Raw genomic sequence first — 57,032 nt, forward strand, 5'->3', positions numbered from 1 at the left:
AAGGATCCTCTGCCAGATGCCGAGGAACGTGACGGAGAAGAAGGCAAAATGGAGAAGTATTTCTCCGAAACGCCGGGCGAAGGCGGTTGAGTGATTCGGCGTTGATCGTCATGAAGTGATCAAGAGTACCATTGTCGGATCCTTGAAAACAAAGCGCTTCCCTACGTATTACGCTGGGTCAACTTCCAGTGGTCGGATTTTTATGGTATGATTGGTGTCACAAGATGACAGAGATCGGGATGTGCTCCGTAAGTGTGTATGCTTTGGAGTTGTAAATTAGTGACATGGACACCGCCAGCCGGGGCTGAACCAATGCCCCGAATGGTTGTTTTCGTCGTCTGCATGTCGATCTCCAACCAAGGAAAAATGTGAATGACAAAGTCGAAGAAGCTCGAATTCCGCCCGAACGAGTATGTTGTGTATCCGGCGCATGGCGTTGGACAGATCATTTCGATCGAAGAGCAGGAAGTCGCCGGGTTCACACTCGAGCTGTTCGTGATTTCCTTTGAAAAGGACAAGATGACCCTTCGTGTACCGACCAACAAGGCCACCGAGTCCGGCCTGCGATCGCTCAGTTCACCTGATGTGATTAGTCAGGCAATGAAGACACTGAAGGGTAAAGCCAAGGTTAAACGCGCCATGTGGTCTCGTCGCGCGCAAGAGTACGAGCAAAAGATCAACTCGGGAGATCTGATCTCGATCGCCGAAGTGGTTCGCGACCTTCACCGCACAGATGACCAGCGCGAGCAAAGCTATTCAGAGCGTCAGCTTTATGAAGCTGCGCTGGAACGGTTAACTCGTGAGGTCGCCGCTGTATCCGGCGGGGATGAGATGTCGGCTGCCAAGCAGGTGGACGATGTCCTGACTTCGCGCGCTGCGTAACATAGCCATTATAAGACAAAGGCCGCCCCGTTTCGGGCGGTCTTTTTTTGTGGTTGCGGAAATGCCCTGATCATGTGTCTTTCGTCAGGTTTGCGCAGCCAGTGCCAAAAGAAAAGCGATTTCGCTCAGTGCCTGCGTAGCCCCGAGTATATCACCCGTCTGCCCGCCGATTTTCGATTTGGCTATCACTGCGAGGGTATAGGCCGTGGCGCTCGCGCAGAGAGCAGGGAGCAGGAATGCAGTACCACTCAGGACAAAGCAAAAAACAAGGGCAACTCCCAGACCAGCTATCCAAGTGGCTTTTGAGGGTCGTCCAACCCGATGGCTGAGACCAGAAATTCGAGCGTTGGGTAAAACTCCCATTGAGATTGGCATCAAGGCCCGCGACCAGATTGCGGCCGCAAGAAGCGACCACAAGGCTCCTGCGGCTATGAGTGCAGCAACAGCCGAGATCCGCAGAAACTGGGACAGGATCAGCGCCAGGACCCCATATGTGCCGATATGGCTGTCCTTCATGATCTCCAACCGTCTTTCTGGGGAAAAACCGCCCCATAACCCGTCTGCGGTATCTGCCAAGCCGTCCTCGTGCATCGCGCCCGCGCAGAGGATCAGGACCGCAACAACCAAACCGCCGCTTACCCACGATGAAAGCCCAATGGCGACTGCGATCTGGCCGACAGTGCAGGCCAGCGCCCCCAGAACCAGGCCAACAACTGGAAACGCCCATGCGGCTCGCTTCTGACGAGCAAACACCCAGTCAGGGAGCCTTGGAATCGGCAGGCGTGTCAGCAGGACGAGTGCAAGGGCAACATCCCACACCAAAAAAGTTCTCGTGTCGTTTTTTGTCACATCCAGGCCTTTCGGGGTGTTGCGGCAACGGATGCAGTGGTTAAACACGCAGCACCACTCCGATGCAACGAGGCTTTCCATGCTGCCCGAACTCTCCGATTTGAATACATTTCGTGCATTTCTCTCCGATGCACCTGGTCCAGATATCGAAGCGGTCAAAGGGGCGGAAGAACGCAATGGGCAGTTGACGAAACCGCCGGGGGCGCTTGGGCGGCTGGAAGAACTGGCCATCTGGTATGCTGGTTGGCGAGGGAATGCACGGCCAGTAATCGAAGCGCCACAGGTCATCGTATTTGCAGGAAACCACGGTGTTACGGTGCAAGGGGTGTCGGCATTTCCACCGGAAGTGACCGAGCAAATGGTTTTGAATTTCCAGCATGGTGGCGCTGCGATCAATCAGTTGGCAAAGGCAGCGGGAGCAAAGTTGGATGTCTGTGCGCTTGAGCTGGATCGGCCAACTGAGGATTTTACCAAGGCGTCCGCGATGGCTGAAGACGACCTTTTGATGGCGCTGCGGACCGGCTGGCATGCGGTCAGTCCGAATTCGGATCTTCTGGTTGTAGGTGAAATGGGGATCGGAAACACGACACCAGCGGCTGCTATCGCTTGTGCCTTGTTTGGTGGAGAAGCTGTAGACTGGACCGGGCGTGGCACCGGTGTCGATGATGCTGGACTTGCTAATAAAACACGCGTCGTGGCCGAAGGTGTTGCCCTGCATGGTGACAGCGGGGATGGCATCGAAATCTTGCGTAGGCTAGGTGGACGCGAAATCGCGGCGATGGCAGGTGCAATCGCTGCCGCGCGGGTGTTGCGCATTCCCGTCATCCTGGACGGTTTTATCTGTTCGGCGGCCGCGGCGTGCCTGGAATACACGGTACCTGGTGCGCTGAAACATACCGTTGCCGGGCACCAGAGCGCCGAGGGCGCACATGGCGCAGTTTTGGCACAGCTGAACAAGGAGCCGCTGTTGTCCCTTGGTCTTCGATTGGGCGAGGGGTCGGGCGCGGCGCTGGCAATGCACATTCTGAAAAGCGCTGTCGCATGCCATTCGGGTATGGCGACTTTTGCCGAAGCAGGTGTATCGGACGGCTGAACCGCCTGTCTGTCTAGGGCGGGCCGCATTTGCATTGGCCCGTCGGATGACGATCAAGCAGTTTTCTTGGCATGTTCCTCGGCCAGTTCCAACAGCGCTGTTTCGAGGTCTTTCTCTAGAAGCTGAGCCCGTTCGATGTACTTCTTGTTCTCGGCGGTCGGCATGCCGGGTACCCACAGATCCGCCAAATCCCGGATCGTGTTGCGGTCGTGGCGATAGAATGTCTTTTCAGCCTGCGCGGCCTCGTACTCACTGAGGCCGACATTCTCTAGAACATAGCGTCCTGCGCGCAATGCTCCGTCAAACATTTCGCGAACGATGTCGTCAGCCCCGGCTTGATAGAGTTCGTAGACGTGATTGCGGTCACGGGCACGAGCGATAATGTGAAGGTCAGGTCGCTGTCTGCGGGCGTATGTCACCAGACGCGTCACCATCTTCGGATCATCCATGGCTGCCACCAGAACCTGCGCCTTTGCGAGCCCGGCTGCGCGAAGCAGTTCCGGTCGGGTTGGGTCTCCTAGAAAGCCTTTGACTCCGAAGCGACGCATCAACTGGATCGTTTCAATATTGTGATCCAAAACGATGGTCTTGAAACCACTGGCTTGTACCAACCGATTAACGATCTGCCCGAACCGCCCAATGCCTGCTATAATTACCGGGCCTGCTTCGTCGATCTTGTCTGGTTCGGGTGTCGGGATTTTGTCCCGCATGTTTCGAGACAGGATGTCGTAGACAATAAACAAAAGCGGTGTGATCAGCATAGTCAGGGCAATGACCATCAGAAGCTTTTGCGACAAGTCTGGCGGAATGACGTTTTGTTTGGTGGAAAACGCCAGCAGAACGAAACCGAATTCACCTGCTTGGGCCAATCCAAGGGTGAAAAGCCAGCGATCCCGCCCTTTGAGTTTGAATGCACGACCTACGACGTAGAGAATGATACCTTTGGCCAGTATTACCAGTAACGCCAGCCCGATCAGGTCCAACGGATCGCGGAAGAAATAGGCGATGTCGATCCCTGCGCCGACAGTAATGAAAAACAGCCCCAGCAGCAGGCCTTTGAAGGGTTCAAGGTCACTTTCCATTTCATGGCGGAATTCAGAACTGGCCAGAACCACGCCAGCAAGAAATGAACCGAGTGCAGGAGACAGCCCAACCAACGTCATCAGGAAAGAAATGCCCACCACGATCATTAACGCCAGGGCCGTGTACATTTCGCGCAGCCGCGTGGAGTGAATGAAGCGAAACAAGGGTCGGGTTAGATAGACGCCAGCGAGAACAACAAATACAATCGCTCCAATCGTTACCAAGGTCACTGCCCAGCCCGGCAAACCGTCTACCAGTGAAAGGGCCTGATGATGGCCGCTATCACTACCTCCGCGGCTGATGGAACCGTCGTTTTGTATCCGTGCACCAGGGCTGATGGCGAGCAATGGAAGGAAGGCGAGGATGGGAATGACCGCGATGTCTTGCGTGAGCAACACGGAAAATGTCGCCCGCCCGCCGTTGGTTTGCATCAGTCCCTTTTCCGAAAGGGTCTGCAGCACGATGGCCGTCGACGACAAGGACAGCGTCAGCCCGACGGCCAAGGCGATCGACCACGAATGTCCGGCAATCATAGCTACCACCATGATCGCAAGCGAAGATACCCCGACCTGGAGCCCGCCAAGCCCCAGAAGCTTGTCGCGCATATCCCAAAGTGCTTTGGGTTCAAGCTCCAAGCCGATCAGGAACAGCATCATGACGACACCGAACTCGGCAACGTGCTGGAGGCTGGCTGTTTCTGCGCCGACCAACCCCAGAATCGGTCCAATGACAATGCCGGCGGCCAGATAGCCCAGTACCGATCCCAATCCCAGACGTGCCGAAAGCGGTACCGCTATTACCGCCGCCGCCAGATAAATCGAAGCCTGGTAGAGGAAATTTTCCATTGGTGCCCTTTCCGGCGTTCAAATAGGCAGGGGAGCGTCCCGTTTCAATTGGTCCATAACGATCTGGCTTTGTACCCGCGCAACTGCAGGATGGGGCAGGATTACCTCGTGAAGCAACCGATTGAGAGCAGGAAGATCGTCGCAATAGACGTGTAGGAGATAATCCGCTTCTCCTGTCATCGTCCAGGCACTGGTGATCTCTGGTCGCGAATGGACCATGCGGGCGAATCCGGCGGACTGGTCAGGACCGTGAGTGCCAAGGTGCACCTGAATAAAGCCCTGAACATGCAGGCCTAGTTTCAAGGGATCCAGTTTGGCCGCATAGTTGGTGATGTATCCTTCTGCTTCAAGCCTTTGTCGGCGGCGACCTGCCTGGCTAGGCGACAAATTCAACATCTCTCCCAACTGATGTGAGGTTAGGTGAGCGTTCTTTTGCAGTGCTGCCAGAAGTTTCGAGTCTATTGAATCCAGCATGTGCGTCATTTTCTCTTTTTTCTGAATGATAGTGCGCGAAACGCGCGTGTAAACATCTGGGTAAGCTAAAAATTGCGCAAAACTAGCATCTAGAAAGGCGTATTCTCGAATCAGCTAAATTGAACCCGTCCTAACATGGAGAAGCCGCATGGGCCCCTTTCCACACAATGCCCCCAAGTCTGCTATCAGCGCTGATAACCCCGCTGGCACGGATGGGTTCGAGTTTGTCGAATTCGCTCATCCCGAACCGCAGGAACTGCGTGATTTGTTTTCCAAGATGGGGTTCGAACTGGTAGCCCGCCACAAGAACAAGCCCTTGGTCGAACTCTGGCAGCAAGGCGACGTGACGTATATCCTGAATGCCGATGTGAACAGCTTTGCTGCAAAATTCGTCGAGGAACACGGCCCATGCGCCCCGGCGATGGCTTGGCGTGTTGCGGATGCGCGGGACGCCTATGAGCATGCAGTCTCGAAAGGTGCCGAGCCGTATGATGCCGCCGACAAAACAATGAATGTACCCGCCATAAAGGGCATTGGTGGCTCTCTGATATATTTCATCGACCAATACTACGATACTTCACCCTACAACGCAGAGTTCGAGTGGCTCAAGCAATCCAAACCGCGTGGCGACGGGTTCTATTACCTCGATCACCTGACTCACAATGTCTTCAAGGGCAACATGGACAAGTGGTTCAAGTTCTATGGCGATCTGTTCAACTTCAAGGAAATCCGTTTCTTTGACATTCAAGGCAAGTTTACCGGGTTGTTCAGTCGCGCACTGACATCGCCATGTGGCCGCATCCGCATCCCGATCAATGAAGACCGCGGCGAAACGGGCCAGATCGTGGCCTATCTGAAGAAGTACAAGGGTGAAGGGATCCAGCACATCGCGGTGGGTACTGATGATATATACGATTCGACAGACGCAATCGCGGCCAAGGGTTTGAAATTCATGCCCGGCCCGAACGAGGCCTATTATGACATGTCCTATGAACGTGTCACGGGTCATGGCGAACCCAAGGATCGAATGATGAAACATGGTATCCTGATCGATGGGGAAGGCGTGATTGACGGCGGTGAGACCAAAATTCTGCTTCAGATTTTCTCGAAAACCGTAATTGGCCCAATCTTCTTTGAGTTCATCCAGCGAAAAGGCGATGACGGATTTGGTGAGGGCAACTTCAAGGCGCTTTTCGAGTCAATCGAGCGCGAGCAGATCGAAACTGGTGAGATTCACGCTGCGGAATAGACAGATATGGGACGCGAGTTGGAAAAACAGGCCCGAAAAAGAAAAGCGTCGCGCTCCCTCGCGTGGCGTTTTTTTGCGACGGAGCCATGGGCTATTTCATGACGTCTGCAGTACCAACGTGATCAGTCAAACAAACGGAATGGTCGCGCAGGACTTCCAGAACACGACAGCCACTTCCCCATTGTCGTCACATTCAATGATCATGCGTTGGAGTTCCGTTTCCAGTGCCTAAAAGCGCGCCGTGCGTCGTTACACTTAGACCGGTTTCCTTTGCGCAATTGTATCTTTTCTGCTGCAGGGCTGAACTGGTTTGTCGGCCAAGTCCAGCTATTCCCGGATTGCACCCAACGGGAAGCCCAGTTCTTGTGCATGCCGGATCAAGGCAAGGCGATCGACGTCCCGGCATGTATTGCGACGTTGGCACCCCTCAATTCGCTCGGGTTCGCGCTTCAGGTCGATCTGCTCGCAATATCGGATTGTCTGCACCTCGGTGCGAGTTCTACGAGACCAGGTTCCGATAGGCAGCATCAACGGGATTCTACAAGAGAAAGACGGGAACTCAGCCTTTAGGCATGTCCAGCGTTACTTTTCGGCCGTTTTTTTGATAGTGTAATTCGCTGTCGCCAATGGCGACGATCTTCCCGCCGTCGATCCGGTCGCCGACTTTGACCTTTTTGTACCGCCCGCTCGGCAGTCGGATCAAAGCTCGACGGTTGGCCGGGGTTCCATATACGCCGATCAAGTTGAGACGCCGAAGGTTGAGCGCATTGTCTAGCGTTGCCTGACGGGCAACTGATGCTGTTGAAGGGATTTTCGGCGTAACGGATATTGCTGCAAAACTGCCTGCTTCCTCGGAAGATGCAGAACTGTCCTGACCGCCTGACGCTCCAAGTGTGCTGTTTGTTGCCGCGGACACTGAGGCCGTTACAGGTGCCAGACCTTTCGGGCGGATCTTTGGTTTCAAAGCGACAACAACAGCAAGAGCTGTTGGTGCGTTGTCAATCGTCGGATCGGTCTGGAGGGATTCGGGGCGCAATTTGGGGCGCAGCCCGGCCAATTCTTCGACCGAGCGCCCACCAAGTTGCTGGCGTTCACTATTCTCTACAAGTGTATCGGGGCGCAGCTTCGGCTTGAACCCGCCAAGGCGAACTAGGGTTTCATCTATTTCCGGTTTGGATTCAGTCCGTTCGGGTGGCGGCGGCGGTACGGTCGAGGGCCGTCCCAAATAGATTATCACCCCATCCGGATTGAGCGTTCCTTCGGGCGTTGCAGTCACCAGCCCTCGAGAGTCTAGTTCAAATTTCGCTCCAGCCGTGCCTGGGAGGCTTACCTGACCAAGAGGATAGTCGGTATTAAACGAATCTGCATCAGGTAAAGCGATGGCATCTTGCGACAGGTCGGCGGTATCGATTGAGGCCACGTAAAGATCATTAAGGGACGTGTCGATCTCAGGATCCAAAGGCGGTAACGGATCGTCACTCCAGACACCACTCTCTGCATAAAGTGAGTCTTCTACTTCTGGATTGACGTCAACCACATCAACTGACTGGGGTTCGACCCGCAAAGCGTCGAGAACTGCGCTGTCTGTGACGGATAACACCGGCGTTCCCGCCGTTTCGGGAATGCCCTGATCGACAACCACATGTGGCCCTTCATCGGGATCGGCAGGGTTGAACCGCTCGGATACTTCTAATGGCGGGTTCTGGAGGTCAGGAACGGCATCGGGACCAGTGCTCGTCCCAACTACAAGCCAACCCGCCAAACCTGTGACGACAAACATTGATGCGGCAATGGCCGTAATCGTTAAAAGACGATTTTTGCGCCCTGAGTTTCTTGCGCCGAAGATTGTCAATCTCTCCGCCTCATTCGGCGGTGATTTCGGCACGATTGGCGCCTGAAATACCGCAGCTGGTGCCGAGTCGGCGATCGGATGTATTGTAGGTTGGTGCGGTCGCTGCAGTTTAGTAGTGTGCGGTTTTTCTACGGGTTTTGTTGGAGTTGGCTCGGCGCTGTTTCCTGTGTTTTCCTGTTCGACTTCGGGTAGATTTGGGCGTCGGCACGATGTGAATCCTACGGTGTCTTGTCGCCCTGTTGCCGGTCCGACGGGGCCTTGGACTAAAGGAACAGAGATTTCTCGGTTCTGGGAAAGTGCATCCGAAGAAATTTCAAATTGCGGAATAGAGGCTTCCCCGACTATTTCGATTCGATCGTCGTCTGGCTCGATCGGTTCGTCAAATCCCAAAGCTGCTCCAAAGAACGGTTCATGTGGGAACATATCTGGTTTGGGCAATGCAACGTAGCTGACTGGTTGAAACTGGTGCTTTCTGGCAAATGCCTCTGCCTCGCTCAGTGTGACTTTGGCGACTGCGGCGACATGCGTAACCGTTCCCTCTTCTGCAGCGTCAAAGACCAGATCGTTCAGCCGATACGGAGTCGCGGATTCAAGTTCCGATTCAATCAGGACCTGTCTTTCGTCAACGGAGGCCGAACCGGTATCAATCGTCAGATATCTGATCTGATCGTCGGGAAGCACCACCTTGCAGCGTGTGTCCAGTTCGAGCAACGTGGCCTTCTCCAATAGAGTTGCCAGAACAGCGGTGAGGTCGGGATCGCTGGCGAATACATCCCCGACCCGCAACCAGCCCTGATCGGCTCGGTGCAGCAACGTGATCTTGTCGACCGACAACAGCAAAGCAAATGCGGGTTTCATGCTCTGGAAATACCGTAAACCTCAGATCATGTGCAGACGGTATCGTGTCCACGTGCCGAGATTAGAGCAGGATGTCGCCGAGGGAAAGAAAAACACCAAATCTCCCCTTGTCCGGCAAAGCCCCGCGCACCCATCTTTATGACTGAAACAACAGGAGAAAGTGTTTTGAGGATATTGGTTTTTCTTATTGCAGTTTTGTTGGCAACAGCTGCAGGATTGGCGCACGCAGATGAAGGCCGTATCACGGTCAACGGAACCGGAACAGCTGAGGCAGCGCCAGATATGGCGACTATCACGTTAGGCGTTACCAACCAGAACACCGAAGCTGCCGCGGCAATGCGTGCGACATCAGATGCCGTGACTGCGATTCTGAACAGGCTCTTGGAACTAGAGATCGAGGAGCGTGACATCCAAACACGTGATCTATCTCTGTCCCCGGTTTGGGCTGGGCGTCATGGCCAGAATGATCAGGAGCCCAGAATAACTGGCTTTGTCGCGTCGAATCGGGTTGTCGTTCGGATTCGCGATCTTGATCGTTTGGGAGACATACTTGATGCGGTCATTCGCGACGGTGCAAATGATTTTGACGGGTTGAGCTTTGGAATGCAGGATCCAAAGCCGTTGGAGGCTGATGCGCGCGTCAAAGCGGTTGCTGACGCAATGGACAAGGCGAAACAGTTGGCTGATGCGGCGGGTATTTCGCTCGGCAAAGTCGTTGCCATCAACGATCACGGTGGAGGCGGTCGACCAATGATGCGTATGGCTGAGATGTCGATGGCCGATTCGGGCGGACTTCCAATCGCCGCCGGTGAGATAACGGTGGAAACTTCCGTGTCGATGGTATTTGAGATCGCGGAATAGTCCGCTTTCAACTCTCGCGGGCCAATAGCGCTGATTTCTGTTGGCCCGCGGCATCAAAATTTCCGGGGTCAAGCCAGGTTTGAAAGGTGCGCCGGATGCGCGGCCAGTCCTTATCGATAATGGCAAACCAGGCGGTATCCCGGTTCCGACCCTTGTAATGCGTCGCCTGACGGAACGTACCCTCATACCGGAACCCAAGACGTTCAGCTGCTCGACAGGACGGGCCGTTCAAAGCATCACATTTCCACTCATATCTGCGGTAACCTAGTTCATCGAAAACCCGGCGCATCATCAGATACATCGCCTCTGTCGACTCGGGACGGCGCTGAAGCAGGGGCGAGAAATGGATGTGCCCGACTTCAATTGCTCCGTGGTTGGGTTCGATGCGTAGATAACTGGCTATTCCGACTGGCATTCCCTCGACATTGGTTACGGTATGAAAAAGAGGATCGGCTCCCGAGCAGGAGTTGATCATCCAATCCAGAAAACTCGCCTGGGTGTCAAAAGGGCCATAGGGCAGATAGGTCCAGTTCCGCCCGTTCGCGTCTTGCGCATAGGCCCGGAATAATTCCGGACCGTGCGCGTTTACGTCCAAAGGCAGAACTGAACAGAACTGCCCATGCATTGCACTATGAGGCGGGAGAGGGCGCGGAAAACCGGTCGTGACCGGCTCTCCGATGGGTTGTCCAAATTTGTTAGTGCGCTGCTCCGTCATGGTACAATCGCCAGTAGCGTTCAGTCACACGCCTTTGCCAGCGCCTGATCCAAATCGGCAATCAGGTCGTCCGCATCTTCGATGCCGATGGAAAGGCGTACAACGTTTGGTCCCGCACCTGCGGCTTCCTGTTGCTCTACTGTCAACTGGCGGTGTGTTGTAGAGGCTGAGTGAATGATCAGCGAACGTGCATCTCCGAGGTTGGCCACATGACTGAAAATCTCGAGCGCGTTGACGAGCTTGACGCAAGCCTCATATCCGCCCTTGACTGCAAATGTGAACAAAGCTCCCGCTCCCTTGGGGTAATATTTTTTGACCCGATCATGATAAGGGGAAGAGGGCAGGCCAGCATAGGTCACATAGTCCACACGCTCATCCGTTTCGAGCCATGCCGCCACCTTCATCGCGTTTTCCACGTGGCGCTGCATCCTTAGAGAGAGTGTTTCGATGCCCATCAATGTATAGTGTGCCGCTTGTGGGTTCATTGTCATGCCCAGATCACGCAGGCCGATAGCGATGCTGTGAAACGTGAAAGCGAGGGGACCGAATGTTTCGTGAAACTTCAGCCCATGATAGGCTGGTTCGGGCGCGTTGAGCGAGGGAAATTTGTCACTGGCGGACCAATCAAACTGCCCGGAATCCACGATACAGCCACCAGTTACCGTACCATTGCCGGTAAGGTATTTCGTGGTCGAATGCACAACAAGCGTTGCACCTTGTTCGATCGGGCGGCAGAGGTACGGGGTGGCCGAAGTATTGTCCACAATTAGCGGAACGCCGGCTGCATCAGCGACATCTGCAAGCGACCGAATGTCAGTCACATAGCCTCCGGGATTGGCAACGGATTCACAAAACACGGCCCGAGTGTTTTCGTCGATTGCCTTTTTCACCGCGTCAAGGTCGTCGGTATCGACGAATTTGGCCGACCAACCGAACCGTTTTATCGTCTGGCTGAATTGAGTGACCGTTCCGCCATATAGGCGCGTCGATGCGACAACGTTGCAACCTGGTCCCATCAACGGAAACAGGGCCATGATCTGTGCCGCATGGCCCGACGAGCAGCAAACCGCGCCAACACCGCCTTCGAGTGTTGCGATGCGTTCTTGCAGAACCGCGACGGTCGGATTGGTCAGGCGCGAATAGATAAAGCCGACCTCTTGCAGGTCAAAAAGCGCTGCAGCGTGATCGGCATCGCGGAACACGTAGGCCGTGGTCTGATAAATCGGCGTCTGCCTTGCGCCGGTTGCCGGATCGGGGCGCGCTCCGGCATGAATTTGCAGCGTATCAAAGCCATAAGTCGGGCCGTTGGACATCATCTGGTCTCCCTTTGGAACATGCTTGGCGGAATCAGTAAGCTATAGCTTGCAGTTTCACAACGAACCCTATGTAAAGAACGGTGGTGTGTCATAGGCTGGATAATCAGGAGCGCTCAACGGAGCCATAGGCCACTGTCCTTGATCCGTTTGCGAATGACCTGTTCTCTTACAGGCAGGTTGCGTTGGTCGAACATCGCTCGTACTTTGGCGCCTTTGCCTTGAAGCACCATTTTCTTTATTGGTTCATACGGTTTTAGTGCTTTTTTGATTTTGTTATGAGATGTGGCCGCTTCGGCGACTTCGATGGCATGGTCACTCTCACGGGCATACAACAAGGGAAACAGGCGATAGTGGCAACTGACGGTCCCATCCAGAAGTCCCAGCGGCAACGCGTCACGCCCACCGCCGAATGAGTGGATCACCAGGGGCAGCGCAACCTGATCCAGCCATGGATCAAGGCTTTGCCCTACAAGTTCGGGAATATCGTCATCTCGAATGGAGCGGGCATAGTCGAGAAACCGCTGTCCGAACTTTCTTGGGCAGGAATAGTAAAAAAAGCCTGCGTTGAAGTACAAGTAACGCCGCCAATGATCGACCGGCTGACTGTGATCGAGAGAGCTTTCAAAATCCAGTCCAAAACGTTGATATAAGGCGCGCCAGATGTCGTCGAAGCCTGGGCCATAAAGTGTAGGTTTGGGCCAGGTTCCTTCGACCCGTAACGAGGCCGAAGGGCGTTCAAACTCGAACGGGACCGTGGTTAGATCGCCGGTGATCAGGGTATCGGTATCAAAGAATACAAACGGTTCTCCCTCAGGTAATGACAAAAGGGCTTCGATCTTGTTGCCATAGGGGTAACTTTCGCCGAAAACTCGGCTTTCAAAGGGTAAGAATTCGACCTCCAAGTAGTCCAGTGCATTCAAAATGTCCTCATTTCGTATGCCGGGGTCGTTGTTCCATTCTGACCCCATTTGCGGTGCGGCGACGATTAGGCGGCCATTGAAATTGGGGGAACTCAAACGCAGCGATGCGGCAAACAGAACGGCTTCGTATTGCAAGCGGTTATTTTGTCCGATGATGACAATATTGAAGCTTGCGCCCGTGTTCTGTGTCATTGAAGATCTCTGCCTGTTTTGGCTTCGGCTGCCAAGCGCTTATAGAGTGTGCCTTGTTGGGTGAAAACCATTTTGGAGGAACAGGTGCCTTGCTACGCTCTCTCTTCAAATATGTTGGAACTTTACGCTTGAGATACCATCTAAAGATGGAAAAAAGGTCAGGAGAAAGCCCATGAGGATCAATGCCGATTTCACGAAACGCGCAACCGTGCATTTTGAGGAAACCGAATGGGTGAAATCTCCGGCGGTTGGGGTCGAGCGGAAGATGCTGGACCGTATTGGAGAAGAGGTTGCGCGGGCCACAACGATTGTCCGTTTCGCGCCTGGGAGCTCTTTTGCTGCGCATACCCACGATGGTGGGGAAGAGTTTCTCGTACTCGAAGGCTTATTTCAGGATGAAAGCGGCGATTTCCCAGTTGGCAGCTATGTTCGTAATCCGCCAACCACTTCTCACACACCTTCGGCGCAAGAAGGGGCGACCATTCTGGTCAAGCTTCATCAGTTTGATCCAGCAGACCGCACGGAAGTGCATCGTTCGCTCAACGGTGAGAGTGACATCGCTCTCTACAAAGATATCCACGAAGACGTCCGCGTCGAAACATGGTTGCCGGGAGCAGATGTCAGCATTGACGTAGCCGGAGGTTTGGAAGTGTTTGTGATCCGTGGGATGTTCACAGAATCAGAAGAGAAATTCGGCAAGTGGGATTGGCTGCGGTTGCCGCCGGGTGCCGAGTTTCGGGCGATTGTCGGGCCAGAGGGTGCCCGCGTCTGGATCAAGTCCGGGCATCTGACGAATATGGTGTGAACTGGCAAACCGCGCGAACAGTTCCAGGTTTCATGAGATCCGGGCCGAATGGTCCGGATTTCGCTTTTTTTGACTGATTTCTAAATTTTACCAATTGATAAAAATTTCAAATGTGGCAAGCTGTAGTCAAGAAAACACATCTACAGGGAGTAGAGCGATGGCAAAGGGCCAGATGGCTCCCGGCATTGTAGCCGGACGGCTTTCCAGCGAAGAGCTGATTTCGAATTTCGCGGATCTGCATCCGCCTTATGCGCCTCACGAAGCCGCGGTGGCGGCAGATCGCTGCTATTTCTGTTATGATGCGCCGTGCACCAAGGCCTGTCCCACCGATATCGATATCCCGCTGTTCATTCGACAGATTCAGGCGGGACAACCCGAGGCGGCAGCCAAGACTATCTTAGAACAAAATATTCTTGGCGGGATGTGTGCCCGCGTCTGTCCTACTGAAACGCTGTGTGAAGAGGTTTGCGTTCGGGAGGCTGCCGAAGGCAAACCGGTCGAGATTGGACGTTTGCAGCGGTATGCCACAGACAGCATGATGGCTTCTGGCACGCACCCGTTCAGCCGTGCCGCACCGACAGGCAAAACCGTAGCTGTTGTCGGGGCAGGTCCGGCAGGGTTGGCCTGTGCTCACCGACTGGCAATGATGGGCCATGATGTGGTGATCCACGAGGCACGTGCAAAATCGGGGGGGCTGAACGAGTTCGGCATTGCCGCGTATAAAGCCACAAACAACTTTGCCAAAGCCGAGGTGGATTGGCTTCTAAAGATCGGTGGCATCACCATCGAAACAGGGTCCGTGTTGGGTAAGGACATAACAATAGATGGCTTGCGCGAAAACTATGACGCCGTTTTTCTCTCTATCGGTTTGGCCGGGGTTAACGCATTGCGTGTCGAAGGCGCGGATAAGGATGGCGTACTTGATGCGGTGGATTTCATAGCGGATCTCCGGCAGGTCAGCGACTTGGCTACTTTGCCTGTTGGTCGCAATGTGGTCGTCATAGGTGGCGGGATGACCGCGGTGGATGCCGCAGTGCAGTCCAAACTGCTGGGGGCGGAGAATGTCACCATCGCCTATCGTCGGGATCGCTCAGCAATGGGAGCCAGCCGGTTCGAACAGGACCTGGCGGCTTCAAAAGGCGTCAAGCTGATGTTCAACCTACAACCGTTGTCAGTTCACGGAAGTGATACCGCGACCGAAATAGAACTGGAGTATACTGTCAATGATGGTGGCAAACTGATTGGTACGGGCGAAACCGTGCGCCTGCTTGTCGATCAGGTGTTCAAGGCCATTGGTCAAACGCTGGAAGGTGCGCCGGAAGGGCTGAAGCTGGACGGCAACAAGATCGCTGTCAGCGGTGCGGGCCGCACTTCCGTGGCAGGTGTCTGGGCGGGTGGAGATTGCGCGGCGGGCGGTGAAGACCTCACCGTTACGGCTGTTGCTGAAGGCCGGGATGCTGCGATGGACATCCACGAGACGCTGGTTTCGTGATAGGATGGGGTATTCGCCCCATTCCTTTCGCTGCTGAGGTATTCCCATGTCCCAGATCGAACAAGCCGTAGCGCAACACTACACCACCGGAGCACTGACCGACCGCGTTCGCGCGGCGCTTGAGGCCAGCGGTATCGATCCGGATGCGGCCACGGTCGCAGACCTGAAAGCAGGGGACGAGTTCCATACGGGCGGCGTTCTGGCGACCAACAACCTGTTTGCGCAGTTGTCGCCGACCCATGCGACCCGTGTTCTGGATGTCGGATGCGGTATCGGCGGAACCTCTCGCTATGTCGTGGATCGCTATGGCTCGACAGTAACAGGCGTCGATCTGACACCGGAATTCGTTGAAACCGCCAAGGTGCTCAGCGATATGGTCGGGCATTCCTCGAAAACCAGCTTTCATGTGGGCAGTGCTTTGGAGATGCCGGTGCCGGATGCTGGGTTCGATCTGGCTGTCATGATGCATGTGGGCATGAACATAAAGGACAAGGCCGGGCTGTTCGCTGAAGTGTCGCGGGCGCTGGCCAAGGGCGGTACTTTTGCTCTGTTCGATGTGATGGCCGGAGACGTGGACGAGCCGCTGGCTTTCCCTCTGCCGTGGTCCACTGTTGCCGAAACCTCGTTCGTGGATGCGCCGGGTGTTTATAAGTCTGCGGCAAGCGCCGCGGGTCTTGAACTGGTGACAGAAACGGATCGCACCGAATTCGCGATACAGTTCTTCGAGGACGTCTTTGCAAAGATTGCCGAATCCGGCCCGGCACCGCTGGGCATTCATCTGATGATGGGCGAGACGGCACCCGAAAAGTTCCAGAACTACGTCAAAAACCTCAAGGCCGGGCGCATACGTCCGACCGAAATGATATTCAAAAAATCCGGCTGAGCCGGGAAGGGAGAAGCCATGGCCGATCTGACAACAAACTTTCTGGGCATTTCCAGCCCAAATCCGTACTGGCTGGCCTCTGCGCCGCCGACGGACAAGGAATACAATGTGCGCCGCGCCTTTGAAGCCGGTTGGGGTGGTGTCGTCTGGAAGACCCTGGGGGCCGAAGGCCCGCCGGTGGTCAATGTAAACGGTCCTCGCTATGGCGCCATCTATGGGGCTGACCGGCGTTTGCTGGGTCTCAACAACATCGAACTGATCACCGACCGCCCGCTTGAGGTGAACCTCGAGGAAATGGCGCGAGTCAAGGCGGACTATCCAGATCGGGCGTTGATCGCTTCGATCATGGTGCCATGTGAAGAAGCGGCATGGAAGGCGATCCTCCCGCAGGTGACCGAAACCGGGGCTGACGGGATCGAGCTCAATTTCGGCTGTCCCCATGGGATGAGCGAACGCGGCATGGGTTCGGCGGTTGGACAGGTGCCCGAATATATCGAAATGGTCACTCGCTGGTGCAAGCAATACTATGATAAGCCGGTGATCGTTAAGCTGACGCCGAACATCACTGATATCCGAAAGCCAGCCACTGCGGCGAAAAACGGTGGTGCAGACGCGGTGTCTCTGATCAATACGATCAACTCGATCACCAGTGTTAATCTGGACACTTTCAGCCCGGAACCGACGATTGACGGCAAGGGTAGCCACGGCGGCTATTGTGGGCCAGCGGTCAAGCCGATTGCATTGTCAATGGTGTCAGAAATCGCGAGAAATTCCGACACGCGCGGGTTGCCGATTTCGGGCATTGGTGGCGTGACAACGTGGCGTGACGCGGCAGAATTCATGAGCCTCGGCTGCGGCACGGTGCAAGTTTGCACCGCTGCTATGACCTATGGGTTCAAAATCATCGACGAGTTGACGGCTGGCCTGTCGCGGTGGATGGATGAAAAGGGATATGTCAACGTTTCCGAAATCGTTGGACGTGCGGTCCCCAACGTCACCGATTGGCAATTTCTGAACCTGAATTACGTAGCAAAGGCCAGCATCAATCAGAATCAGTGCATCAAATGCGGTCGTTGCTATGCGGCTTGCGAGGATACCAGCCACCAAGCTATTTCGATGTCGTCAGACCGGGTGTTCGAGGTGAAGGACGAAGAATGTGTGGCTTGCAACCTCTGCGTTGATGTATGCCCGGTCGAAGGGTGCATTTCGATGGTGCCGATGGCTGCGGGTGAAACCGATCCACGCACTGGCAAGGTGGTCGAGGCAGAATACGCCAACTGGACCACGCATCCGAATAACCCGATGGCCAAGGCGGCGGAGTAACGTCAAGTCGTACGCCATGGCTGGTATTGGACAGAAAGGCTATGATAAGCGGGGTGGCATTGCTGCCCCGCTTTGGCATTGAAAAGGCTCACTAATGATCAAGCAACTGTTTCCGGTAAGTGCATTGCTGCTGGGTTCGGCATTGCTGTTGTTCGCCGGCGGCATGAACGGTTTGATTCTTCCCATACGGGGTACAGCTGAGGGATTCAGTGCTGCTTCTTTAGGTCTTCTTGGAACCGGTTGGGCTGTGGGATACGTTGCTGGATGCTTGATGACGCCTCCGCTGGTCGGCAATGTCGGTCACATCAGGTCGTTCGGCGTCATGGCAGCTTTTGCGGCCATCGCAGTTCTTGCATCGTTGATTTTCCTGTCACCGTACGCCTGGATACCGCTTCGTGCCATATCGGGTTTTTGTTTCGCCGGAGCCGCGATGATCGTTGAGAGCTGGCTCAGCGAACGGGCCGACCCGTCCTCGCGAGGTAGGATTTTTGGTCTCTATACGATGGTTAACCTCGGAGCTTCGACCGCGGGGCAACTGGTTCTGACGTTGGGCGACACGCGCGGGTTTCTGTTCTTTGTTCTGCCAGCGATTTTCTACTGCCTTGCCCTCGTTCCGACCGCGATTTCCACTGGCGCGGTGCCAAAGCCACTGGTCAGTGTAAGACTTGATCTCAGGGCGTTGTGGCGCAACTCGCCAGTAGCCGTGGTCGGCGTGTTTTTCGTGGGCATATCCAACAGCGCATTCGGAACTTTGGCGGCAGTTTATGCCGACCGGATTGGTCTTGCCGTCGCATCGATGGCGCTGTTTGCGAGCTTGCCATATATGGCGGGCGCTGTTTCCCAGATCCCGATTGGTTGGCTGTCAGACCGAATGGATCGCCGCATCGTTTTGGTAACGGTTGCCGCTGTTGCAATCGTATCCGACCTCTTCTTCATTCTTATCCGACCCGAAACGGTTGAAGTCAACTTGGCTCTCTCTGCACTGTTTGGAGCGGCGATCTATGCGATGTATCCGATCATCATCGCTCATGCCAATGATCACGCGCCCGAAGGGACGGCCATTCAAGTAAGCGGTGGTCTTTTGATGATCTATGGTGTTGGCTCAATCGCGGGGCCGGCCGTTGCGGGTTATGGAATGTCATATTTGGGCGGTCAGGGCCTGTTCATAACTTCGGCTTTGTCCCACGCGCTGCTGATCCTGTTCACGACAGCTCGCATTCTTACACGCCCCGCCGTCGAAGCGGACGGCAAGGCTGCGTTTGTACCCTCGCCGACAGCTCGGGCGATGACGCCAGAAACAACACTTCTTGCGGTCGGTGAAGGCGAAGATCAGGAATTGCCGACTGAAGGTTAGATGTCATTTAGGTGTTAAAAGGCGACGGTAAAGCGTGTCCACGAATTCTGAAGCGCCGTCGAACGGGTCTTCACCCCCCAAAACAGCCCGAATCTGGATGTCAAAATCCGCATAGTGCTGGGTCAGAGACCAAATCGAAAAGATCAGATGGTATGGATTGATCTGAGCCACGTGGCCTTTGTCTATCCAGTGCTGGATCAAGACCGCAGTTTTATCCACCAATGCTTTCAGGTCGGTGGATAGAACTTCATGAATATGCGGCGCGCCACGGATGATCTCATTTGCGAACAGGCGGCTTTCACGCGGATAGTCGCGGCTCATCTCCAGTTTTCGCTGGATATACGACAACAGTTCGTCCAGAGGGTTGCCTTTGGGATCTATGGCACGCAAAGGATCGAGCCAGGTATCCAGCAGTCGTTCGAGCAACGCCGAGTAGATCGCATCCTTGCTCCGGTAGTAATATAGCAGATTTGGTTTGCTCAGCCCTGATTCCACAGCGATCTGATCCACGGTTGCTCCACGGAATCCATGAGCCGAGAATACCTCCAGCGCTGCTTCGAGAATCGCAGCGCGGTTCTTTTTCTGGATGCGGGTTGGCGCGCGGTCGTCTGGCATCGCTTTTGTGTTGTCCCGTCTTTCTTACCGAAGCACGCCAAAATCGTGTATTTTTTTGGCGATACGTTGCTATTCCTTGACTGACGTCTGCCCCGTGATAGCGTGAGTTTGACCAGATGGTCAAATCAAGACATCAAAAGCGTGCCAAATAGCAAGACACAGGGGGAAAACATGGCAGCTCCGGCGCAGAATCTCAGGATCAATGGCGACAGGTTGTGGGACAGCCTGATGGAGATGGCTAAGATCGGTCCCGGTGTTGCGGGGGGGAATAACCGGCAAACTCTGACCGACGACGATGCCGAAGGTCGCGCCTTGTTCCAGAAATGGTGTGAAGAGGCCGGATGCACCATGGGTCTTGACCAGATGGGCAACATATTTGCGCATCGTGAAGGCACCGATCCGGACGCTTTGCCGGTCTATGTGGGATCGCATCTGGATACGCAGCCGACCGGTGGAAAATATGACGGTGTGCTGGGCGTTTTGGGGGGGCTGGAAATTATCCGCACGCTCAATGATCTCGGGATCAAGACAAGACATCCCATCGTGGCGACCAACTGGACCAACGAGGAAGGGACGCGGTATGCGCCTGCGATGCTGTCGTCTGGTGTCTTTGCTGGAATGCACACGCAGGACTGGGCTTATGACCGTGAAGATGCCGAGGGCAAGAAATTCGGGGATGAACTGAACCGGATCGGTTGGCGGGGTGAGGAAGAGGTCGGCGCGCGCAAGATGCATGCTTTCTTTGAGTTGCACATCGAACAGGGTCCAATCCTTGAAGCCGAGGGCAAGGATATTGGCGTTGTCACTCACGGGCAGGGCCTGAGTTGGACGCAAATAACGATCACCGGAAAGGATGCCCATACCGGCTCGACCCCGATGCCGATGCGCAAGAATGCGGGGCTCGGTATGGCGCGGGTGTTGGAAAAGGTTGATGAGATCGCTTGGTCCCACGCGCCACACGCCGTGGGTGCGGCGGGGCACATCGATGTCTATCCAAATTCGCGTAACGTGATACCGGGCAAGGTTGTGTTTACGGTCGATTTCCGTTCGCCCGATCTGGTGGTGATCGAGGACATGGAGCGGCGATTGCGCATCGAAAGCCAGAAGATCGCCGACGAAATGGGGCTAAAGATCGCCTTCGAGAAGGTGGGCGGCTTCGACCCGGTGGAGTTCGACGAGGGTTGCGTCGCGGCGGTGCGCAACGCGGCGGAGCGGTTGGGCTATTCGCACCGCAACATCATCTCGGGCGCCGGCCATGACGCCTGCTGGATCAACCGGGTGGCGCCGACGGCGATGGTGATGTGCCCCTGCGTGGACGGGTTGAGCCACAACGAGGCCGAGGAGATCAGCAAGGATTGGGCGGCGGCCGGGGCGGATGTGCTGTTCCACGCGGTCGTGGAGACGGCGGAGATCGTGGAATAGGGGGCGTTACCCCCGTCGCCCATTGGGCGACTCCCCCGGGATATTTTTAGCCAGATGAAGCAAGCGGCGCAGACCGCATCAGGGAGTTCAAAATGAGTACTGTTATTAAAAACGGAACTGTTGTCACCGCGGATTTGTCATACAAGGCGGATGTATTGGTCGAAGGTGGCGTGATCACCGGGATCGGGATGGGTCTGAAAGGGGATAACGAGCTGGACGCAACTGGCTGTTATGTGATGCCCGGCGGGATCGACCCGCATACTCATCTGGAAATGCCGTTCATGGGCACCTACAGCTCGGATGATTTTGAATCCGGGACCCGTGCCGGGCTTGCGGGTGGCACCACGATGGTGGTTGATTTTGCGTTGCCCAATCCGGGCGAGAGCCTGTTGGACGCGCTGAAGCGATGGGACAACAAATCGACCCGTGCCAATTGCGACTATTCCTTTCACATGGCGGTGACCTGGTGGGGCGAACAGGTTTTCAACGACATGAAGACTGTAATTGAACAACGCGGCATCAACACCTTCAAGCATTTCATGGCGTATAAAGGCGCGTTGATGGTGAATGATGACGAGATGTACGCTTCGTTCCAGCGTCTGGCCGAACTGGGGGGGATCGCGCTGGTGCATGCCGAGAACGGTGACGTGGTGGCCGAACTGCAGGCCAAACTGATGGCCGAAGGTAATACCGGACCCGAAGCGCATGCTTATTCTCGCCCGCCGCAAGTGGAAGGCGAAGCCACCAACCGCGCCATCATGATCGCCGACATGGCGGGCGTGCCACTTTATGTGGTTCATACATCTTGCGAGGAAAGTCACGAGGCAATCCGAAGGGCACGGATGCAGGGCAAGCGCGTTTGGGGTGAACCGCTGATCCAGCACCTGACTTTGGACGAAGGCGAATACGCACACCCCGATTGGGATCATGCCGCCCGGCGTGTCATGTCGCCACCGTTCCGCGACAAGAAACACCAAGACAGCCTTTGGGCCGGATTGCAGTCGGGGTCGCTCTCGGTGGTGGCCACTGATCATTGTGCCTTTACGACCGAGCAGAAACGTTATGGCGTTGGTGATTTCACTAAAATTCCGAACGGCACGGGTGGTCTTGAGGATCGGATGCCGATGCTCTGGACTCATGGGGTTAACACAGGGCGTCTGACACCGAACGAGTTCGTGGCCGTGACATCGACCAATATCGCCAAGATACTGAATTGCTATCCCAAGAAAGGTGCTGTTCTGGTCGGAGCGGATGCGGATTTGGTAGTATGGGATCCGGCGAAAACAAAGACGATCCAGGCCACTACTCAACAATCTTCGATCGACTACAACGTATTCGAAGGTCACTCGGTGAAAGGCTTGCCGCGTTTTACCCTGACACGCGGGCAGGTCGCCGTGCATGACGGCGAAATCCGCACGCAGGAAGGCCATGGCAAGTTTGTCGCCCGCGAGGCCAATACGACGGTGAATAGGGCGCTGAGCACCTGGAAGGAGCTGACCGCACCGCGTCCCATAGAGCGGACAGGTATTCCGGCAACGGGGGTTTGAACCGAGTGTCAGGGCTCAGCACCGATCACGAACTGGCAATGCGGTTGGCCGCCGAAAAGGCGGTTACCTACCGCCTGGGCGTGCCGGATCGCCAGGTACCTCCAGCGCTGGGTCTAGATGAGGCGGTCGCCAGGTTTCGGACGCCGCTGACCGAGGAAGGTCTGTCCGCCGAAGCGGTCGTTGCGCATATGGCCCGAGATGCGGATGCGGGGATAAACCAGATGTGCTCACCCAATTTTTACGGCTTTGTTCTGGGTGGCTCTCACCCTGTTGGCGTAGCGGCGGACATGTTGGTATCCGCTTGGGGACAGAATGTCGCTTCTTCTGTCGAGACACCGTCGATCACCGGGATGGAGCGTGCCGTATGTGATTGGGTGGTCGATCTGTTAAACCTTCCGCCTGAAAGTGGAGTGGGTATAGCCACCGGGGCGACGCTCGCAAACACAACAGGCATTATGGCTGCACGGCATGCGTTGCTGGCGCAAGAAGGGTGGGACGTCGAGGCGGACGGGTTGTTCGGAGCCCCCGAGATTTCTGTGTTGATTGGTGAAGACGCGCATTCGGCGCCATTCGCAGCGCTCAGATACGCTGGATTTGGTGCGTCCCGCGTTCTGAGGGTGGCTACAGATGGTCAAGGACGGATTAGACCGGAGGCATTTCAAAAGGCATTGAGTCGAGCGACTGGGCCTGTTCTGGTTGTTCTCCAGGCGGGACAGATCAACACCGGGGCATTCGATCCTTTTGCCGAAGTCATCCCGATGGCCCGTGGGCGAAATGCTTGGATTCATGTGGACGGTGCTTTTGGCCTGTGGCTTGCAGCCGTGCCAGAACTAGCGTCGCGCCTTGCGGGGGTGGAGTTGGCGGACAGCTGGGCGGTTGATCTGCACAAATGGTTGAATGCGCCTTTTGATGCGGGTGTTGCCATAGTTCGCGACCGTGCGCCACTGGTGGCATCGATGTCTGCGCGGGGGGCGTATTTGCCAGCAACCAACGCACATTGGGAACCTACCGATTCTGTTTTCGAGCTTTCTCGCAGAGCACGTGGTGTGCCCAGCTACGCCATTTTGCGCCATCTTGGTCGGAGCGGTGTTCGGGAAATGGTTTCCCGACACTGTGCGCTCGCCAACCGGATCGCCGGGAAGATCGTTGCCGAACCTGGGCTGACGGTGATGAACGATGTGGTGTCAAACCAGGTGGCCATTCGCTGTGGCGACAGCGACGCTGAAACGCGCGAGGTGTTGCGGATCGTGCAGTCAGCGGGGCGGGTATATCCGACCCATGGGCAGTGGCAGGGGCGCGAAATCATTAGGGTTTCAGTGATCGGCTATTCGACACAGGAAGAACACACGGACCAATTGGTGTCCGAACTTATCAATGCTTGGAAGATCGTGCGGGGGAAGAATTGAAGGAAGAAGTCATCAAGGCCGAGAATCTGGATTTGACCTTTCAGACCAATGACGGGCCGGTCCACGCGCTCAAGGATGTGAGTCTCACTATTAACAAGGGCGATTTTGTCAGCTTCATCGGGCCTTCCGGGTGCGGGAAGACCACTTTCCTGCGATGTGTTGCGGCATTGGAAACACCCACCGGCGGCAGCCTCAGCGTCAATGATTTGACACCGGACGAGGCGCGGCGCAACCGGGCCTATGGCTACGTTTTCCAGGCAGCAGGCCTTTATCCTTGGCGTACCATCGCAAAGAACATAAAACTCCCGCTCGAGATCATGGGATATTCTCGTGATGAGCAGGAAGAACGGGCAGACCGGGTTCTGGAACTGGTTGATCTGAAAGGGTTCGGTGGAAAATATCCTTGGCAGCTTTCTGGTGGGATGCAGCAGCGCGCTTCGATTGCGCGGGCTCTGGCCTTTGACGCGGATATTCTGTTGATGGACGAACCATTTGGTGCGCTGGACGAAATTGTCCGTGATCACCTGAACGAACAGTTGCTCAAACTTTGGCGCCAGACTGGAAAGACGATCGGCTTTGTTACTCACTCGATTCCGGAGGCAGTATATCTGAGTTCCCGGATTGTGGTGATGAGCCCGCGTCCGGGGCGGATTACCGATGTGATAGAAAGTCCGTTGTCCAAAGAGCGTCCGCTGGATATTCGCGATACTCCGGAGTTTCTTGAAGTTGCACACCGCGTGCGTGAAGGCTTGAGGGCAGGGCACGCCTATGATGATTGATGCCTTGGATATCGCGGGGTGTATTGCATGAGAAATTTCTTGCCTATCCTGACTGTGCTGGCTGTGCTTGCCGGGCTTTGGTATCTCGCCGTGGCGCCGATGAACATCCGCGTCGCGCTGGATCAGGCCGAGCGAGGCGGAGAGCAGGTTGTGCCCGAAACGTCCTTGGCTCGGCAGAGCGTCTCCGTATGGTGGTTGATGACGCAAAACCGGCATTTGGTCGCCGTAGGCTACGATCTGGAACGTCCGCGTCTGCCAACACCGGCCCAGGTGGGCAGCGAATTGTGGAAAACGACGGGTGAGATGGCCTTGCGAGGCCGAGCGATGTCCAAACGTTCACTGATCTACCACGCGGGGATCACTCTGCAATCGACGCTTTGGGGTTTCTTGCTGGGAACAACGCTGGGAATTCTGGGCGCGGTGGCTATCGTCTATTCCCGCGTCGTGGATATGAGCTTGATGCCTTGGGCGATCATCAGTCAGACAGTTCCTATCGTGGCGCTGGCACCGATGATCATCGTGCTTAGTTCGCAACTTGGAATTGAAGGGCGAGGAGTTCCCAAGGCGATTATTTCGGCCTACCTGTGTTATTTTCCGGTTCTTGTAGGGATGGTAAAAGGGCTGCGTGCGCCGGCCCATTCACAGCTGGATCTGTTGAAAACCTATAATGCCAGTGGGTTAGACGCATTTATTAAACTTCGCCTTCCCAGTTCTGTTCCGTATCTGTTTACTTCTCTCAAGATTGGTGTCGCGGCTTCTCTTGTGGGAACTATTGTAGGGGAACTGCCGACTGGTGCAATCTCGGGGTTGGGGGCACGCATTCTGATCGGGGATCAATTCGGAACGCCACTGGCGATCTGGGCGGCGCTGCTCGCTGCAGCAATTTTGGCAGGTATCCTCGTGACGCTTTTGGATGTGTTGCAGCGGGCAGCGCTCAAGCGGATGGGGATGGAAGCATGAACTGGCTAATGTTCGCCCTGTTGTTCTGGCTCGGTGCTTGGGCGCTGAATTCTTGGCTCGCCCGTTCTCAATTGCGCGATACCCGCTCGGCGCGAATATTCGTTCCAGTCCTGTTTGGGGTGACGCTTCTGATTCTGTGGGAAGGTATTGTAAGGGGGCTGCAGGTTTCTCCAGTCATTCTGCCAGCGCCGTCAGCTGTCGCGCAGACCTTTGCTGCCTCTACGGCCACATTGTGGGAAGATTTCCAGCAAACTGTGTTCAAGGGGGCGATGACCGGATTTCTCATCGGCGGAGTAGCGGCATTGGCAACCGCGATTTTCATCGACAGATCATCGTTCTTGACGCGGGGTCTGTTGCCCATCGGCAATTTCGTTGCCGCTTTGCCAATTGTGGGTATTGCCCCAATACTGGTCAGTTGGTTTGGATTCGATTGGCAATCGAAGGCTGCGGTCGTGGTGGTGATGGTGTTTTTTCCAATACTGGTCAACACAGTGCAGGGATTGCGCGAAACCGATGCGATGCAGCGGGACCTGATGCGCACCTATGCGGCCGGATATTGGCAAACCTTGCTAAAGCTTCGCTTGCCAGCCGCAATGCCATTCGTGTTCAACGGATTAAAAATCGCCACCACCCTGGCCCTGATCGGGGCAATAGTAGCAGAGTATTTCGGTTCGCCGACCCGGGGCATGGGATTTCGCATATCAACGGGTGTCGGAAGCCTGTCCATCGACCTCGTTTGGGCCGAGATCGCGGTTGCGGCACTAGCGGGCACGGCTTTTTACAGTATCGTGGTGTTGATTGAGCGGACGGTTACCTTTTGGCATCCTTCGCAGCGCAGAAGATGAACTACAGGAACAGCAGATCCTCTGAAAGAGGACATTGAAATCAACAAGGAGAGTAAGACATGAGAAAAACGATCACAGGGTTGGCCCTATCCCTGGGCTTTGCTGCCTCAGGCGCTTTGGCGGCCGACGAAGTTACGTTGCAGTTGAAATGGGTTACCCAGGCCCAGTTCGCGGGCTATTATGTGGCCAAGGACAAGGGGTTTTACGATGAAGAAGGTCTGGAAGTCACCATATTACCTGGTGGTCCGGACATCGCTCCGACGCAAGTGATCGCTGGGGGCGGTGCAGATGTTACGGTCGAATGGATGCCCGCAGCGCTGGCTGCACGTGAAAAAGGCCTGCCACTTGTCAATATCGCGCAGCCGTTCAAAAGCTCCGGTATGATGTTGACCTGTTGGAAGGATGCGGGCATAGCCTCGCCTGATGACCTCAAGAACCGCACGTTAGGTGTCTGGTTCTTTGGCAACGAGTTCCCGTTCATGAGCTGGATGAGTCAGTTGGGCATCGATACAGGCGGCAAGGGTGACAGTGGCGTCGAAGTACTCAAACAAGGTTTCAACGTGGATCCGCTCTTGCAGCGTCAGGCGGATTGCATCAGCACGATGACCTACAATGAGTACTGGCAAGTGATTGATGCTGGTGTCAGCCCCGAGGAACTGGTGACGTTCAAATACGAAGATCAGGGCGTTGCGACGCTTGAAGACGGGCTTTATGTCCTTGAGGAAAATTTGGGCGACTCGGCATTTGTCGACAAGATGACTCGTTTCGTGCGTGCCTCGATGAAAGGCTGGAAATACGCCGAAGAGAATCCTGACGAGGCCGCATTGATCGTGCTCGACAATGACGAAACCGGGGCGCAAACCGAAAAGCACCAGAAGCGTATGATGGGTGAAATCGCCAAGCTGACCGCCGGGTCCAACGGCGCGCTAGATCCTGCCGACTATGAACGCACGGTGAGTACTCTGCTCGCTGGTGGTTCTGACCCGGTGATCACTGCGGCGCCGGATGGCGCCTGGACGCATCAGATCACTGATGGCGCCTTGAATTAAGTCGACCACCTTCCTGCTCGAATTGTATACAAGCAACCGACGCGGCCCCTAGAGGGGCCGCGTTTTTTTGGTATCTTGTCGGTTTTGGTGCTGGAGATTTACCGTCGCCGCGTTAAGTTGTTTTGTAAATCTCGGTGATTTAGGCATTATCTTGGTGTGACGGAAAATAATGCAGAATTTTGCGGCAGAACTGCAGGTGGCCATAACCCTGATATTTCAGGGCAATGCCGAGCTATGGGCGATTGTTCTGTTGTCATTACGTGTCTCAATAATGGCTGTGCTGATTTCCGCGCTCATCGGCATGCCTTTGGGGGCGGCTTTGGCCGTTGGTCGTTTTCCCGGACGACGTGCTGTGATCGTTCTGATTAATGCCTTAATGGGCCTACCACCAGTTGTTGTCGGGCTACTGGTTTATCTGATGTTGTCGCGTTCGGGACCGTTTGGTGTACTACAATTGCTTTATACGCCAACGGCGATGATCATCGCGCAAGTGGTGCTTGTGACACCCATTGTCGCCGCCTTGACCCGTCAGGTTGTGGAAACGCTGGCCGAGGAATATGCCGAACAACTGCTTTCCCTAGGGGTCTCGCGCCTTGCCTCGGTCCCGGTCCTCCTGTGGGACGCCCGCTTGGCGCTGGCGACGGCGTTGTTGGCCGGTTTCGGGCGCGCAATTGCCGAAGTTGGTGCCGTCATAATCGTAGGCGGCAACATCAACCACGTCACTCGGGTAATGACCACCACAATCGCTCTGGAGACATCAAAGGGCAATCTTTCGCTTGCCTTGGCCTTGGGCACGATCTTGATCGCTACCGCCGTTGCCGTGAACGCATTTGTCAGTGCTCTGACGCTTAGATCGGAACGGGAGGGATTGCGCCATGCGTGATCTCAGCGTGGAAGCGATAAGAGGGTTCGAGGCGCGAGGCCTGCGCATCAGACGCAACGACCGTATCTTGCTGGACGTGCCTCATCTTCTGCTTGAAGGTCCGGGCCCAACGCTCATTCTTGGCCCGAATGGTGCCGGCAAAAGCCTGTTGCTACGATGCTTGCACGGATTGATTTTTCCAGACGCTGGAAAGGTCATACAGGACGGAACTGTACTCAATAGCGAACAAAAGTCGCGGCAAGCGATGGTGTTTCAGAAACCTGTACTGTTGCGCCGTTCGGTTGCCGCCAATCTGGATTTTGTTTTGAAGCGCCAAAGATTGCCGCGCAATGTGCGACGTCAAAGAATTGCAGAGTTGCTGACCGAAGGCGGTTTGCTAGCCAAGGCTCGGCAATCGGCTCGTTCATTGTCGGGTGGTGAGGCTCAGCGCCTTGCAATTCTGCGGGCGCTCGCGACGGTCCCGGATATCCTTTTGCTTGATGAGCCCACGAGCGCTCTGGACCCAGCTGCAACCCAAGCGATCGAACGAATGATTTTGGACGCTTCGGCACACGGTGTGCGAATCGTAATGGTGACGCATGATATTGGTCAGGCGCGCCGACTGGCGGCAGATATCGTGATGATGCAAGGCGGTCGTGTTGTCGAACATGGTGTCGCCAAACAGATACTTGATACCCCGAAAACCGATGCGGCACGCTGCTATCTCGCCGGGGGCTTGGTGACGTAGTTCAATTATGGAGAAACACATGTTTGGAGCATGGTTCCGGGCAAGTGCGTTTGCACTTGCTTTGGCTGCCGGATCGGCACAGGCCGAGGACGCCTTCATTGTCTTGCAATCGACGACGTCGACGCAGAACTCAGGATTGCTGGACTTTATCTTGCCGGGATTTGAAGCTGAAACCGGTATCGAAGTTCGCGTGGTTGCGGTCGGCACCGGGCAGGCAATCAAGAACGCGACCAATGGCGACGGTGATGTCTTGCTGGTGCATGCCAGGCAGGCCGAGGAGAAATTCGTTTCTGACGGTTGGGGGGTTGAACGTTTTGACGTGATGTACAACGATTTTGTGCTTGTCGGTCCGAAAAAAGACCCGGCCCGGATTAAAGGTGGCAATGATATCGTCGCCGCTTTGAGAGCCATTGCCTGGGCTAAAGCCCCTTTCGCTTCGCGAGGGGATGACAGCGGAACGCACAAGGCCGAATTGCGACATTGGGCGAACGCAGGAATAGACGTTGGTGCGGCCTCGGGGGATTGGTATCGCGAAACAGGGTCCGGCATGGGCGCAACACTAAACATAGCAGCCGGAATGGATGCCTATTCTTTGACCGACCGCGCCACATGGATCGCATTTGGTAATAAGGGGAACCTTGAGATACTGATCGAAGGCGATCCCCGACTGTTCAACCAGTATGGAGTTATTCTGGTCAATCCAAATAAGCATCCGGGAGTCAAAGCTGCAGCCGGGAAACGGTTTATTGACTGGTTGCTTAGCGACGATGGTCAATCGGCTATCGCGTCTTACATGCTTGACGGACAGCAACTGTTCTTTCCGAACGCGAAATGAGCCGAGGCGAACCGCCGTGTCGGAATAGGTAGGGTGCCGTGCGGCTTCCTAACCGGACTGCCCGTTGTGGTGAACTGTTCCAAGACCGCAAAGGTCATACCCGCCCAATTCCACCGCTCGTGCTGAGAACCTGTCCGAGCGCAAAAACCCCATAAGGTTTTGCATTGGTGGGTCGAAAAAGGCCCGCCGCCAAATCGCCAGATCAAAGCGTTCCTCGTGGGTCGGAACGAAATCCAGCCCATAAAGACCCGCAAGAGCGCCCAGACCAAACCCGGCCTCGGCCTTGCCGTCGTGCAACGCAATGGCCAATTCTTCTTCGGTGCGGGCACAGTGCTGGGGCAGGGCAAGATCATTCGTGTTCAGGCCGTGTTGTTCCAGTTGCGACAGGAACAGGCGCTGGCTGGCAGCGTTGTGTTGGCGCTGCACCACCCGACGACCCCTCAGGTCTTCAAAACCGGTAATGCCAACGCTGCCGCGTGCCAACAGTAATCCGCGTTGGCGACGGGAGATTTCAATCAGAACTACAGGTGCCTCGCCCATACTGTGATGAAGGGTATGTAGGTTGAAACCGTCGGCTTCGTGAATATGCAACGCTGCGGCCTGTGCGCCTCGACGTCTGAGACGTTCCAACCCATCGAAAGACCCATCGTAATACGTTGCAAGTCCTGACCCGCTTTCCCTCAGCGCCCAGTCCAGCAATGGATCATGACTACCGGCCACGATCTGAGGCAATGAAGGTTCCGCAACCTGCGGACCTGAGTGTGACGCTTTGAGCCAAGCCAAAATCTCGGTGCGGGGAAACAGCAGTTTTCCCATAGCACGCACATGTGGAATTTCACCTGATGAGGCCATGTCATAGGCTTTGCGCTCGCCGATCCGCAGCAATTCGGCCAACTCGCGGGTGGTCAGAAACTCGGGCATTCAGTCGAGACGAACCGAGGAACCGGTGTTTGAAGCCGAAAACCCGAATTGCTCCAGCGCCATCGGGGCGGCTGCGGCGACCGCGACCATGGTGGCGAGAGCGGCCAAAAACGCTTTCATCAATGTTCCTCCTGCGAAGTGGCCCAGCGCAGAAACTCAATCAGATCGGCGCGGTCGTCTGCACTCGTGATCCTCTGCATTGGCATCTTGGAGCCCGGAATGTAGTGGTCCGGCCCAAGATCGAAAAGGGCATTTATGGTCTCTTCTGTCCAGATGATATCAGAGTTTTTTAGTATCTCAGAATACAGATAGTCTGGAAGGCTTCCTGCGCGCCGCCCCCAAAGGCCATGCAAACTCGGCCCGGCCTTGCGACCCCCATCGGAAACGACCGAATGGCAGATGGAGCATTTTCGGAAAAACTGGCGTTCACCATTGTCCATTTCGTCCGGATCCTTCAGAAATGAGCGTTCCTTCTCGGCAATCAATCTGTACTCGCCCAGGGCAGACAACGGCCAACTGTACATGACATCGTCAATACCGCCAGCGTGGATGTTTTCTCCGTCCGGAGAAAAGGCCAGAGCCCACACGGGACCATGCAATGTCGCGCGAAAGTCATGGACGATCCCCCAGTTTTCTGTGTCAATCACCATGATATAGCCTTCGCCATCACCAACAGCCATGAGGCGCCTGTCGGCGCTCAACGCCAAGGCCAAAATGGGGCGGCGGTCCAGAGTGAAATCGTGTTCTTCTCCTGTGTCGAGATATAGAACACGAGTGCCGCCATCGACTGCCCCATAGGCCAACCAACCGTCATGTTCGTTCAGGACTAATTCATTGACGCCGAATTCGTGTTTGACGATGCGACGCAGTTCCCTACCGGTTTCGACATCCCACAGGCGAATGGCGCCATCGGCTCCGGCAGAGTACAACTGGCGACCATCGTTACTGAAGGTGACAGCATTCACGCCGCTACTTGTCGGACCCAGAGTTGTCGGCGAACTGCCGTCGACGGGCCAAATACCGATGGAAGCGTCCCAACTGGCTGTGGCTACATGCGTTTTGGAAGCGGCGATGCCGACGATCTTACCCTTGTGTTTTCCCACAACGTCACCACCAGGCCATCGGCGCAGCGAGAAATCGTCACCCGCCGAGTAGACCGCAGTTCCATTGAAGATTACTGCATTGACTGCCGCTTTGTGGCCCTCGAGCCATTCTGGCGCGCGCCCGGACCAGATGCCCACGGAATTGTCGAAACTAGCAGTGGCAATGCGACCATCTGGAGCGACCGAGATAGCCATGATCGGCCCACCGTGTCCTTTGAGCGTGAAAAACTCTGCCGCCAAAGGCAGCGGCAGTAGGCTCAATACTAGGATAAGCGACCTCATCTACTCCGCAGGCGAGGTCGCGCTTTTGGAGGCTTGTGCCTCTCGGACCTCATCCAGCCACAGCGAATGGTGCTCACGAGCCCATTGTTCCTCAACTTCACCCGAACCCATTGCGTCGAAAGCGCCTTCCATTCCAATCGATCCCAGATAGATGTGCGCGATGATAATGGCCAGAAAACCGTAGGCGACCATTTCGTGCCATACCTGAGCAAATTGCATCTCTTTATGCGGGGACATTTGTTCGGGTAAGCCCAGCCCAAGATATTCGGGAAGTCCGGTAGCGTTAGCTATGACAAACGTCTTGGCGAACATCGGAAACTCAAATGGGAAAAGCAGTGATAAACCCGATAGGCTAATCGATATGCCAAGAATAACGCACGTCCAGAAGATGATTTTTTGTCCGGCGTTGAACTTCTTTGCCGGGGGATGGCTGCCCTTTGTGAACAAACCGCCGCCCGCAGCAAGCCATTTTATATCATGGCGGTTGGGAATGTTGTGGGCGACCCAGTTCAGCGTGATGATGATCAGCCCCAGCATAAAGGCCCATGCGATATTGTTGTGAACCCATTTGCAGGCCAACGCAATTGAAGCGAAGCCAGTTTTTCCGACAAGCGGAATCAAAAAATCTCGTCCGTAGAGCGTAATCAAACCGGTTGCTCCAAGGATCAGGAACGACCCGCCAAACAACCAGTGACCGAAGCGTTCAAAGCCAGAGAACCGTGTGACAGTCCGCCCCGTTTTCTCGCCATCGATGCGGATCTTGCCTCGGACGAAATAGAATAACAGCAGGACACCCAGCATTGCCCCCAACAGATATGTGCCATAGGTACGAAGCGGGCCAGTACGGAAATTCAACCACCACATGCCGCTGTCCTGAATGATAACACTCGAGGCCGGGCTGCGCGATGAGGTTGTTACATCCGCCGATCCATAGCGAAGAGCGCGGAACACGTCGCTGTCCGACGCAGTGCCGCGCGTGCCCAACTGGCCGATCAGCGCCTCGACGTTTCCCTGACCTGTTTTGCCAGAGCGGTAATCGTTGCTGACTTGCTCACCACGCTGACGTGCAAGGATATCTTCAAGAGTCGAAGCTCCGCCTGTTGCGGCACGCGCGTTTTCACCTGTTGCCGTTTCTTGCGCAGATACATCTGCGGCCATTCCAAACGCGAATATGATTGCAAAAATCATTCGGATCATGGCGATACCTATCCCTTTTCAGAGGGAGGGGCGACCCGCAGGGCGGGTCACCTATTTCGTTATTAGGCCAGCGGTTTAACCGCCTTTTTGGTCATAGGCTGTGCCCCATCCCCAAGCGCCCGAGCCGAATCCGCGCGCCACGACGCGTTCACGGTAAATCGCCGAAACCACATCGCCGTCACCTGCCAGCAGGGCCTTGGTGGAACACATCTCGGCGCAGATGGGTAGTTTGCCCTCGGCAATACGGTTGCGGCCGTATTTCGAGAATTCCGCATTGGAATGCGTCTCCTCGGGGCCACCGGCGCAGAACGTGCATTTGTCCATCTTTCCACGTGATCCGAAATTACCCGCCTGCGGATATTGTGGCGCGCCGAAGGGGCACGCATAGAAACAATAGCCGCACCCGATGCACAGGTCCTTGGAATGCAGTACCACACCGTCTTCGGTCTGATAGAAACAATCTACCGGGCAGACCGCCATGCAGGGTGCATCCGAGCAGTGCATGCAGGCCACCGAGATTGAGCGTTCGCCTGGTTTGCCATCATTGATCGTTACCACCCGTCGGCGGTTGATGCCCCAGGGTACCTCGTGCTCGTTCTTGCACGCGGTAACGCAGGCGTTGCATTCAATGCAGCGTTCAGCGTCGCAGAGAAACTTTGCTCTAGCCATAAATCATCCTCCTTACGCTGCCGAGATCTTGCAGAGAGTACACTTGGTCTCCTGCATCTGGGTTACCGAGTCATAACCGTACGTCTGCGCCGTGTTTGAACTTTCACCCAACACATAAGGGTCTGCCCCGGCCGGGTATTTGTGACGAAGATCTTCGCCCTGGAAATGCCCACCGAAGTGGAATGGCATAAAGGCCACGCCGGCACCGACCCTTTCGGTTAGCATCGCCATAACCCTGACCTTGCCTCCCTCAGGACTTTCGACCCAGACCTGACTGCCGTCACGAATGCCAAGGTTGTTGGCGTCGCGCGGGTTGATCTCGACGAACATGTCCTGTTGCAGTTCGGCCAACCATGGGTTTGACCGGCTTTCCTCGCCACCGCCCTCATACTCGACCAGTCGACCTGACGTAAGGATTATCGGGTAATCCTTTGAAAAATCGTTCTTCTGAATCGAGGCGTAGAGGGTAGGCAAGCGATATGCATGCCGGTCTTCGTAGGTCGGGTAATCCGCCACCAAATCACGCCGCGGTGTATAAAGCGGCTCGCGATGGATCGGGATCGGGTCCGGGAAAGTCCAGACGACCGCGCGGGCTTTGGCGTTGCCGAAAGGAGCACAGCCATGCTTGATTGCTACCCTCTGGATACCGCCGGAAAGATCGGTTTTCCAGTTGGTTTCCGGGCCTGCAACCGCGTCGATGGCCGCACGTTCCTCGGCCGTCAGATCGCCGTCCCATCCCAGATCCATTAGCATTTGCATGGTGAATTCCGGATAGCCATCCTGAATTTCAGCACCTGGGTTTGAGACCCCGTCAGCCAACAGGTTGTCACCATCCCGCTCGACCCCGAACCGTGCGCGGAAGCACAGGCCGCCTTCGGCGACCGGTTTGGACATGTCGTAAAGGTTAGGCGTTCCGGGGTGCCCCATCTCGGCTGTACCCCAGCAAGGCCACGGCAGGCCGTAGTATTCGCCATCGTTCGGTCCGCCCACAGCCTGCAACGTGGTTTTGTCAAACGTGTGCTGGTTGGCCATGTGACTTTTGAGCCGTTCCGGCGACTGCCCAGTATATCCGATTGTCCAGAGACCTGAGTTGAGTTCGCGGGTGATGCTTTCGACGTTTGGGGTTTCGGAATCCTCCATTTCGATGTTTCGGAACAAACGATCTGACCAGCCGAACTTATTGGCGAACTTGGCCATGATGACCTCATCCGGCAGACTTTCGAACAACGGATCCACCACCTTGTCGCGCCACTGCAGCGAGCGGTTCGAGGCCGTGACCGAGCCCCGGGTTTCGAACTGCGTGCACGCAGGCAACAGGTAGACGCCGTCAGTGCGATCATGAAGCACGGCGGAAACAGTTGGATACGGGTCTATAACGACCAGCATATCGAGCTTCTCCATCGCCGTTTTCATTTCCGGCCCGCGGGTCTGCGAGTTGGGCGCATGACCCCACAACACCATGGCCCGGACGTTGTTGTCCTGGTCCATGTTGGCCGGGTCTTCCAGAACACCATCGATCCAGCGGGATACTGGAATGCCACTTTCATTCATCAGCGGCTTATCCTTGCCATCCTTATCCTTGATCGTGGCGAACTGCCCCTTTAGCCAATCCAAATCCTCGCCCCAAACTCGCGACCAGTGGCCCCACGCCCCGGCGCTTAGGCCATAATAGCCGGGCAGGGTGTGGCTGAGTACGCCAAGGTCGGTTGCGCCCTGCACGTTGTCGTGGCCGCGGAAGATGTTGGTTCCGCCCCCCGTGGTGCCCATGTTGCCAAGCGCCAATTGAAGCACGCAATATGCGCGGGTGTTGTTGTTACCATTGGTGTGCTGGGTGCCGCCCATGCACCAGATTACGGTGCCGGGACGGTTGTTGGCCATGGTGCGGGCCACGCGCTTGAGCTGGCTTCCCGGTACGCCTGTCACACGCTCGGTCTCTTCTGGTGTCCATTGAGCGACTTCGGTGCGGATTTGATCCATCCCCCAGACACGGGTGCGGATGAACTCTTTGTCTTCCCATCCATTGTCGAAGATGTGCCAAAGGATACCCCAGATCAGTGCCACGTCCGTCCCCGGACGAAAGCGCACGTATTCATCGGCATGGGCCGCGGTTCTTGTGAACCGCGGGTCACAGACGATGAGCGGGGCATTATTTTGTTCTTTTGCGCGCAAAACATGTAACAGCGAGACCGGATGAGCCTCGGCAGGGTTGCCGCCGATAATGAAGATGGCCTTGGAGTTGTGGATGTCGTTGTAGCTGTTCGTCATCGCGCCATAGCCCCAGGTGTTTGCCACACCTGCAACCGTGGTCGAGTGACAGATACGGGCCTGGTGGTCCACGTTGTTCGTGCCCCAATAGGCGGCAAACTTGCGGAACAGGTACGCCTGTTCATTGTTGTGTTTGGCTGAACCGAGCCAATAAACGCTGTCAGGCCCGCTTTCCTGACGGATCTGCATCATGCCGTCGCCGATCTCGTTGATCGCCTCTTCCCAACTGATGCGTTTCCACTCTCCGCCTTCTTTTTTCATCGGATATTTCAGGCGGCGTTCGCCATGGGCGTGTTCGCGAACCGACGCCCCCTTGGCACAGTGTGCGCCTAAGTTGAACGGGCTGTCCCAACCGGGTTCCTGCCCGACCCAGACGCCGTTTTGCACTTCGGCAATGACTGTGCATCCGACCGAACAGTGGGTGCAGACGGACTTGATGTTTTCAACGGCCTGATTGGCCGCTGTCTGGGCGCTGGCTGGCGTCACGGTTCCGCCCGTTACGCTGATCGCGGCCAATCCGCCGATCGTTAACCCGGACCCGCGCAAGAATGCGCGGCGATCGACGGTTTTCTCGCCGACCTGGGACAGGATACTTGTCCGCTGGGGGCGTCGCGCAACCCCGTTGGTCTTTTTCCTAAGCATGTTTTTCCTCCCTTGCACGCCATATATTCATGGCTGGCTTGGTACTCCCAAAACCCGGTGTCAGAGCCTCACGCAACCGTCGACCGGGTGGTGACGTCGTCCGGTTCAGAACCGGGCGCTGTCCAAGTAGGCGCGAGTGTGCGCGGTATCCTGAATGCGGGTTTCATCCACGGGCTCATGCGCCGCTTCGGCTTTGTCGCTCAGGCTGGCTGCGGCGACGGCAGCAGGCGCTGCGGTTCCGGCCAGTTTCAGGAAGTCGCGGCGGGATGTGCCGGTATCCTTGGTCTTGCTCATGGGATCCTCCTTTCCCATTTGCGATGTAGCGCCCATTCGGGCGCTGGCGAATGGCAACGCATCACGCTGCCGTCATTCGGAACGCTTCACGCTCGATTTCCATGAATATCCGCCCGGCAGTACCGACGGAGGCATAGAGAACCGAGTTTTCGGCAGCTTCCAGATCCGAATAGAAATGCACCGCCCAAGGGGCGATGTGTTTTCTCCAGAACAACTTTTGATCGCCTAATGACGCGGGCGCACCAAAGCGCCCCACTATCATGCCCCCCATCATCTCCATCAGCGAGGCAATGTTGTCTTCGGGCTCGAACACGTTCGGTGCACGTGTGATTCCACGCGCGACCATGTCGTTTCGCAGTTGCGCCAGAGGCTTTTCGTTCAAAAAGCCGGTGAGGTAGAAACTGGCATAGGGCAACAACTCCCCACGTCCCAATCCGATAAACAGGGCGTTGAACTCGCGTTCCGCTGCGGCTGGCTTGGTCACTTTGGCGACACGCGCCATCGATTGAATCGCTAGCCCCAAATCCGAGTCGTCGCCGCGTAGTCCTGCGATCTGATTCAACAGAATCTGTTCGGGCGGGCTAGCAAGCAACACGCCAAGAAAGTTGTAGAAATCCGCACGCGTCCGGTCTTCGGCGGCTATTTCCGGAATTTGCGCAGTCTTGGCCGTCATCAGGTTATCCTTCAAATTCGAACCGCATTCGGCGAGGGGGAGGTGCGGCGCTCAATCTGTCTTCTGTGCCAAGATCGCTGACTTCTGCAGGAGGCTCAGCAGCGAGAGCAGGGGGTGAGGGTTCGACGTCATCAAAAATCGTCGTTTCGACCACTTCATCGACATCCGGCATTTCCGTTTCTTTTGATGCCATAGCCTCGATATGGGCTATCATGCCTTTTCCGACCTGATATGCCGTTTGGATATTTTCGACAACCCGCGTCGTGTCAGTGAAATCTTCACCATAGTCAACCAATCCGTCAACGTTCGCCAGAACCGGGTTCAGCCGCCACAGTTGCCGCAACGCACGACGGCGAATGCGGTCGGGAACGGCACGTGCCATAAAACCTGCGATGTCATCACCCGGCTTTAGGTGGTCCGGGTCGGGCAGGTCCAGCTCGGCGAGTATTTCGGGATCGCTTCTATGTTCGAGTTCCGCTTGTTGCTCCATCCTCGCCTGGGTTTGCAGGGCAACACGCTCCGCATCTTCCTCTGCCAGAACAGCGGCTTTGCGGCGGGACCAGAAATCTTGCGGGCGACTCATTGCACGATCCTCCGTGGCGCGCGGTAGACGTCCGCGTCTTGTCGTATTCGAGCGTCGCCCTTGCCGTTCTCTACCATATCTACCCTTTTTCTGTCGCGCCGCCGTTTGACGAATGCCTCATCGCGATGGTGTTTCAGGGTGAAATCTCGAACCCAGGCGATCAACCCCTCGGACATCGGTATCTTTTCGACGATTTCTTCGCCGGTGTCGGCATAGTCCTGTCCTTCGAATGGAGAAGCCGTGGCCAAAACAGCGTTCAAGACGCCGCTTTCGTCGCCCTCGTCGCGCAACACCAAATAGACTGAAGGTTGACTGTCGGCCAGATTGACCTTGTAGGCCTCGGTATCGGACGTCCAAAGCGTCAGAGGCAACGTGGCGGCATGATACTCGATTGCATCGCCCTCACGACGCAACTCGACCCAATTGGCAGGACCAGCGCCGGGTAGAACCGCGACCGCGCGCCAGTTCCACTTGGCCCACCGGGTCACGCCTGGTGATTTCCGAACGACTACGCCCAGCGGCATTTCAATGTGATTGGCGGCCTTGGCCACGTACTCCTCCCTGGAAGGCTCTCCCCATCCCTCCATATTGTGAACTATGGTACACAAAACAGCGCTGCGCCAAGCCCGGAGAAAAGATTATTTTTGTGTTCACCATTATTTTATCAACTAAATAACCAGCTCTGTGCTGCTGGCTTGCAGAAATTTATGAACTATAGTGCAGAAGGAGCGGCGGCCTGTCTGCCTTGATTCTTACTGACTTGCTGGTCGAACGATAGGTAGAGAGACAGTTGGGCTGGGTTTGTCCGAGGGGAGGACATGAAGAAAACACTGCTTTTGTGCGACTGTGCCGGAACGCAATCGATAGATGGGGATGCGCTTTCCAAGTCTTGTGGCGCAATGTGCTCGCGCGTTCATTCGGCGCTTTGTACGAGCGAACTGGCCGCCGCCGCCGAGCTAATGCAACAAGACACGGAACTGTTTATTGCTTGCAGCCAAGAGAAGGTGGTTTTTCAGGAACTGGCGGAAGAACTCGGTGCCGATACCGTCGGCTACGTGGATCTGCGCGATCGGGCAGGGTGGTCGGATGAAGGTGCCAACGCGATGCCGAAAATGGCGGCACTAACTGCCGAAGCCATGCTGCCTATTCCAACAACGCCCAGCCGGGATGTCGTCAGCGAAGGAGTCTGCCTTATCGTCGGGCCGGGCGACGTGGCTTTTGACCTTGCATTGCGGTTGTCGGATTGTTTGACCGTCACTGTATTGGTAACGGACAATGCAACACCTGTGTCGCGGGCATTCGATGCTGTACGTGGAAGGATCAGGCAAGTTCGTGGCGCACTTGGTGATTTCGAGTTGCGCCTTGATGCGATGCAGCAACTTTGTCCTGGCGGGCGTGACACCTTTGAGTGGTCTGCGCCGCGTGATGGTGCCCGATCGCAATGCGACATTGTGATCGATCTGACGGGCCAACAGGCCCTTGTGCAGTCGCCTCAGAAACGCGAGGGATATCTCCGGGCCGACCCTCGCGATGCTATTGCGGTCGCTGGACTGGCTTTTGAAGCGGCGCAACTGGTCGGGACATTCGAGAAACCCTTGTATGTTCGTCTTGATGAAAGTCTTTGCGCTCATTCCCGTGCAGGGCTGTCCGGCTGTTCGAATTGTCTCGACATTTGCCCGACCGGGGCGATAACCGCAGCGGGCGACCACATTCAAATCGATCCGATGATTTGTGCAGGATGTGGTGAGTGTGCAGCGCTTTGTCCGTCGACTGCAATCGCCTATGAAGATCCTCCACTCGCGTCGCTCATTTCGCGTATACAGATTCTGGCACGCACCTATCGTCAGGCTGGTGGCTTGTCGCCGCGCCTGTTGGTGCATGATGGGTTTGGGGGCGAGATGATCCGACTGGCGGCCCGGTTCGGGCGCGGGTTGCCAGCCAGTGTGATCCCGCTTGAGCTGGGCGTCGTGTCCGGTTTTGGACATGCAGAGATGCTGGCAGCTCTAGCGCACGGATTTGCGCGTGTGGACGTATTAATGTCTCTAAAAACGGAACGTGATGCCTTGCTGCGCGAACTCGTATTGGCGCAAGCAATTGCAGGAGAGAACGCAGTAGGTTTGATAGACGAATCCGACCCGGACGTGCTGGCGGAGATTTTGTACTCTCAGCTTGTGCCGGTCCCTCTATCCGCTCCGGTTTTGCCACTTGGCAACCGTCGCCAGATTACTCGACTTGCCGCAAAGGCGCTTAATCCCGATGCGCCCGATCCATTGCCGCTGCCTGAGACGGCCCCTTACGGCGCGATAACAGTCGACACCGACGCCTGTACGCTTTGTCTCAGCTGCGTGTCGTTGTGCCCTTCGGGCGCACTGATTGACAACCCGGACAAACCACAACTGAACTTTCAAGAAGATGCCTGCCTCCAATGCGGCATTTGCCGGACAGCGTGCCCGGAGAAAGCGATCACGTTGGTGCCTCAACTAAACCTAATGGATGCTGCTCTGTCACAATGTGTTCTGAACGAAGAGGAGCCTTTTACCTGCATCGAATGCGGAACACCTTTCGGGGTGGCATCCACAATCGAGCGGATCATGGAAAAACTGGCGGGCAGCCATCCCATGTTCGCGTCCTCGGAACAAGCGCGCCTTATCCAGATGTGCGACGATTGCCGTGTTCAGGCCCAATTTAACAGCAAAAACAACCCGCTCACCGGCAATCCTAAACCGCGGATTGTCACTACCGAAGACTACTTCAGCAAGCGCAAGGATCACTGAGTTTGCAAAGGCGCGCCAAGATCTGCAGCAGCAACCACGCTGACAAAAGCGAGAATCGCTTCCAGTTCGGATTGGGTAATCGTTACTGGATGGATTGGTGGCGGACGTCCGAGATCAAAAGGCGACGTTACCCCTTCGATCTGGGTAAAGGCTGGATGCGGATTAAGCGCATAAAACTGCTGAAATCGCGTGGACCAGTCAGGCAATGACCGCAACACTGCGAATGAGGGTGTCGAACCAAGCCCGTTCATTCGGTTTTCCGGCCCGATCACATGGCAACGACCACAATGAGTCAGAGAGAGTTTCGCGCCAAGTTGCGCATTGCCTTCGAAATCGGTTGTTTCATCAATGGACGCAATATCAATACTCGCGGCAAAAGGGATGCCGTCATGAGGCCGATAACTCTCGACTGTTCGTTTGCCGATGTCGGACAGAAGCCACTTCCGAAATCGTTGCTGACCCGCTTTTGCTTCAGTTCTTAAAAAATAAAGCGTGCCGCCACGCTGGAACACGGGGTCCCCTGGCGCTTCAGTGACGATCAACATCGGTCCGTTTGAGTCTGCAACAACCTTAACGCCGGTCTTGAGGGAAAAGCGTGGAAGAATATATTTCAACAAACCCGATTGAACAACTTCATCAGGTGCAGACAATCCCAATACCTCCTGCGACCAAGAGGGGCTGGCGTAGAGCATCAGGCTCAGGCACAACGGGGCAAAGCGCATGGAACAAGCCTAGAAGGATTTGGACGAATGCGTCAAATGAACAGTATGAGATGGAGACACATGCGATGAGTTGTGACTACAACATGTCGATGCGAAAATTCCTCAAGCAGGTCGGCGTGACCAGCCAACAGGCCATCGAAGAAGGGCTGCGCAAGGCAGGCAATCCGTTGGGCAAGAGCTTTGAGGCCAAGGTTGTGCTGACCATCGAAGGGCTGGAAGTCGAGCATGTTGTGACGGGCCAGATTAAGGATGACAACGCATGAGCATTCGTGATGCCGTTTTGGCCAACCTCAAGAAAATCACCGATCCAGTTTCCGGGCAGGACATCGTAAGCGCTGGGCTTGTTCGCGCGCTGAATGTCGAAGGCGATACCGTACGATTCGTTCTGGAAATCGATCCCAAACAGGCCGAACGGATGGAACCTATCCGTGCCACGGCCGAGCAGGCGGCAAAAATGGTCTCGGGCGTCGAAAAGGTTTCGGCCATGATGACCGCACATTCTGAAAAGACGCCCCCGGACCTGAAACCAAAACCGAAACCGTCCCAATCCGGGCCGCAGGCAGTGCCGGGCGTGGATCGCATCATTGCAGTTGCTTCAGGAAAGGGGGGGGTGGGCAAATCCACGGTTTCGGCCAATCTCGCCTGTGCTCTGGCCGCGGAAGGTCGGCGAGTTGGGTTGTTGGATGCCGACGTTTACGGTCCTTCGCAGCCGCGGATGCTGGGCGTATCAGGCCGTCCGGCAAGCCCTGATGGTAAGACGATTTTGCCTCTGCGAAATCACGGTGTCACCATGATGTCTATGGGATTGATGGTGAATGAAGGCCAGGCCGTGGTCTGGCGCGGTCCGATGCTGATGGGCGCCTTGCAACAGATGATGGGTCAGGTGCAGTGGGGCGCGCTTGATGTGTTGATCGTCGATTTGCCGCCAGGGACTGGCGATGTGCAACTGACACTCAGTCAGAAGTTCAAGGTGGATGGGGCAATCATCGTTTCCACCCCACAGGACGTGGCCTTGATCGACGCCCGGAAAGGGATTGATATGTTCCGTCAACTCAAGACGCCGATCCACGGGATGATCGAAAACATGTCAACTCATATCTGTTCCAATTGTGGATATGAAGAGCACGTGTTTGGTCATGGTGGCGTTGCGACCGAGGCCAAGGCGCTGGATGTGCCGCTATTGGGGGAAATCCCCTTGCACCTCGATATCCGGATCGCGGCGGATGGTGGGGCCCCCATTGTGGTCAGCAAGCCTGAAAGCCCACAAGCTGACGCATTCAGACGTATCGCCCGCGATCTGATCGCAAAAGGGTACGCATGAATCAGCCGGTCTTTCCTCCCTTGCTGGCCGGTCATCCCGTGCGGGGTGGGGAAGATCCTTTTGATCGTGCTCAGGCCCTTGCCGAACTAGGCTGTGATTCGGGCACCGTGACCTATAACATCCAGGCCGACTTATTGCGGGTGGCGATTGTTTTCGCGCCCGAAGTTCCGCTGAGCGACGCAATGGCGATGCTACCTCTATGCGCTGTGGGGTTCCAGAATGCCCTAGGCGTGCAAGCGCCACCAGAGGTGGCGGTTCACCTGAGTTGGGACGGGCTGATATGCGTCAATGGAGCTACTTGCGGGTATTTTCGCGCCGCGGCCTCCACGGCCGACTCTGAACAGGCACCCGATTGGCTCGTGATCGGATGGACCTTGGCCTTGATGCAAACTGACTCGCCGGGTGACAAGCTTGATAATACTGCGCTTTATGATGAAGGTTGCGCCGAAGTATCTCCTGTCGGGCTGATCGAAAGCTGGTCGCGACACATGCTGACCTGGCTCAATCGATGGCAAGAGGACGGCAACGGCCCCTTGCACGGCGAATGGATGGGACTTTTGCGCGGCATCGGCGAACCGGTCACTCAGTCAGGGATTCACGGGATATTTGTTGGAACGGACGAACGGTTCGGTATGTTGATCCGGGAAGGAGCCGACACTCATTTGTTACCGATGGAAACAGTGTTGGAGGGGAGGGAATGAAACTCGCGCGCGCAATCCATTTTGATGAAAGCGACCTGAATGTCTTTCATTCCCCGGCGCGCACCGGTGAGTGGTGCATCTCGGGTGGCTTCGAGTTTTCGAACTGGTCGCAAGCCGATCTGGAGGGTAAGGCGAAGCAGGCTTTTTCCAATGGTTGGCTTGGGCTAGAAACGTTTGGGCGCGTGACGTTCGTTGCAGTGACCCAAGTGGAACAGACCGAGTTTGAGCGATTGATCAAGGGACTGGCCGACTACTTCGTAAGTTTTTATGGCGCACCGTCCGTCGAAGCGGCACTGGATGTCGCGCGCGATGAAATCGTGTTCATGGCCGATCTTTGTGACGACCACTCTCCAAACACCTTGCTTACGGTCGCCCGCACATTGGGAGATGCTGGAGTTCATGAAACTTACCGCGTAATTACTCCTCAAGAGGCAGAGTTGGCGGCATTTGCAGTTCATGGGATAATGGACGACTGAGTTTTTCCAGGGGACGCGGCCTCTCTTGTCCTGTAGGTAATTCACTCCCTCGTTTAGTGTTTGGGAGCAATAACGATATGGCGGTTGGTGAGTTCAGAGAAGGTCTTTGAAAGCTCCATACTGGCCCCGTTTAAACATCAGGCCTTTGCCGGTGCGGTACATGACCTGCTCTACCTCTCCGACTATGATCAAGTGATCTCCTGCTTCGTGCCGGGCGTTCAACCGACAATCGAACCGGGCAAGACAACCCGATAGCAAAGGGGTGCCGTTCGTATCCGGTGTCCAAGTGGTATGAGTGAAATCGAACCCATTGCGGGCAAAACGAAGCGCCAGACCCTGCTGGTCTTCGGCCATGACGTGAATGGCATACCGGGTTGATGTACTAAATGCTTCGAACCGGTTGGAGTCCTTGCCCAGACACCAAAGCACCAGTGGTGGTGTCAGGGAAACCGAAGAAAATGAGTTGACCGTTATTGCGACCTGACCGGTCGGTGCTGCCGTCGTGACGACTGTGACGCCGGTTCCAAAACAGCCCAATGCCTCGCGAAAGGCAAGGGTCGCCTCCGTGCCGGGAACAAAGGTTTTTTCAGTCATCGCGCGCGCTCGTGTTCCTGAGTCGGTCCCACCTGCCATGCCTTGGGCAGTTTGTCCATGCAAGCAGGGCGCGCAAGGCGCCTTTACGTCAGTTCAGGTCTTCGAGCAGGCGACCGTGTTTGCGGGTCTCAGCAATCACATCGCCAAAGGTCTGCATGCCGCGGGCCTGAAGCATGGGAAGCATCCTGACCAGCACCTCTGCCGTAGCTTGCGCGTCGCCCAGCGCAGTGTGTCGCAAAGATTCTGGAATCGCGACGTCTAGCCGGTCGCACAGAGCGTCGAGTGTATGAACCTCGTTGGCGCCAAATAGAACGGCGGAGAGTAGTACTGTGTCCAGGATCGGATGATCCCAGACGACCTCCATAGGTTTCGCATGCCGACGAAGAAAGGCCATATCGAAAGGTGCATTATGCGCCACAATTACTGCATCGCGAGCAAAGTGATGGAAGGCTCGGCCAGCTTCGACGATATCCGGCGCGCCCCGAACCATTGCGTCACTTACTTTGTGCACCTTGGTGGAAGCAGGAGGGATTGGTATTCCGGGATCCACAAGTGTATCCAAACTCTCTCCCGAGATAATCCGTCCCTTCAGGATCCGGACAGCCCCAATTTGCACGATTTCGTCTTTGTGCGGTAAAAGGCCGGTGGTTTCGGTGTCGAACACAACAAAGCATAAATCAGCGAGACGTCGGTTTTCAAACGCCTCATCAAGATGCGATTCCAGCAGATCGAAATCATAGACCAGCGGGCGTTCGGATTCGGGCGATATTTGCGCTGTGGCTTCATCAAAAATCAGCATGTATCCAGGCGCACTCCCAAGCGGTTTCATTCGCACCGCGTAAGATTGCGTTCCGTCTGTACCGGTCAGAGTGCAGGATACATCCCTACCTGTCTTGATGAGTTTCGCGTATGCCGCCTCCAGTGCATCGCGGCGCAGGTAGTCAAACAGGGATGCGTTTAGGCGAGGAGGAGCGATTTGCGCCAACACCTCGGCAGCCTGCCCGTCATAGAGCACGATATGGTGTTTTGGGCTGGCCAGAACCATGGCCACCGGAATTTCGGTGAGGAGCGCGGTCAAGCGTTCCTTTTCGGAGGTCAATCGCGCAGTTTCAGCAGCTACGGCTTCGGCGGTGTTCATGGCCGTCTCGGACAGAACGCCGGCAAGCCCGGCGGCGGCCGGGGCAAGATCACCCAGATAGCGGGCGTTATGCATATCCAGATCGGTGGCCACTCCGGCATACGCCCGCGCCCGCATCTGCGCGGACAAGCGTTCAATCGGCTTGGCGACATTCTCGTCGAATAACAACCAAACCCCGACAATCAATCCCAGCAATCCAAAGGCGACGAGCAACCCACTGAAGACGAACGCATCCAGCATGTCCGGTGCGTTTGCTCGGCTATAGCCCAACCACAAAGCGGCGCCGGTCACGCTCAACCCGCCCAAAGCGAGCAGGCAAAAAAATAGAAACACGCGAAGTCGCAGGCTTAAGTGGGCCATCACTGCTGTATCTCGCACGTCGCTGAAATTACCAAATCAGTTTTGTCCGCCTCTATCCAGTTGGCATTCAGCACCTCTCCATCAGAGGCGAACTCAACACCATCGGAAAGGTCTGCCCGACGCAACTGGTTGCAATCTACGGCTATAGGCAGCTTGGACACCGGCGCCCAGCGGCCGAAGAAATAGAGATCGGCAAGGCGTTGACCAGGGACTTTTAAATTTGTTTGAACCGAAGCTTCATCGACTGCGGCAAAGCGTACGACAAATGGTGCCAAATATGTCCAGGGGCGGTAGACCGCACGGCTTTCGACTTCCTGCACGACTATCATCTCTTCGGGAAGGGCGGCGCGGGTTCGGTCGTACCAAGAGTATTCGCTGATGATCGTTACGCCGATCATCCCTAATCCTGCGGCCACCGGGGCCAGCCAGCGCGGCAAACGGCCTCCGGTCGCACGGTTGAAGATCATCACCAACCCAGCGATGGCAATGCCCGCAAAGACCGTTGCAATCAGCTCCAGAAACATGGCTTGTTCTCCCAATCCGTCTTGTGTCAGCTCAGCATGCTCTTGCCGTGTCCGACCGCTGATTGCATGGTTTTTACCACGACAAAGGCGTCGCGCAGATGACTTCGTTCAAAATCGGACAGGTCCGCGGGAACCAGATAGTTATTGGGCTCGACGCCTTTTCGCACCAGTGCCGCCTGGTGCTCAAGCCGGGTTTCCGCAATCAGGTCATAGGCATCAAGAAGATCGCGTGCGCCGGACGAGCTGAGCACGCTGGCCGCTTCGGCTGCCTTGAGTCGCGCACGAGTATTCACCTCAGTCAACTTTCCCTGCAACGCATAGACCCGCCCAAGGTCCACCACGGGCACAACCCCATTGTGTTTGAGGTCGAGCGTGTTGCGGTGCTCACCCGACCTGATAGTAGCAAAACCGCGCAACAGACCCAGCGGCGGTGTGTGTTTCAGTGAATTCGCGATCATATGGGCCACGAAGATCGAATTTCGGCTGGCCGCTTTCAGGGTGTCAGTCTGCAGGTCGGAAAACAGATCGAATGTACCGCCGATAGGGCGCAGATCGAACATGACAGACGCCAGCATTTGCGCCTCGGGGTTGGGTTTGGCGATCCAGCCGGCGAAGTAGTCTTTCCACACGCGCACAGGCTGACACCAGCGCGGGTTCGTTGCCATCATGTCGCCGGGGCAGAAAAAATAACCACAGGTATTAAGGCCACCAGACACGAATTCCGCCAGCGCCTTGAAATAGGGCATGTCTGCGTCTGTGGCGGCATCATCCAGCATAATGCAGTTGTCCTGATCTGACACCCCGGTTTGTTCTTGCCGACCTTGTGAACCGCACGCTAGCCACAGATATGGCACCGGCGGCGGGCCGAACTTTTCCTCGGCCAGGCTTAGCAGACGGCGCGTGGCGGTATCGGCGATATCCGTGATCAGGCGCGTGACAACTTCGTGCCGGTTGCCGCCTGCCACAAGTTGTACCAGCAGGCGCGGAATTTCGGCGGTGACTTTCGCCATTTCCTCTGCGTTGGTCGCCCGTGAGATGGCACTGACCAGCTCCGCAGAACTGACCGCCTGGAAACGGGTTAGATCGGTTTGGGTGACCATACCCACCAATCGACCACTCTCAGTGATCGGAATATGTCCGATATGCCTTTCCATCATTGCGTGCAGCACATCCGAGCCGATGTCGCTTGGTGACAGAGTCAAAGGGTGTGGAGTCATGACCTGAGAAATGGGTGTAGAGGCGGGCAGCGCTTCTGCCACGACCTTCCCGGACAGGTCCCGTACCGTTACTATGCCTTTCAGGGTTTCTTTCTCGGTGATGCAAATCGAGGAAATTCCCCTGTCGCGCATTATAAGCGCTGCGTCTTGAACGGGTGTCTCGGGTGGGCAGGTGGCGGGATTTCTCGCCATCAAAGTATCAACCGAACTTGTTGCCAGACTGTCTTGTTGCGGTTTCGGGCTTCGCGCGCGGTTGAAGAACTTGGCAAATACTTCGTGTTGGGCAATCAGATCATGAAACAGGTTCGGCGGTAGCAACAGCAGAACGGAATGTGTGTCCGCGCGGGCGCTGGTAACTGCCTTGCCATCGCGCAAAAGCCCGCGTTCCCCGAAAGAATTACGCATGCCGAGGTGAGAGACGACGACACCATTCTCATCACTGATTTCGATCTGACCTTCGTAGACAATGAACAACCCCGGCAACGTCTCGCCAAGGTCGTAAACGGCGAAATCGGTTTCGACCTCCCATGCGTCTACCCGTGTTGCGATTGTCACCAGCACGTCGGTCGGTAGCGCGTCATAGGGGTGTACCGATTTCAGAAACCTGATGATCTGTTCTGGTGACAAAGGCATTAGGGCAACCTTGAAATGAAACGGAAAGGTCCCGCCCGGAATAATCGGGCGGGACCATCGGGTCAAAGAGGGCAGGCCTCATACGGGAGGGAACCAGTCCAGAGGCCCGACACCTCAGTGATCCTGCGCAGCACCCGCACCACGCGGAATGCGCACGCTTTCGACCAGGTCTTTGATCTCCTGCGGGGTATCTTTGGTCATGCCGGCGACCACATAGGCCACGGCAAAGTTGACAGCCGCACCGATGGCGCCGAACGAGGTCGACTTGACCGTACCCAGCAGCGGGTCGGCATCGGTGAAAGAGTTGGTGTCCGGAATGAACAGCCAGCCCTTGTGCAGGAAGATATAAACCAGGGTCACGATCAGGCCTGCCAGCATGCCTGCGACAGCGCCGGTGTTGTTGATGCGGGTCGAGAAGATCCCCATCATCAGCGCCGGGAAGATCGAGGCGGCAGCCAGTCCGAAGGCCAGAGCAACCGTTTGCGCGGCAAAGCCCGGCGGGTTCAGACCCAGATAGGTGGCAACGACGATGGCGACGGCCATGGCAATCCGCGCAGCCAGCAGTTCGCCTTTTTCCGAGATCGACGGGTTGATCGAACCTTTGATCAAATCGTGGCTGACAGCCGAAGAGATAGCCAACAGCAGACCTGCGGCTGTCGACAATGCGGCGGCCAGACCACCAGCGGCAACCAGACCGATCACCCAACCTGGCAGGTTGGCAATCTCTGGGTTCGCCAGAACCAGGATGTCGCGGTTGAAGTTGGTCAACTCGTTGCCGACCCAGCCTTTTTCGGCTGCCTTTGCTTGCATGGCTTCGGAAGCATCGTTGTAATACTGGATCCTGCCGTCACCATTCTTGTCTTCCCAGCCAAGTAGGCCGGTTTTCTGCCAGGTTGCCATCCAGTCATAGCGAGCGTCGTTCTCGATCTGCTCGACCGAGACGGCTTCGCCGTTGGTACCGTTGGGCCACATCATATCAGTGATATTCAGACGGGCCATGGCGCCAACAGCCGGGGCGGTCAGATAAAGCAACGCGATAAAGACCAGCGCCCAACCTGCCGACCAGCGTGCGTCGGCCACTTTTGGCACGGTAAAGAACCGCATGATGACGTGTGGCAAACCTGCAGTACCGATCATCAGAGACAGGGTGAAGAGCACCATGTTGAAGGTGTCGGCATGATGAGCGGTATATTCGGCAAAACCGAGTTCGCTCACGATTGCGTCAAGTTTGGTAAGAAGCGGCTCTCCGCCCGCAGTGTCGCCGAACAGGCCAAGGGCCGGGATAGGATTGCCGGTCAGTTGCAGCGAGATAAAGATCGCCGGAATGGTGTAGGCGGTGATCAGAACGCAGTATTGGGCGACCTGGGTATAGGTCACACCCTTCATGCCCCCGAACACGGCATAAGCAAAGACCACACAGGCGCCGATCAACAGACCGGTGGTATTGCTGACCTCAAGGAAACGACCAAAGGCCACGCCGACACCAGTCATCTGACCGATCACGTAAGTCACCGATGCGACGATCAAGCAGATTACCGCCACGATGCGCGCAGTGGGGCTGTAGAAACGGTCGCCGATGAATTCCGACACAGTAAACTTGCCGAACTTGCGAAGATAGGGAGCAAGAAGCAAGGCCAGCAGCACGTAACCACCGGTCCAGCCCATCAGGAACGAGCTGTTATCGTATCCGGTAAAGGCAATGAGGCCTGCCATTGAAATGAACGAGGCCGCCGACATCCAGTCGGCTGCAGTCGCCATACCGTTAGTGACCGGGTGTACACCGCGACCGGCGGCATAGAATTCTGATGTGGAACCAGCGCGGGCCCAGATTGCGATGCCGATGTAAAGCGCAAAGGACGCGCCCACAAACAGCAAGTTTATGGTAAACTGATCCATGGCGGCTTACTCCTCTTCGACGCCGTATTCGCGGTCGAGCCGGTTCATCCGCCAGGCGTAGAAAAAGATCAGGGCCAAAAAGACCAGGATCGAACCTTGCTGGGCGAACCAGAAGCCCAGATCGGTTCCACCTACGGTGATTCCCGATAGCATCGGGCGCAGCAGAATGCCAAACCCAAAGGATACCAGCGCCCATATGATGAGGCTGACGATGATGATCCGCACATTGGCTTGCCAATAACTCTTGTCGGCTTCGGCCGTCTGTACGGAGTTTGTAGTACGATCCGCCATGGCGGTTCCTCCTTGCTTCCTCCAAGGCTGCCCGCTGAGCGGACAAACCCTCTCCACGTGCCTGCCGCCGTATCAAGACGATCAGACATACCATTACCGGTCCGCCTAGGCGGTTGATCCGGTTAAATACTCAAGGGGGAGGGGTGGCGTTAACCGTCCCCGGTATTGCTCGCTTAGTCCATCGCCCCCTTGACGATGGTTGCGAGGCCCTGGGCGATCTCGTCTATCCCGCCCATGGCGTCAATTTTCTTCAGAAGGCCCTTGTGTTCATAATAGTCAATCAAGGGCGCGGTCTGCTCATGATATGCGCATAGTCGGGATGCGACGGTTTCTGCGTTGTCATCCGCGCGGCGGCTAAACTCCGAGCCGCCGCACTTATCGCACTTGCCGTTTTCGGCTGGTTGCTTGAAACTGTCATGATAGCCTTCGCCACAGCCGGCGCAGGTGTAGCGACCGGAAATGCGCTTGACCATTTCGGCGTCCTCCACCTCAAGGCTGATGGCTGCGCCAATCTCCTGTCCGGTCTCAGCAAGCAACGCATCAAGTGCCTCGGCCTGCACAGTAGTGCGTGGGAACCCGTCAAGTATAACACCTTGGGCGCAGTCAGGTTTCGCCATACGGTCACGCAGGATTGCGATGACGATCTCGTCGCTCACCAGATCACCTGCTTCCATGACAGCCTTTGCTGCCAATCCTGCCTGTGTCCCGGAAGCAACCGCCTCGCGCAGCAAATCGCCCGTCGAAAGCTGCACTAGACCAAATCTTTCTTCCAGCATTCGCGCCTGAGTTCCCTTTCCGGCGCCCGGAGGGCCGAGAAGGATCAAAACGGCGGGAGTGGTTGTCACAGCCGTGTCCATCACATCCTCACTTACTGGCCCGATTTTGAATCAGGTCTTCGACCACTGAAGGATCGGCAAGTGTCGAAGTGTCGCCCAGAGATCCGAAGTCGTTTTCTGCGATTTTTCGAAGAATACGGCGCATGATCTTGCCCGAACGGGTCTTGGGCAGGCCCGGGGCCCATTGAATGACGTCCGGACTGGCAATCGGTCCAATCTCGGTTCGGACCCACTGGCGCAATTCCTTTCGCAGTTCCTCGGAGGGTTCGCGGTCATTCATCAGGGTGACATAGCAATAGATGCCTTGCCCTTTGATCTCGTGCGGATAACCCACCACAGCTGCCTCGGCCACGGCGGCATGGGCCACTAGTGCGCTTTCCACCTCGGCGGTGCCCATACGGTGGCCCGAGACGTTGATCACGTCATCGACCCGACCGGTGATCCAGTAATCGCCATCGGCGTCACGCTTACAGCCGTCGCCAGTGAAGTAATAACCTTTGTAGTCGGCAAAATAGGTCTTTTGGAAGCGTTCGTGATCACCCCAGACGGTGCGCATCTGACCAGGCCAGCTGTCTTTGATGCACAGCACGCCCTCGACATCGTTGCCCTGTATTTCCACACCCGATTGAGGATCGAGAACGACAGGCTGGATACCGAAGAATGGCTTCATTGCCGACCCTGGTTTCATCGCATGTGCGCCTGGCAGTGGCGTCATTAGGTGACCGCCGGTCTCGGTCTGCCACCATGTATCGACGATCGGGCATTTGCCCTTTCCTACAACCTCGTTGTACCAGTTCCAGGCTTCGGGATTGATCGGCTCGCCAACTGTGCCCAAGACTTTAAGATCACTCAAATCGCATTTCTCGACAAACTCGTTACCCTGGCCCATCAGGGCACGGATCGCGGTGGGCGCGGTATAGAATTGATTCACTTTGTGCTTTTCACAAACCTGCCAAAAGCGCGATGCATCAGGGTAGGTTGGCACACCCTCGAACATCAGCGTGGTCGCGCCGTTGGCCAACGGGCCGTATATGATATAGCTGTGACCAGTCACCCAGCCTACGTCGGCAGTGCACCAGTACACATCGCCATCATGATAATCGAAGGTGATTTCATGAGTCATTGACGCATAAACGAGGTACCCGCCGGTAGTGTGTACCACTCCCTTGGGCTGACCGGTTGAACCAGAAGTATACAGGATGAACAGCGGATCCTCTGCACTCATCTCTGCCGGCGCGCAATAGTCGTCTACTTCAAGCGCCATTTCATTATAGTCAAAATCACGACCCTCGATCCAAGTCGTCTGGCCGCCGGTGCGCTTGACCACGAGGCATTTCACGGTGTCCTTGCAATGTAACAGGGCGGCGTCGGCGTTGGATTTCAAGGGGGTCTTGCGGCCACCGCGCGGGGCCTCGTCGGCTGTGATAATCACTTTGGCGTCACAGCCGTTGACACGGGCCGCCAACGCATCCGGGGAAAAGCCGGCGAAAACGATGGAGTGGATTGCGCCGATCCGCGCACAAGCAAGCATTGCATAGGCGGCTTCTGGGATCATCGGCAGATAAATCACCACGCGGTCACCCTTACGCACGCCCATAGACTCCAGAATATTGGCCATCCGGCAGGTGCGGCGGTGCAATTCGGCGTAGGTGATGTGCTGGGCGTCGTCGGTCGGCTCGTCCGGCTCCCAGATGATCGCAGTCTGATCGCCGCGGGATTTCAGATGACGGTCAAGACAGTTGGCAGACACATTCAGTGTGCCATCGGCGTACCAGTTGATCGAGACCTTGCCAAAGCTGTAGTCAACGTCCTTTACTTGGGTGTATGGCTTTATCCAGTCAACACGCTTGCCCTGTTCACCCCAGAAAGCGGCTGGATCGGCGATCGAGGCGGCATACAATTCGGCATATTTTTCCGCGTTTACGTGCGCACGTGCTACGGTTTCGGCAGATGGCGGATAAACTTTGGCTTCTGAATGAGCAGCGGCGTTCATTCTTGGGCTCCTCCCTGTCACTGAATGTTCCGGGACCGTTTTCGCCCGCATGGAGAGCATTGTCGATCCGGTTCCTACCCTGCGACGGATAATAGTCATATCTGAAAATAAAGAAATAACTTGCTGTAATCCAATGGTTTGTGTGTAAATAAGTTTTTCCACAGCGGTAAAATAGTAAATTTTTGGCAAGGAAATTATCATAAAATCCTTTGTTTTCAATTGATAGAGAGTCAATGACACGGGCTTGGTTTCAATCCTCTCTCGCGTCATGGCGGCCTTCCGCGCGAAAATTACCTTGACGGGTCGCGCGACATTTTGTTCCCGTTTGCGCTCGCGGTTCAGGTGAACCGTGAATTCTGGGTGACGGGCCGTCAGGAGCCCAGGGGTTGGCAGTCGTGAATGTTGGCGCTAGCTTCTCTTGCAAGCGGCCTGCCATGAGGTTCGCGGTCAAGGGAGAGATCATTATGAACAAGATGTTGAGCGGAGCGGCCGTTGCCGCCCTGAGCCTTGCTTTTGTCACCGAAGCTGCAGCGACCGAATGGAACGTTTCGGTTTGGGGCAAACGGCGGGCTTTTACCGAACATGTTGAAAAACTGGCGGAACTGGTCAGCGAAAAAACCAGCGGCGAGTTCACGATGAATGTAAGTTACGGAGGCTTGTCTAAACCGAAGGAAAACCTCGACGGCATTTCAATCGGGGCTTTCGAAATGGCCCAGTTTTGTGCCGGCTATCACCGCGACAAGAACCGGGCGATTACCGTGTTGGAGTTGCCGTTCCTCGGAGTGAACACCCTGGAGGAGGAAGTAGCGGTCAGCCATGCGGTCTATGGGCATCAAGCCGTCAAGGACGAGATGGCGCAGTGGAACGCGCAAATTCTCATGACCTCGCCGATGCCACAATACAACCTGGTTGGAACCGGCGATCCGCGTGATGAGCTCGCGGAGTTCGACGGCATGCGTGTTCGCGCAACTGGTGGACTGGGTCAGGCATTCGAAGCGGTTGGTGGCGTGCCCACCTCGGTTCCAGCGACCGAAGCTTATAACGCAATGGAATCTGGAGTTGTCGATACAGTAGCCTTTGCCCAACATGCGCATCTTTCGTTCGGCACCATCAACAAGGCCGACTGGTGGACAGCCAATCTGAATCCAGGAACTGTCAACTGCCCAGTGGTGGTGAATATCGAAGCCTTCGAGGCGCTGAGTCCAGAGCACCGCGAAGCACTTGAGAGTTCGATTGATGAGGCGATTGCTCACTATCTTGCCAACTACGGCGAACTGCTCAAGAAATGGGATGGCGTGCTGGAAGAAAAGGGCGTCGAGAAGGTGATGATCTCGGACGAGACGATTGCAGAATTCCGTGCCAAGGCCGCCGACCCGATCCGGGATCAGTGGATTGCCGATATGTCGGCGCAGGGTCTGCCGGCGCAGGAACTCTATGATCTGGTGCAGTCAACGCTAAGCGATCAGCGCGGCGGAAGCTGATTCTATCGACCGGGCCCTTGTGCCCGGTCACTTCAATCGCCCATCAGGAGAAAACGAGATGGCAGGACATGCCACGGTACTGGAGGATGACAGCCTCCTGAGCCGTTTGGATCTGGCCCTATTGCGGCTTGAAAAGTTAATGGCATTGCTCAGCGGCATTGGCGTGTTCTGCCTGATGGTTCTTGCGGTCGTCTCTGTTGGTGGACGCAATACGATGAATGCGCCGCTGCCCGGATACGTGGACTGGATCGAACAGGCAATGCCGCTAATTGCGTTCCTTGGAATCTCGTTCGTACAGCGAAATGGCGGTCATATCCGGATGGATATCCTTATCGCGCGACTGCATGGCCGCGCACTGTGGTTGTTTGAATTGGTTTCGGTTGTTCTGATCCTGATCCTGATGATGGCGCTGGTTTGGGGCAGTTGGGCGCATTTCGACCGGTCCTTTGACTGGGGTGCACCGCTGTGGAGCCGTGATAGCTCGATCGATATCGGCATTCCAATCTGGCCAGCCAAGCTGCTCGCCCCGTTAGCGTTCTCAGTCCTGTGTTTTCGACTGCTTTTGCAGACATGGGGCTATGGCCGCGCATTTGTGCGGGGTGTGGATAGACCCGTTGCAGTTCCGCTCATACAGGACGCGGCAGCGCAGGCAGCAGCCGAGGCCGAACAGTTCGAAGGGCATGAATAAGCATGGACACCATCGAAATCGGTCTTTGGGTCACCGGCTTTCTTCTTGTCATGGTCCTCACGGGGATGCGCGTGGCCTTTGCCGCAGGGCTGGCCGGGCTTGTCGGACTAATCTGGATATTCTGGGCCAAGTTCGGGTACGATCCGGACCGGTTCGGTAAAGCGGTTACGGTCGCAGTCAAAACCGCGGGGCAGGTGCCTCATTCCAAGGTGGCATCACACACACTCAGCCTGATCCCTACCTTTATCCTGATCGGGTATCTGGCCTATTATGCCGGGCTGACCCGTGCGATGTTCGAAGCGGCCAAACGTTGGATTGCCTGGGTTCCGGGGGGATTGGCGGTTTCAACCGTGTTCGCCACAGCCGGATTTGCCGCCGTGTCAGGCGCATCCGTGGCCACGTCGGCGGTGTTTGCGCGTATTGCGATCCCCGAGATGCTGAAGATTGGCTATAACAAGAGGTTCGCCGCGGGTGTCGTTGCGGCGGGTGGTACTTTGGCGTCTCTTATTCCGCCTTCCGCCATTCTTGTGATCTACGCCATCATTGTAGAGCAGGACGTCGGGAAACTGTTACTTGCCGGATTCATCCCCGGCGCCTTCTCGGCGGTCATCTATGGCACATTGATTGTCGGCATAGCCTTGGCA

At 56.0% G+C, this 57,032-nt stretch carries 54 protein-coding genes and 1 pseudogene (2 of these 55 running past the window's edge); 28 read left to right on the forward strand and 27 right to left on the reverse strand.

All coding sequences use genetic code 11. The features are described 5' to 3' along the window. Together fdxA and ACR0LZ_RS11125 are read left to right on the forward strand one after the other, a co-directional pair. Window positions 1-90: the end of a ferredoxin FdxA gene (gene fdxA / locus ACR0LZ_RS11120; RefSeq protein ID WP_480749877.1), read on the forward strand. Its footprint begins 249 nt before the window's first position; the window shows 90 of its 339 coding nt (coding positions 250-339); the start codon falls outside the window, past its left edge; its stop codon occupies window positions 88-90. 282 nt (window positions 91-372) lie between these two features. Continuing rightward, the gene (locus tag ACR0LZ_RS11125; RefSeq protein WP_480601378.1) at window positions 373-882 is read left to right on the forward strand and encodes a CarD family transcriptional regulator; all 510 of its coding nucleotides are present in this window, start codon (window positions 373-375) and stop codon (window positions 880-882) included. An 84-nt stretch (window positions 883-966) separates the two neighbouring features. Here the strand turns inward: ACR0LZ_RS11125 and cobS are convergent, their stop codons facing one another. Continuing rightward, the gene (gene cobS / locus ACR0LZ_RS11130) at window positions 967-1,701 is read right to left on the reverse strand and encodes an adenosylcobinamide-GDP ribazoletransferase (RefSeq protein ID WP_480749878.1); all 735 of its coding nucleotides are present in this window, start codon (window positions 1,699-1,701) and stop codon (window positions 967-969) included. 109 nt (window positions 1,702-1,810) lie between these two features. On the opposite strand from cobS, the gene cobT reads away from it, so the two are divergent. Continuing rightward, entirely contained in the window at window positions 1,811-2,824 is a 1,014-nt protein-coding gene (gene cobT, locus ACR0LZ_RS11135; protein ID WP_480749879.1) for a nicotinate-nucleotide--dimethylbenzimidazole phosphoribosyltransferase, read from the forward strand. A gap of 53 nt (window positions 2,825-2,877) precedes the next feature. Here the strand turns inward: cobT and ACR0LZ_RS11140 are convergent, their stop codons facing one another. Both ACR0LZ_RS11140 and ACR0LZ_RS11145 read right to left on the reverse strand, forming a co-directional pair. After that, window positions 2,878-4,752 carry a monovalent cation:proton antiporter-2 (CPA2) family protein gene (locus ACR0LZ_RS11140; protein WP_480749880.1) on the reverse strand — a complete coding sequence of 625 codons (1,875 nt, stop codon included), beginning with the start codon at window positions 4,750-4,752 and terminating at the stop codon, window positions 2,878-2,880. A gap of 18 nt (window positions 4,753-4,770) precedes the next feature. Beyond that, window positions 4,771-5,226, reverse strand: coding sequence for an Lrp/AsnC family transcriptional regulator (locus ACR0LZ_RS11145; protein ID WP_480750006.1), 456 nt, complete (start codon window positions 5,224-5,226; stop codon window positions 4,771-4,773). Window positions 5,227-5,374: 148 nt separating this feature from the next. Here ACR0LZ_RS11145 and hppD point away from each other — a divergent pair, with 148 nt between their 5' ends. Then, window positions 5,375-6,475: a 4-hydroxyphenylpyruvate dioxygenase gene (gene hppD, locus ACR0LZ_RS11150; RefSeq protein ID WP_480749881.1), complete on the forward strand. Its 1,101-nt coding sequence runs from the start codon at window positions 5,375-5,377 to the stop codon at window positions 6,473-6,475. 91 nt (window positions 6,476-6,566) lie between these two features. On the opposite strand, the pseudogene ACR0LZ_RS11155 reads toward hppD, so the two are convergent. Continuing rightward, window positions 6,567-7,003: pseudogene (locus tag ACR0LZ_RS11155) on the reverse strand (MerR family DNA-binding protein). Window positions 7,004-7,034: 31 nt separating this feature from the next. After that, window positions 7,035-9,185: a hypothetical protein gene (locus ACR0LZ_RS11160; protein WP_480749882.1), complete on the reverse strand. Its 2,151-nt coding sequence runs from the start codon at window positions 9,183-9,185 to the stop codon at window positions 7,035-7,037. Window positions 9,186-9,215: 30 nt separating this feature from the next. Between ACR0LZ_RS11160 and ACR0LZ_RS11165 the strand changes: the two genes are divergently transcribed. Next, window positions 9,216-10,046 carry an SIMPL domain-containing protein gene (locus ACR0LZ_RS11165; protein ID WP_480749883.1) on the forward strand — a complete coding sequence of 277 codons (831 nt, stop codon included), beginning with the start codon at window positions 9,216-9,218 and terminating at the stop codon, window positions 10,044-10,046. Window positions 10,047-10,053: 7 nt separating this feature from the next. Here the strand turns inward: ACR0LZ_RS11165 and ACR0LZ_RS11170 are convergent, their stop codons facing one another. The 3 genes from ACR0LZ_RS11170 to ACR0LZ_RS11180 all read right to left on the reverse strand — a co-directional run bounded on the left by ACR0LZ_RS11170 (window position 10,054) and on the right by ACR0LZ_RS11180 (window position 13,189). Then, a complete protein-coding gene (locus ACR0LZ_RS11170; RefSeq protein ID WP_480749884.1) occupies window positions 10,054-10,761 on the reverse strand; it encodes a GNAT family N-acetyltransferase in 708 nt (235 codons plus the stop codon). A 20-nt stretch (window positions 10,762-10,781) separates the two neighbouring features. Further along, entirely contained in the window at window positions 10,782-12,074 is a 1,293-nt protein-coding gene (locus ACR0LZ_RS11175) for an O-acetylhomoserine aminocarboxypropyltransferase/cysteine synthase family protein (protein ID WP_480749885.1), read from the reverse strand. A gap of 116 nt (window positions 12,075-12,190) precedes the next feature. After that, window positions 12,191-13,189, reverse strand: a complete 999-nt coding sequence (locus ACR0LZ_RS11180) for a hypothetical protein (RefSeq protein ID WP_480749886.1) — start codon at window positions 13,187-13,189, stop codon at window positions 12,191-12,193. A gap of 172 nt (window positions 13,190-13,361) precedes the next feature. Between ACR0LZ_RS11180 and ACR0LZ_RS11185 the strand changes: the two genes are divergently transcribed. The 5 genes from ACR0LZ_RS11185 (at window position 13,362) to ACR0LZ_RS11205 (ending at window position 19,046) form a co-directional block, all read left to right on the forward strand. Beyond that, the gene (locus ACR0LZ_RS11185; RefSeq protein WP_480749887.1) at window positions 13,362-13,994 is read left to right on the forward strand and encodes a cupin domain-containing protein; all 633 of its coding nucleotides are present in this window, start codon (window positions 13,362-13,364) and stop codon (window positions 13,992-13,994) included. Between the two features lie 157 nt (window positions 13,995-14,151). Then, window positions 14,152-15,486: an NAD(P)-dependent oxidoreductase gene (locus ACR0LZ_RS11190; RefSeq protein WP_480749888.1), complete on the forward strand. Its 1,335-nt coding sequence runs from the start codon at window positions 14,152-14,154 to the stop codon at window positions 15,484-15,486. Between the two features lie 46 nt (window positions 15,487-15,532). Then, window positions 15,533-16,369, forward strand: coding sequence for a class I SAM-dependent methyltransferase (locus tag ACR0LZ_RS11195; RefSeq protein ID WP_480749889.1), 837 nt, complete (start codon window positions 15,533-15,535; stop codon window positions 16,367-16,369). Window positions 16,370-16,387: 18 nt separating this feature from the next. Beyond that, the gene (gene preA / locus ACR0LZ_RS11200; RefSeq protein WP_480749890.1) at window positions 16,388-17,692 is read left to right on the forward strand and encodes an NAD-dependent dihydropyrimidine dehydrogenase subunit PreA; all 1,305 of its coding nucleotides are present in this window, start codon (window positions 16,388-16,390) and stop codon (window positions 17,690-17,692) included. A 94-nt stretch (window positions 17,693-17,786) separates the two neighbouring features. Further along, window positions 17,787-19,046, forward strand: coding sequence for an MFS transporter (locus ACR0LZ_RS11205; RefSeq protein WP_480749891.1), 1,260 nt, complete (start codon window positions 17,787-17,789; stop codon window positions 19,044-19,046). Window positions 19,047-19,049: 3 nt separating this feature from the next. Here ACR0LZ_RS11205 and ACR0LZ_RS11210 read toward each other — a convergent pair whose 3' ends face one another. Beyond that, entirely contained in the window at window positions 19,050-19,661 is a 612-nt protein-coding gene (locus tag ACR0LZ_RS11210) for a TetR family transcriptional regulator C-terminal domain-containing protein (RefSeq protein WP_480749892.1), read from the reverse strand. A gap of 171 nt (window positions 19,662-19,832) precedes the next feature. On the opposite strand from ACR0LZ_RS11210, the gene ACR0LZ_RS11215 reads away from it, so the two are divergent. From ACR0LZ_RS11215 to ACR0LZ_RS11260, 10 genes are all read left to right on the forward strand, one after another. Next, window positions 19,833-21,083, forward strand: a complete 1,251-nt coding sequence (locus tag ACR0LZ_RS11215) for a Zn-dependent hydrolase (RefSeq protein WP_480749893.1) — start codon at window positions 19,833-19,835, stop codon at window positions 21,081-21,083. Window positions 21,084-21,175: 92 nt separating this feature from the next. Next, window positions 21,176-22,630, forward strand: coding sequence for a dihydropyrimidinase (hydA, locus tag ACR0LZ_RS11220; RefSeq protein ID WP_480749894.1), 1,455 nt, complete (start codon window positions 21,176-21,178; stop codon window positions 22,628-22,630). A gap of 5 nt (window positions 22,631-22,635) precedes the next feature. After that, complete coding sequence (locus ACR0LZ_RS11225) at window positions 22,636-24,036, forward strand: pyridoxal phosphate-dependent decarboxylase family protein (protein WP_480749895.1); 1,401 nt, start codon at window positions 22,636-22,638, stop codon at window positions 24,034-24,036. Further along, window positions 24,033-24,815, forward strand: a complete 783-nt coding sequence (locus tag ACR0LZ_RS11230) for an ABC transporter ATP-binding protein (protein WP_480749896.1) — start codon at window positions 24,033-24,035, stop codon at window positions 24,813-24,815. The genes ACR0LZ_RS11225 and ACR0LZ_RS11230 overlap by 4 nt, the downstream gene beginning before the upstream one ends. Window positions 24,816-24,842: 27 nt before the next feature. After that, entirely contained in the window at window positions 24,843-25,775 is a 933-nt protein-coding gene (locus ACR0LZ_RS11235; protein ID WP_480749897.1) for an ABC transporter permease, read from the forward strand. After that, window positions 25,772-26,620, forward strand: coding sequence for an ABC transporter permease (locus ACR0LZ_RS11240; protein ID WP_480749898.1), 849 nt, complete (start codon window positions 25,772-25,774; stop codon window positions 26,618-26,620). Before ACR0LZ_RS11235 ends, ACR0LZ_RS11240 begins: the two co-directional genes overlap by 4 nt. A 59-nt stretch (window positions 26,621-26,679) precedes the next feature. Beyond that, entirely contained in the window at window positions 26,680-27,669 is a 990-nt protein-coding gene (locus tag ACR0LZ_RS11245) for an ABC transporter substrate-binding protein (RefSeq protein ID WP_480749899.1), read from the forward strand. A gap of 169 nt (window positions 27,670-27,838) precedes the next feature. Further along, the gene (locus ACR0LZ_RS11250) at window positions 27,839-28,552 is read left to right on the forward strand and encodes an ABC transporter permease (protein ID WP_480749900.1); all 714 of its coding nucleotides are present in this window, start codon (window positions 27,839-27,841) and stop codon (window positions 28,550-28,552) included. After that, on the forward strand, window positions 28,545-29,279 hold the full coding sequence (locus ACR0LZ_RS11255) for an ATP-binding cassette domain-containing protein (protein WP_480749901.1): 735 nt from the start codon (window positions 28,545-28,547) through the stop codon (window positions 29,277-29,279). Before ACR0LZ_RS11250 ends, ACR0LZ_RS11255 begins: the two co-directional genes overlap by 8 nt. A gap of 19 nt (window positions 29,280-29,298) precedes the next feature. After that, window positions 29,299-30,114 (forward strand): ABC transporter substrate-binding protein, encoded by an 816-nt coding sequence (locus tag ACR0LZ_RS11260; protein WP_480749902.1) that lies wholly within the window; start codon window positions 29,299-29,301, stop codon window positions 30,112-30,114. Between the two features lie 48 nt (window positions 30,115-30,162). Here the strand turns inward: ACR0LZ_RS11260 and ACR0LZ_RS11265 are convergent, their stop codons facing one another. From ACR0LZ_RS11265 to ACR0LZ_RS11305, 9 genes are all read right to left on the reverse strand, one after another. Then, the gene (locus ACR0LZ_RS11265) at window positions 30,163-31,035 is read right to left on the reverse strand and encodes a substrate-binding domain-containing protein (protein WP_480749903.1); all 873 of its coding nucleotides are present in this window, start codon (window positions 31,033-31,035) and stop codon (window positions 30,163-30,165) included. 119 nt (window positions 31,036-31,154) lie between these two features. Further along, window positions 31,155-32,420, reverse strand: coding sequence for a c-type cytochrome (locus tag ACR0LZ_RS11270; RefSeq protein WP_480749904.1), 1,266 nt, complete (start codon window positions 32,418-32,420; stop codon window positions 31,155-31,157). After that, on the reverse strand, window positions 32,421-33,617 hold the full coding sequence (locus ACR0LZ_RS11275; protein ID WP_480749905.1) for a formate dehydrogenase subunit gamma: 1,197 nt from the start codon (window positions 33,615-33,617) through the stop codon (window positions 32,421-32,423). 75 nt (window positions 33,618-33,692) lie between these two features. After that, entirely contained in the window at window positions 33,693-34,286 is a 594-nt protein-coding gene (fdh3B, locus tag ACR0LZ_RS11280) for a formate dehydrogenase FDH3 subunit beta (protein WP_480601309.1), read from the reverse strand. Window positions 34,287-34,298: 12 nt separating this feature from the next. Beyond that, window positions 34,299-37,193: a formate dehydrogenase subunit alpha gene (locus ACR0LZ_RS11285; RefSeq protein WP_480749906.1), complete on the reverse strand. Its 2,895-nt coding sequence runs from the start codon at window positions 37,191-37,193 to the stop codon at window positions 34,299-34,301. A gap of 105 nt (window positions 37,194-37,298) precedes the next feature. Further along, on the reverse strand, window positions 37,299-37,487 hold the full coding sequence (locus ACR0LZ_RS11290; RefSeq protein WP_480749907.1) for a twin-arginine translocation signal domain-containing protein: 189 nt from the start codon (window positions 37,485-37,487) through the stop codon (window positions 37,299-37,301). 61 nt (window positions 37,488-37,548) lie between these two features. Continuing rightward, window positions 37,549-38,160, reverse strand: a complete 612-nt coding sequence (locus tag ACR0LZ_RS11295) for a TorD/DmsD family molecular chaperone (RefSeq protein WP_480749908.1) — start codon at window positions 38,158-38,160, stop codon at window positions 37,549-37,551. Window positions 38,161-38,164: 4 nt separating this feature from the next. Beyond that, a complete protein-coding gene (locus tag ACR0LZ_RS11300) occupies window positions 38,165-38,743 on the reverse strand; it encodes a DUF3306 domain-containing protein (RefSeq protein WP_480749909.1) in 579 nt (192 codons plus the stop codon). After that, window positions 38,740-39,294 carry a DUF3305 domain-containing protein gene (locus ACR0LZ_RS11305; protein WP_480749910.1) on the reverse strand — a complete coding sequence of 185 codons (555 nt, stop codon included), beginning with the start codon at window positions 39,292-39,294 and terminating at the stop codon, window positions 38,740-38,742. The genes ACR0LZ_RS11300 and ACR0LZ_RS11305 overlap by 4 nt, the downstream gene beginning before the upstream one ends. 267 nt (window positions 39,295-39,561) lie before the next feature. Here ACR0LZ_RS11305 and ACR0LZ_RS11310 point away from each other — a divergent pair, with 267 nt between their 5' ends. Then, on the forward strand, window positions 39,562-41,517 hold the full coding sequence (locus tag ACR0LZ_RS11310) for a 4Fe-4S binding protein (protein WP_480749911.1): 1,956 nt from the start codon (window positions 39,562-39,564) through the stop codon (window positions 41,515-41,517). On the opposite strand, the gene ACR0LZ_RS11315 is transcribed toward ACR0LZ_RS11310, so the two are convergent. After that, a complete protein-coding gene (locus ACR0LZ_RS11315) occupies window positions 41,511-42,239 on the reverse strand; it encodes a hypothetical protein (RefSeq protein WP_480749912.1) in 729 nt (242 codons plus the stop codon). The genes ACR0LZ_RS11310 and ACR0LZ_RS11315 overlap by 7 nt on opposite strands. Before the next feature lie 65 nt (window positions 42,240-42,304). Here ACR0LZ_RS11315 and ACR0LZ_RS11320 point away from each other — a divergent pair, with 65 nt between their 5' ends. From ACR0LZ_RS11320 to ACR0LZ_RS11335, 4 genes are read left to right on the forward strand one after another with little or no spacing between them, the layout of a single operon-like run. Further along, window positions 42,305-42,502 carry a DUF6494 family protein gene (locus ACR0LZ_RS11320; protein ID WP_480749913.1) on the forward strand — a complete coding sequence of 66 codons (198 nt, stop codon included), beginning with the start codon at window positions 42,305-42,307 and terminating at the stop codon, window positions 42,500-42,502. After that, window positions 42,499-43,560 (forward strand): Mrp/NBP35 family ATP-binding protein, encoded by a 1,062-nt coding sequence (locus ACR0LZ_RS11325; RefSeq protein ID WP_480749914.1) that lies wholly within the window; start codon window positions 42,499-42,501, stop codon window positions 43,558-43,560. The genes ACR0LZ_RS11320 and ACR0LZ_RS11325 overlap by 4 nt, the downstream gene beginning before the upstream one ends. Beyond that, window positions 43,557-44,261, forward strand: a complete 705-nt coding sequence (locus ACR0LZ_RS11330) for a biotin/lipoate--protein ligase family protein (RefSeq protein ID WP_480749915.1) — start codon at window positions 43,557-43,559, stop codon at window positions 44,259-44,261. Before ACR0LZ_RS11325 ends, ACR0LZ_RS11330 begins: the two co-directional genes overlap by 4 nt. Beyond that, window positions 44,258-44,737 (forward strand): DUF6505 family protein, encoded by a 480-nt coding sequence (locus ACR0LZ_RS11335; protein WP_480749916.1) that lies wholly within the window; start codon window positions 44,258-44,260, stop codon window positions 44,735-44,737. The genes ACR0LZ_RS11330 and ACR0LZ_RS11335 overlap by 4 nt, the downstream gene beginning before the upstream one ends. 93 nt (window positions 44,738-44,830) lie before the next feature. Here ACR0LZ_RS11335 and ACR0LZ_RS11340 read toward each other — a convergent pair whose 3' ends face one another. The 8 genes from ACR0LZ_RS11340 to acs form a co-directional block, all read right to left on the reverse strand. Further along, entirely contained in the window at window positions 44,831-45,331 is a 501-nt protein-coding gene (locus ACR0LZ_RS11340) for a flavin reductase family protein (protein ID WP_480749917.1), read from the reverse strand. A gap of 88 nt (window positions 45,332-45,419) precedes the next feature. Beyond that, on the reverse strand, window positions 45,420-46,832 hold the full coding sequence (locus ACR0LZ_RS11345) for a 3'-5' exonuclease (RefSeq protein WP_480749918.1): 1,413 nt from the start codon (window positions 46,830-46,832) through the stop codon (window positions 45,420-45,422). After that, window positions 46,829-47,353 (reverse strand): hypothetical protein, encoded by a 525-nt coding sequence (locus tag ACR0LZ_RS11350; RefSeq protein WP_480749919.1) that lies wholly within the window; start codon window positions 47,351-47,353, stop codon window positions 46,829-46,831. The genes ACR0LZ_RS11345 and ACR0LZ_RS11350 overlap by 4 nt, the downstream gene beginning before the upstream one ends. A gap of 26 nt (window positions 47,354-47,379) precedes the next feature. Beyond that, the gene (locus ACR0LZ_RS11355; RefSeq protein WP_480749920.1) at window positions 47,380-49,203 is read right to left on the reverse strand and encodes a DUF294 nucleotidyltransferase-like domain-containing protein; all 1,824 of its coding nucleotides are present in this window, start codon (window positions 49,201-49,203) and stop codon (window positions 47,380-47,382) included. A 114-nt stretch (window positions 49,204-49,317) separates the two neighbouring features. Beyond that, a complete protein-coding gene (locus tag ACR0LZ_RS11360) occupies window positions 49,318-51,099 on the reverse strand; it encodes a sodium:solute symporter family protein (RefSeq protein ID WP_480749921.1) in 1,782 nt (593 codons plus the stop codon). Between the two features lie 6 nt (window positions 51,100-51,105). Next, window positions 51,106-51,390, reverse strand: a complete 285-nt coding sequence (locus ACR0LZ_RS11365; protein ID WP_480749922.1) for a DUF4212 domain-containing protein — start codon at window positions 51,388-51,390, stop codon at window positions 51,106-51,108. 173 nt (window positions 51,391-51,563) lie between these two features. Next, the gene (locus ACR0LZ_RS11370) at window positions 51,564-52,247 is read right to left on the reverse strand and encodes an adenylate kinase (RefSeq protein ID WP_480749923.1); all 684 of its coding nucleotides are present in this window, start codon (window positions 52,245-52,247) and stop codon (window positions 51,564-51,566) included. Between the two features lie 7 nt (window positions 52,248-52,254). Continuing rightward, window positions 52,255-54,219: an acetate--CoA ligase gene (gene acs / locus ACR0LZ_RS11375; protein ID WP_480749924.1), complete on the reverse strand. Its 1,965-nt coding sequence runs from the start codon at window positions 54,217-54,219 to the stop codon at window positions 52,255-52,257. A gap of 464 nt (window positions 54,220-54,683) precedes the next feature. Between acs and dctP the strand changes: the two genes are divergently transcribed. The 3 genes in view from dctP to ACR0LZ_RS11390 are tightly spaced (at most 58 nt apart) and all read left to right on the forward strand, a layout consistent with a single transcriptional unit that may run on beyond the window. Further along, entirely contained in the window at window positions 54,684-55,700 is a 1,017-nt protein-coding gene (gene dctP, locus ACR0LZ_RS11380; protein WP_480749925.1) for a TRAP transporter substrate-binding protein DctP, read from the forward strand. Window positions 55,701-55,758: 58 nt separating this feature from the next. After that, complete coding sequence (locus ACR0LZ_RS11385) at window positions 55,759-56,388, forward strand: TRAP transporter small permease (RefSeq protein WP_480749926.1); 630 nt, start codon at window positions 55,759-55,761, stop codon at window positions 56,386-56,388. Window positions 56,389-56,390: 2 nt separating this feature from the next. Next, window positions 56,391-57,032 carry the start of a TRAP transporter large permease gene (locus tag ACR0LZ_RS11390; protein ID WP_480749927.1) on the forward strand. It continues 762 nt past the right edge of the window, so 642 of the gene's 1,404 nt are visible here — the first part of the coding sequence; its start codon is at window positions 56,391-56,393; its stop codon lies off the right edge, out of view.

Source organism: Ruegeria sp. CI1, assembly GCF_056536925.1.

Bases quoted from the DNA above. Each gene is read 5' to 3' on its own strand.
- ACR0LZ_RS11125 (WP_480601378.1), top strand. From the start codon at position 373: ATGACAAAGTCGAAGAAGCTCGAATTCCGCCCGAACGAGTATGTTGTG.
- cobT (WP_480749879.1), top strand. From the start codon at position 1,811: ATGCTGCCCGAACTCTCCGATTTGAATACATTTCGTGCATTTCTCTCC.
- ACR0LZ_RS11140 (WP_480749880.1), bottom strand. From the start codon at position 4,752: ATGGAAAATTTCCTCTACCAGGCTTCGATTTATCTGGCGGCGGCGGTA.
- ACR0LZ_RS11145 (WP_480750006.1), bottom strand. From the start codon at position 5,226: ATGCTGGATTCAATAGACTCGAAACTTCTGGCAGCACTGCAAAAGAAC.
- hppD (WP_480749881.1), top strand. From the start codon at position 5,375: ATGGGCCCCTTTCCACACAATGCCCCCAAGTCTGCTATCAGCGCTGAT.
- ACR0LZ_RS11160 (WP_480749882.1), bottom strand. From the start codon at position 9,185: ATGAAACCCGCATTTGCTTTGCTGTTGTCGGTCGACAAGATCACGTTG.
- ACR0LZ_RS11170 (WP_480749884.1), bottom strand. From the start codon at position 10,761: ATGACGGAGCAGCGCACTAACAAATTTGGACAACCCATCGGAGAGCCG.
- ACR0LZ_RS11175 (WP_480749885.1), bottom strand. From the start codon at position 12,074: ATGTCCAACGGCCCGACTTATGGCTTTGATACGCTGCAAATTCATGCC.
- ACR0LZ_RS11180 (WP_480749886.1), bottom strand. From the start codon at position 13,189: ATGACACAGAACACGGGCGCAAGCTTCAATATTGTCATCATCGGACAA.
- ACR0LZ_RS11185 (WP_480749887.1), top strand. From the start codon at position 13,362: ATGAGGATCAATGCCGATTTCACGAAACGCGCAACCGTGCATTTTGAG.
- ACR0LZ_RS11190 (WP_480749888.1), top strand. From the start codon at position 14,152: ATGGCAAAGGGCCAGATGGCTCCCGGCATTGTAGCCGGACGGCTTTCC.
- ACR0LZ_RS11195 (WP_480749889.1), top strand. From the start codon at position 15,533: ATGTCCCAGATCGAACAAGCCGTAGCGCAACACTACACCACCGGAGCA.
- preA (WP_480749890.1), top strand. From the start codon at position 16,388: ATGGCCGATCTGACAACAAACTTTCTGGGCATTTCCAGCCCAAATCCG.
- ACR0LZ_RS11205 (WP_480749891.1), top strand. From the start codon at position 17,787: ATGATCAAGCAACTGTTTCCGGTAAGTGCATTGCTGCTGGGTTCGGCA.
- ACR0LZ_RS11210 (WP_480749892.1), bottom strand. From the start codon at position 19,661: ATGCCAGACGACCGCGCGCCAACCCGCATCCAGAAAAAGAACCGCGCT.
- ACR0LZ_RS11215 (WP_480749893.1), top strand. From the start codon at position 19,833: ATGGCAGCTCCGGCGCAGAATCTCAGGATCAATGGCGACAGGTTGTGG.
- hydA (WP_480749894.1), top strand. From the start codon at position 21,176: ATGAGTACTGTTATTAAAAACGGAACTGTTGTCACCGCGGATTTGTCA.
- ACR0LZ_RS11235 (WP_480749897.1), top strand. From the start codon at position 24,843: ATGAGAAATTTCTTGCCTATCCTGACTGTGCTGGCTGTGCTTGCCGGG.
- ACR0LZ_RS11240 (WP_480749898.1), top strand. From the start codon at position 25,772: ATGAACTGGCTAATGTTCGCCCTGTTGTTCTGGCTCGGTGCTTGGGCG.
- ACR0LZ_RS11245 (WP_480749899.1), top strand. From the start codon at position 26,680: ATGAGAAAAACGATCACAGGGTTGGCCCTATCCCTGGGCTTTGCTGCC.
- ACR0LZ_RS11250 (WP_480749900.1), top strand. From the start codon at position 27,839: ATGCAGAATTTTGCGGCAGAACTGCAGGTGGCCATAACCCTGATATTT.
- ACR0LZ_RS11255 (WP_480749901.1), top strand. From the start codon at position 28,545: ATGCGTGATCTCAGCGTGGAAGCGATAAGAGGGTTCGAGGCGCGAGGC.
- ACR0LZ_RS11260 (WP_480749902.1), top strand. From the start codon at position 29,299: ATGTTTGGAGCATGGTTCCGGGCAAGTGCGTTTGCACTTGCTTTGGCT.
- ACR0LZ_RS11265 (WP_480749903.1), bottom strand. From the start codon at position 31,035: ATGCCCGAGTTTCTGACCACCCGCGAGTTGGCCGAATTGCTGCGGATC.
- ACR0LZ_RS11270 (WP_480749904.1), bottom strand. From the start codon at position 32,420: ATGAGGTCGCTTATCCTAGTATTGAGCCTACTGCCGCTGCCTTTGGCG.
- ACR0LZ_RS11275 (WP_480749905.1), bottom strand. From the start codon at position 33,617: ATGATCCGAATGATTTTTGCAATCATATTCGCGTTTGGAATGGCCGCA.
- fdh3B (WP_480601309.1), bottom strand. From the start codon at position 34,286: ATGGCTAGAGCAAAGTTTCTCTGCGACGCTGAACGCTGCATTGAATGC.
- ACR0LZ_RS11285 (WP_480749906.1), bottom strand. From the start codon at position 37,193: ATGCTTAGGAAAAAGACCAACGGGGTTGCGCGACGCCCCCAGCGGACA.
- ACR0LZ_RS11290 (WP_480749907.1), bottom strand. From the start codon at position 37,487: ATGAGCAAGACCAAGGATACCGGCACATCCCGCCGCGACTTCCTGAAA.
- ACR0LZ_RS11295 (WP_480749908.1), bottom strand. From the start codon at position 38,160: ATGACGGCCAAGACTGCGCAAATTCCGGAAATAGCCGCCGAAGACCGG.
- ACR0LZ_RS11300 (WP_480749909.1), bottom strand. From the start codon at position 38,743: ATGAGTCGCCCGCAAGATTTCTGGTCCCGCCGCAAAGCCGCTGTTCTG.
- ACR0LZ_RS11310 (WP_480749911.1), top strand. From the start codon at position 39,562: ATGAAGAAAACACTGCTTTTGTGCGACTGTGCCGGAACGCAATCGATA.
- ACR0LZ_RS11315 (WP_480749912.1), bottom strand. From the start codon at position 42,239: ATGCGCTTTGCCCCGTTGTGCCTGAGCCTGATGCTCTACGCCAGCCCC.
- ACR0LZ_RS11320 (WP_480749913.1), top strand. From the start codon at position 42,305: ATGAGTTGTGACTACAACATGTCGATGCGAAAATTCCTCAAGCAGGTC.
- ACR0LZ_RS11325 (WP_480749914.1), top strand. From the start codon at position 42,499: ATGAGCATTCGTGATGCCGTTTTGGCCAACCTCAAGAAAATCACCGAT.
- ACR0LZ_RS11330 (WP_480749915.1), top strand. From the start codon at position 43,557: ATGAATCAGCCGGTCTTTCCTCCCTTGCTGGCCGGTCATCCCGTGCGG.
- ACR0LZ_RS11335 (WP_480749916.1), top strand. From the start codon at position 44,258: ATGAAACTCGCGCGCGCAATCCATTTTGATGAAAGCGACCTGAATGTC.
- ACR0LZ_RS11340 (WP_480749917.1), bottom strand. From the start codon at position 45,331: ATGACTGAAAAAACCTTTGTTCCCGGCACGGAGGCGACCCTTGCCTTT.
- ACR0LZ_RS11350 (WP_480749919.1), bottom strand. From the start codon at position 47,353: ATGTTTCTGGAGCTGATTGCAACGGTCTTTGCGGGCATTGCCATCGCT.
- ACR0LZ_RS11355 (WP_480749920.1), bottom strand. From the start codon at position 49,203: ATGCCTTTGTCACCAGAACAGATCATCAGGTTTCTGAAATCGGTACAC.
- ACR0LZ_RS11360 (WP_480749921.1), bottom strand. From the start codon at position 51,099: ATGGATCAGTTTACCATAAACTTGCTGTTTGTGGGCGCGTCCTTTGCG.
- ACR0LZ_RS11365 (WP_480749922.1), bottom strand. From the start codon at position 51,390: ATGGCGGATCGTACTACAAACTCCGTACAGACGGCCGAAGCCGACAAG.
- ACR0LZ_RS11370 (WP_480749923.1), bottom strand. From the start codon at position 52,247: ATGGACACGGCTGTGACAACCACTCCCGCCGTTTTGATCCTTCTCGGC.
- acs (WP_480749924.1), bottom strand. From the start codon at position 54,219: ATGAACGCCGCTGCTCATTCAGAAGCCAAAGTTTATCCGCCATCTGCC.
- dctP (WP_480749925.1), top strand. From the start codon at position 54,684: ATGAACAAGATGTTGAGCGGAGCGGCCGTTGCCGCCCTGAGCCTTGCT.
- ACR0LZ_RS11385 (WP_480749926.1), top strand. From the start codon at position 55,759: ATGGCAGGACATGCCACGGTACTGGAGGATGACAGCCTCCTGAGCCGT.